The organism is Legionella moravica DSM 19234 (assembly GCF_000423305.1).
GTDB lineage: Bacteria > Pseudomonadota > Gammaproteobacteria > Legionellales > Legionellaceae > Legionella > Legionella moravica.
Map to the genome: position 1 here is coordinate 8,915 of NZ_KE384002.1, position 57,671 is coordinate 66,585.

A 57,671-nucleotide genomic window follows, 5' to 3' on the forward strand; every position below is an offset into this window, starting at 1 on the left:
ATACGATTTGGTATATCTTGCACGATCTCACCCACTAAAAAATGCTCACATACTGATGTATTCAACTATGGCAACTGCTTGATACTGATATTTTTATGATGAACCGTATGCTCTTAAATTATTGATAAATATATGAATTAAAAATAATATTGGCAAAGTTGTTAATCATAGCTTATGCTTTTAGTGGTTGCTAATCATGGAGAATAGTTATGAACGTTTGGAAGTCACTATGTGGTTTTTTGATCGCAGTATGTTACTTGCCTTTAGCCATCGCTGCAGGCTCACCTGCTGGAACCTGGACTACAATTGATGATAAAACAGGTGCCAAGAGAGCTGTAGTTAATTTGTCTATCTCTAATGGTGTTTTAAGCGGATATATAGTCAAAGTTTATCCGCAACCCGGTGATACTGGTATTTGTTCAAAATGCCCTGGAGCATTCAAAGATAAGAAAATTCAGGGAATTGGTTTTATCTGGGGATTAAAAGACGAAGGTAATGGTGTTTGGGGTGGTGGATCAATCCTGGATCCTAAAACGGGTAAAGTTTATAAAGCCAAAATAACCCTTCAAGGTAACAAACTGTATGTTAGAGGTTATGTTGGAGTTTCTGTTCTGGGTCGGACTCAAACCTGGATTAGATAAGTCGATTTTAAAAAATAACATAAAAAGGCACACTAAAGTGTGCCTTTTTTATTAAAAGCACATTACAATGATAGACCTGAAAAAGTTTATCTAATTTAACTATTGTGCCGCAACCATGCTAGAGCTTCAAACTTCTAAAAAATCAGTTGATCCCCTGAAAAGGCCACCTCACTCTGCAGAGGCAGAGCAATCTATTATTGGTGGTTTAATGCTGGATAATCAGGTTTGGGACAAAATCAGTACCAAATTATGTGAGGGAGATTTTTATCGTACGGAACATCGAATTTTATTTCGTTCTATTGCCGCTTTAGCCAAAAAGGATCAACCCTTTGATGTCGTGACTCTTCTTGATGCTTTAAAGTCTCATAATGAATTGGATGATGCTGGCGGTGAAGCTTATTTATTTGAATTGGCGAATAATACCCCAAGTGTCGCTAACGTGTCGGCCTACGCAGATATCGTACGAGAAAAATCAGTCCAACGACAGTTAATCGCTGTAGCGACAGAGATTGCTGATTCAGCATATAATCCCGTAGGAAGGCAAGTACCTGAATTATTGGATTTGGCAGAATCTAAAGTATTTGCCATCGGGGAGCAAACCGGAGGCGATGGTGGTCCTGAAAATATTAAATCGATTTTAGTTCGCGCAGTCGAAAAAATCGATGCTCTGTATCACAGTGGCGATGCAATTACCGGGCTGCCAACGGGACTATCGGATTTAGATGAAATGACATCAGGCTTGCAGCCATCCGATCTCGTTATCGTTGCGGGTCGTCCGTCCATGGGTAAAACAACATTAGTTATGAATATGGCGGAGCATGCTGCGATTAAAGTGGGTAAACCAGTATTGGTTTTTTCTATGGAAATGCCCTCGGATTCACTGGCGATGAGAATGATGTCTTCTCTGGGGCGTATCGATCAGCATCGTATTAGAACCGGTAAACTGGATGATGATGATTGGCCTCGTGTTACCTCTGCCGTACACATGCTTTCTGAAGCACCGTTTTTTATTGATGATACTCCAGCGTTAAGTCCCGGGGAAATGAGAGCTCGTGCCAGACGCTTGGCAAAAGAGCATGGCGCTTTGGGATTAATCGTAGTGGATTATTTGCAATTAATGAAAGTACCAGGTTTTGGTGCTGACAACAGAACTGCGGAAATATCTGAAATTTCACGAAGCTTGAAATCTCTGGCCAAGGAATTACAGGTACCTGTAATTGCCTTGTCCCAGTTGAATCGAAGTTTGGAGCAACGCGCTGATAAACGTCCAGTTATGTCTGACTTAAGGGAATCGGGCGCTATTGAGCAGGATGCGGACTTAATCTGCTTTATTTATCGAGACGAGGTCTATAATGAGGATAGTCCTGATAAAGGCACGGCTGAAATTATCATCGCCAAGCAAAGAAATGGACCAATTGGTAAAGTTCGAGTAGCGTTCCTTGGTAAATTTACTCGATTTGAGGATTTGGCTTTCAATGGGTATCAAGGGGTAGATTAAGGTGTCAAGACCTACCAGACTGGTAATAGAACCCAGTGCGCTATTGCATAATTTATTACAGATACGGCGATTTGCTCCAGGTAAAAAAATAATTGCCATGGTTAAAGCCAATGCCTATGGCTGCGGTATTAAAGCGGTAATCCCTGTACTCGAAGGGCAGGTAGATGGCTTCGGAGTTGCCTGCCTTGAAGAAGCCCTAGCCATCAGAGCAATGGGGAGTCAGACTCAATGCATCCTTTTTCAGGGAGTATTCAGTCCTGATGAATTATTAATCGTCGCTCAAAATCAATTCGGTTGCGTACTGCATCATCCTCATCAATTAGAATGGCTTATGAATACTCCGTTACCTACCCCAATTAAACTATGGGTTAAGGTCAATACGGGTATGCATCGATTAGGATTTAAAGTCCAGGAAATTCAGGACATAATGAGTGCCTTGCAATCCTGTCCATGGGTTGATAAGGATATTGGGTTAATGACTCATTTGGCTTGTGCTGATGAATCTCATAGACAAGAGAATCTTCACCAGATTTCTTTATTTGAGAATATAAACGTACCTGGATTCAGTCAGCGCAGTGTTGCCAATTCAGCAGCGATCATTTCATTTCCAGAAACTCATGGTGATGTGGTAAGGCCTGGCATTATGCTGTATGGCGTGTCACCGTTTGCACATCAGACGGCTCCGGAATTGGGACTCATTCCGGTAATGCGCTTTATGTCTGCTATTAGTGCCATCCATTACCATCCTGCTCATGCTCAAGTGGGTTATGGCGGCACGTGGAAAAGTGATAAACCTTCAGTGATAGGCATTGTCGCGGCAGGATACGGTGATGGATATCCCAGACATATCACTCCCGGGACACCGGTCTGGGTTTGTGGCAGAGAAGTGGTTATTGTCGGTAGAGTATCCATGGATATGATGGCAGTTGATTTAACGGATCATCCTGAAGTTAAAATAGGTGATCCGGTTGAACTTTGGGGAAATCATATTCTGGTTGAACGAATTGCGCAATCTGCTGGAACTATAGGCTATGAATTGTTATGCCAGATCTCCGAACGGGTGCGTCACGATTAGTGTCTTGATAGGATTTTATCTTTGCTGGTTTCTATTTATGAAACTGTAATTTGAGGTGAAATACCAAACTATGGATAATATCTGATCGTGATGGTAGAATGACAACCGATTTGTAACTCATTAATCAGGTGAACTGTAATGAAAAAATTAACTGTTGCATCGTTATCTTTGTCGTTTTTGTTAGTTGGTTGTGCGCCAATAAATAATGAAGGCGTAGGTACAATTTCAGGTGGTGTTGTCGGTGGATTATTAGGCAGTCAATTTGGCGGCGGTTCAGGAAAAGTAATGGCTGCAGCTGGAGGCGCTCTTTTAGGGGCTTACTTAGGCGGTCAAATTGGTAAAACTATGGACAGGCAGGATCGTCTGGAGATGCAGCGCGCTTTAGAAACTGCTCCAACAGGCAGGGCAGTGGTATGGTCTAATCCTGATAATGGAAATCGTTATACGGTACAACCAACAAGAACCTATTATCAAGCACAACAACCTTGTCGTGAATACATAACCAAAGCCTTAATCGGCGGTAAAACACAGCAAATCTACGGTAAGGCATGTCGTCAGGCCGATGGTTCCTGGCGTGTAGTGAATTAATTTGTTGTTTATTTTCAAATAATAAATAAATTAGGGGCTATTGACATTTCATTATGTTCAAGTCTACTTTCCGCGACTTGTTCGCGGAATCGATAGATCTTTCGCAAAACAAGAATATATTGCGCCTATAAAGAGTGAATTGGATCCCGCGAACAAGTCGCGGGATGTCGAAACTTGAATTGTCAACAGACCCTGGTTTTTATCTTTTTATACAAGGGGTATAGACCTTGCCCCCAATACTTCCTTTTAACAAACTCAAATATATTTTTATCCTAAAGTTTCGAGTTATTCGTCTAAGTGTGTAGTTAATTAACCTGATAAGGTATTTCCCTGGTTCAGTGATTAAATAATAAGCAACATTATCTAAAGAGCTCATCTGTTGTGCTATATTTATACAGTAAGTTGGCAATAATGGTACTTTGTACTCATGGAGAGTGAAATGGCTCACTTAATTTACAGTTTGTTACCCATGCCACCACGGAAAATTGTTTACATCCATCCTCACGAAAGTGTAAAAAGATGTATTGATTTAATGGTGGATCACGATATAGGCGCAGTTGTGGTCGTCGATGAGAATAATCAACTGGTTGGTATTGTTAGTGAACGAGATATTGTGCGATCCTGTTTGCATCGGTGTGTCGATCTCAATACAGGCAGAGTATCTGAAATAGTCTACTCGAATGTCAGCATACTCAGTCCCCATGATACTGTTGAAAAAGCCATGCAAATAATCACCCAGACGAAAAGAAGACATCTTCTGATTCGTGAAAACGAAGAGTTTCTGGCAATATTGTCCATTGGAGATTTGCTTTTGCATTTACTCGATGACAAAGCAAGAGTAATAGAGCATCTGGAACAGTACATTCATATGTAAATTGTGTTCTTTCTCAATTGTACAATGAGCGCACCTATATTTGTTGGCCATTTGATTCTTGAATTCATTGTAGACACTTCATTGCTCAAAATGATTCCCGAGTGCTATAGTAAACTTTTGAATTAAATAATTAATCTATGACTACAACATTACGGATCTTTTTTTTGTTTCTGGCGGTATGCATCAATCTTTGTGCAGCTGATACTCCCTCCGTCTGGTATACCTCCAAAGGAGATAAAGAGGTCACTATTAATGTTGAATTGTACTTATCTACGACGTGTAAGTATTGTCATAAAGCAGATGCGTTTTTTACTGAATTGCAAGCGAATACTCCCTGGTTGCATATACAGCGTTATGTGATTAACGAAGATAAAAACGCACTGACTCGGTTTAATCAATTACTTTCAGAACAGAATATGTACGATTTTAGTGTGCCTTCTGTATTTTTTTGTAATTCGCGCTGGATTGGATTTGCATCAAATCAGACTACAGGAAAAGATCTGCTCCGAGGATTGACCTACTGTAAAAATGAAATTGAAAAAAAAGGAACATTATCACCAGTTACCGTTAATGTATTAAAACGCTGGGCACATGCTAATTTGTTTGATTCATCGATGATAGAAAAGCCATCAGCAGCCAAATATATTGGAACCATTGCACTAATGGATGCTTTTAATCCTTGTGCTTTCTTTTGCCTCGCTGGATTTTTTGCCCTTCTTTTTCTTCAGGAGGAGAGAAAAAATCAGTTTATGGCAGGGATATTATTTATTTTGACTGTTGGGGGCGTACATTATTTCCAACAAGCTCATGCGAGTACTTTTTTTGGATTGTTTCCTTTACTTCGTGTGCCGGCAGCATTAACGGGTTTATTTACCTTTTATCTGGCTGGGCAGTATTATAGAAAGCGCTCATCAGCTCATTTATTCTTTTTATTAACTTTTTTACTGGCATTTATGATTCAGTCCTATCAACAAACCTGCATCATGAACTGGTCGTATATTTTTGGGCAATGGTTATATAATCAGCAGTTAAATAATGCTCAATTGATAGCGTATCAATTAGCATATCAGGGTATTTATTTATTATTTTTGTTTATTACTCTTGTGTTCTACATCTTGCTCATTCGTATGGAATTTTTAGCAAAGTTCCGGAATCAGTTGAAGACGATTGGATTATTATACATTATGGCTATAGGATTAATGTTAATCATTTATCCCTTGGCCTTGGCTAACTTGGTACTGTCTTTAATTACGGTACTCGTATTATTTGTTTGTGGTTGGATTTTAAGCAGATTCCGAGGGCAGTGAAACGATTGAACAATAAAATAAATGCAGCGTTTTGATCCTTTCTGGATTTGTAGAATACACTTAATTATGGATAAGGTCATCACACTGAGTGATGTATAGGGAGGAATTCCTGATATGGATGATTCAAAATACACGCATTTATTTCCGATTGCCATAGAAGTCCAGCAAGGTGAGCAATACTATTGGTGCAGTTGTGGCAGAAGTAATAACCAACCTTTTTGTGATAAACAAGATTGTGGGACACAATCGGTATATTATTTAGCTGATTTATCAGAAGAAGTTTATTTTTGTAATTGCAAACAAACTAAAAATCCGCCACTTTGTGATGGATCGCATGCTAAATTATTACTTGAAATAGTAAAAAAAAGACAGAATAAATGACTTAAGAAAAGGATTTCTTAAATGATCGATCAAGAGCTTAAGAAGAAAATAATTAATACCATTGGTCGTTATGAAACAAAATGCGACAAAATGCAATTGCAGATTAATGCATTAAAAAATGCAATCAATCAATTGATCATCACACCCTTGGGTGTTCATTATGATATGGATGAGCAACTTTCTAAATTTCGTGATCAACTGGATGCAGAATTTGATCCTGCTGCATTGGAAAAAAAGGTAAATGCTCTGGTTGAATTATTTACCAAAATAAAAAATAAAAACACTGAAAGCTCCAGGATGATTTCAGGTTTAATTAAACAAGGTGTTGATTCGGTAAGTCGTCTTGCCAATAAATCTCATGATAAAAGAGCCGTGACCAAACTACAAAAAATGCTGGATTCAGAAGTAGAGAATCAGGCTATTCTGGTTCATTTTAATCAAGTACTTACCCAATGTGTGTCTTCGGTTATTAAAGATCTTGAGGAGCGCTCCAAGGATTCATCTACACCTCAGACATTAAATATTAAAGACGGACAAATTAGCTTAAAAATTAATGATAGCCTTTATCAGTTAATTGATCATTTATCCATTCCTCAGGATTTGGATGCCAAAAGAGAAGAGATAAAAATAATTTTGGAACATCAATTAACCAATGAAGATTTAAATAAAATAATTGATGGATTAACGGATTTGGTTGTTGATGCTTTTAATTTAGAGCAAAACAGATTTAAAGGATTTCTTTACCAATTAACCAATCAGCTTCATGATTTTGATCTGTATTTAAAGAAATCCTCAAAAAACAGTAAGGATTCTTCATCTGAATGCCGTCAATTAGAGCATGGGATTCAAGATAATATTGATCAGATTAAGAATCATTTGGACACTTCTAAAACCATTGAAGAGTTATCAGCAAAAATCAGTCAAAATCTGGATCATATCGGAGAACGAATAAGAACATTTCGAGAGAATGAACAATTGCGTGAAAAAGAATTGGAACAGCAGATTGTAACATTGCAATCAAAACTTGCCGATTCTGAGCATTATGCAGATGAGATAAAGAATCTTCTTTCTTTTCAAAAATACAAAATAAATCATGATAGTTTAACGAGCTTGCCGAATCGTGAAGCTTACGAAGAGCATATTCTCGATTCATTTCAGCGATGGAAAGTTCATTCCAGAGTTTTATCCCTGGCTGTAGGGGATATTGATCACTTCAAATACATCAATGATAATTTTGGTCATTTGGCTGGGGATAAGGTTCTCAAAAAGGTAGCCATGATTTTGAGATCGTCTGTTCGCAAGCTTGATTTTATTGCTCGATTTGGCGGTGAGGAATTCGTGTTCATTTTTGAAGATACTCCAGGGCATCAGGCTCATTCTGTTTTGGAGAATTTACGAAAACTCGTCGAAGACTGTCAGTTTTATTATCGAGATAAAAAAGTTGATGTAACCATTTCTTTTGGTTTGACAACTGTTGTCGATGGAGATGATATTGAAAGTTTATTCATGCGAGCTGATAAAGCGATGTATACAGCCAAAAATAGTGGACGAAATCGAATTGAAATACTTTAATGATGCTTGTAAAGAGTGCTTTTGTGCTCGATTAGTCCTTTTGCTTGAAGTAAATTAGACTTGATCTTGTACCCATGATTTGGGATTATCTAAATTCTTGGTTTTTAGGGCATTACTATGAGTAAACTGATTGATATTCCAGTTGTTGTTGAAAGCGGGCAAAAATATAAAACCTCAAATGGGGTTACCGCAATTAAAGATGGAGTGAAGTCAACCGGTCTCGCTCATGAGCGCTTGCCAAAACCCAAATGGTTACGAATTGTAAATCACACCACTCCTGCATACAACCAGGTTAAGGAACAGGTGCAAAAGCATCGTCTGGCCACGGTATGTGAGGAAGCCAAATGCCCTAACATCGCTGAATGTTGGTCGCATGGAACCGCTACTATTATGCTCATGGGGGCTGTTTGTACTCGAGCATGCAAATTTTGTGCTGTTGATACCGGGAATCCTCACGGGTGGCTTGACAAGGACGAGCCTGATAACACCGCGAATACCGTTGCTCTTATGAATCTTGATTATGTTGTTTTAACCTCGGTCAACAGAGATGATTTACCTGATGGTGGAGCAAATCATTATGCCAAAACAATTCAAGCGATCAAACAACGTTCTCCACGAACCAAAGTCGAGGCATTGACTCCAGATTTTCAGGGTATTGAACGCGATGTAGCCGTTCTTCTGGATAGCGGTGTTGATGTTTTTGCGCAAAATGTAGAGACGGTAGAGCGTTTGACCCACCCAGTTCGAGATAATCGAGCGGGATATCATCAAACGTTAAAAGTATTGGCTTATGCAAAACGTTACCGACCTGATGTTTTAACCAAAACCAGTCTGATGCTGGGCTTGGGAGAAACGACTGAAGAAATCATTCAGACTATGGATGATTTGCGAGCTCATCAAGTGGATATTTTAACTTTAGGGCAGTACCTTCAACCGACAAAAAATCATTTGCCAATTGCACGTTATGTAACCCCGGAAACATTTGCCGAATTAAGACAAATTGGCTTGGAAAAAGGCTTTTTTGAAGTAGCCTCCGGACCTTTAGTACGTTCCAGTTACAGAGCCGATCGTGTTTTCAAAAGAGATAATTTAGGTTTGGAAGAACCTAAGTAATGATTCAAGTAGAGTTCATTAGGGGCTGTTGACATTTCATTATATTCAAACCTACTTTCCGCGATTTGTTCGCGGAATCGATAGATATTGCTCAAAACAAGAATATATTGCGCCTATAAAGATTGAATTGGATCCCGTGAACAAGTCGCGGGACGTTGAAACATGAATTGTCAACAGCCCCTAGTATAATTAAATGCCTCATATTCTGGTTCAACTTCTGTAACAACTGGTATATAATGAGCCCAATTTGGTTTTATTAGAGACAGTTGATTGAATGACTTTTAAAGAATGGTGTTTTGAGGTCTTGGGTATTGTTGAGTTTACTGAAGGAAAGATCCTCAATTGCGTCCTTATCCCTGCATTAGCTGATCGGACCATAACGATGTCTCCATTGGTTGAGGAAGCAGGGGGACGCTGTTTCAACATTCCTTATCACGGCGTAATTATTATCCCTTTTGATAACTACCAATGTCTATTGAATCAGCTGCAGGGGATTTATTGGACAACTAATTTATTGCAGCAATCTTTTGAACTGTGGCTCAATAACTATTTTTTACTTATGGGCGTCGACTTAATTCGATTGAGAGAATATAAGGATTTCTCATCGATTCATCTCACTTTTAGTTCGCCTCAATCACAATTTAATTTTATCTCTCAGTATAATTATCTAGATCCCCTCATTAGCTATAATCCTATATTACAAACTGAATCGCTCCAGGTACCTGCCACAGTGATTTGGCATTTATTAGGTGCATACTATAAGTCTCCCAGGGCTGAGATAAAACAAGTACAAAATGAGTCTGTAATGCAGAATCATTTAAATCATTTGCATCGATTAAAACAATTGATTGTGGACTATCAGTTACAAAGCCGATTGGATCAATCCATGATGCTAGCCAGAGATTTTTCCAATCACATTAAAAATGGAATAAAACTTGAAACCCCTCAAGCGGCGAGTGCTTACTCACTTTCATTAAAGATCTATGCAGAAGTTAATCGAGATAATTTAGCTCAATTCCAATATGACGGATTAAAATACGCCGCATCTCTTTTAGCTGCTTATACACCAGAAGGGAAATTACAGCAAAGTTTAAAAACTGACGCAAAATTCGTCAAATATCTGGATCAGCAATTGTTGAGTACTTTTTCAAGTCCTATTTTGATGGAATATCCTGTACTCAGAACATTATCTGGGGAAGTACAATGCCTTGCATTCTCATTAATAGAGCAAAATCTGAATGCAATGTTATATGGTTGTCCCTTTATCTGTGTAAGTGATAACTCTTATATTTCCATGCCCCGATTTTTTCCTGGCAGGGAAATGCAATCTGATACCGATGAGCTTATCTTTCAGGGCGGAGGAATGAGAGGACATTCGTCTGTTTTTAGAATAATCAAGGTTGGTTATTTGGCTGATGGTACTAGAGCTGGATTTAATGAAAAACCATCTTTTTATGAATATTTTAAAATTGAGGATAATTTGGGAATTGGTCCTTACGAAGTTAATCCATTTGAAAAAACATGTACAGGAACCTATGTAACTCAATTAGAGCCATTAATTTTTGAGAATGGTGTTTATAGCAAATCAAAACTCGATCCACGTAGCCAACCATTAGAATATCAACAGGCGATGGAATTTACTTTGAAAGAGTTAATCAGGGTGGAGCGTCAATTAAAACTGTATAGAAAGCCGGCTTTGATGCGCTCTGATACTTCTTTTTCCATTCCAGGCAGCGATGAAGCAAATGAATGGACTCGACTTAATGACCTCAGGCAGTTGCTTAGTGGGATATCATATTCTTTTCCTCTTGAATATTACAGCCAGGATCCTTTAAATCCATCGAAACGTTACCGGCGCACAGTCTGTAATCGAAGGCACTTTTATCAGGAGGGAGGAAGTTGTACTATATTTTCTCTTAAAAGCCTGGTAAACAGTGTGATTGGCAGTGAGCTGATGGCGTTGCACAGTAATTTTATGCAGTTAAGTGATTCTAAACAGCATATCCATTGGATTGATAGTAAAGTTGAATTGTTACAATTTTATCTTGCACGTTTTAATAAGTCCCGAAGTGTGGGCAATACTGTTGAAACGAGAGTCACAGAGCGCGAAGAAATAACGGCTTTACCCGATTTGGCAGTTCGAAATCGAGTTTCATTTTTTAATCCAAATCAGTCTGAGTCAGTTCACCCCAGCGATAAAGAAATAAACGACCCCAGTGTAACTACCTATAGAATATGAATAGAACCGTTTACTATTTCCTCTTTAAAGGACTAAAAATTGTTCATGCTAGTTCTATTCCTTTTTTCCTCATGCTCTTTTGTAATAAATAGGCGATAAATAGCATTAAAAGTCCAATACCCAAAGCGCAAATTCCCATGATGGAATAGTAGTTTTTATAATAGGGCAGGCTCTCCGTAGCACTTTGAATCTGTTCCGGTATGGCAACCCAGCCAGCAAGCCTTCCTGAAATTGCGTTGGACATGGAGCTTGCCAAATACCAGACTCCCATCGCAAATGCTATAGTGCGTCCATCACAATACAAGCCAATCATGCTTAAACCTATGGCGCTGACCCATAATTCTGCGATTGAAATTAAAATATACGTTAAGGCAATATAATTACCATTCACTATTCCCTCGGTTGCTTTGGTAGCAGCAAAAGCCATGATCAGTAAGGCCAAGCCAGAGAGCATGGTTCCTGCAGCAAATTGATAAGGAATAGTGAAACGGGAAAACATTTGGTAAAACCGGGGAAGCTGACTGCCTATTATTAATATTAATAAAGGATTGAGCATTTGATATTGTGCCGCAGAGACGCTTAACCCTAATAAATTATGATCGGAATTATTTTTGGCGAATAAAACCAGAGTGCTGTTCATTTGATTGTAAATGATAAAAAACACTACCGCTTCTATTATCAACAGCACTGCTATCATTTGTTTACTGCGAGTTTCACCAGTAAGCAGGGCTGTTTTTACTATAAACCAGAGGATTCCAACACTACAACCGACTGCAATCAAGGCGCTGGCCAGATACACATGGGAATAAGCGTATAAGGTCATTGAATAAATGACGGCAATATATGCTGTTAAACGAAAAATACCTTGTCTTGACAGTCTGGATGTATCCTTACCCCAGATAACCGATTCATAAATTGAGTATCGTTTGGCAAAATTTAATGCTGCTATAGATTTCCCTACAAAGGTCAGTGTCAATACTGACAAAGGCCCGTATCTGCTGTCTAATAATGCCGGTGCGATTAGAGTAGCCAGTAGTGCACCGACATTAATGGCCATATAATAATAAGTCATTGCGGATTTTGCTTTTATCGCATCATCCGAATAAATATGAGACACCATACTGGATGACGTGCCCATTAACAACGAATTGGTAGCCGGAATGAATGCAAAAGCAGCAATAAAAAACCGATCTCCCAATGAGCTTGTTGTGTATCCACTGAGCATTACCAGTAAATAAGCACATGCCAGCATGATGCTGCCAATAAGTATGGACCGTCTGATGCCCACAATTGAATCAGCCATATAACCACCTAATACAGGCATCAAATACCCCATTGCCTGGGCTACACCAATAAATGCGTACGCTTTAGCCTGGCTGTAACCTAGGCCTTGTGAAAGAATGGGGCGTGTCAGAAATAATATCAATACAGTATTGAGCGCGTAGACTGAGAATTGGCTCCAGAAGGTAATGAAGATAATATTATTGGTTTGTTTTTGTCTTAGACTTAATTCAGGAAGATAATTTTTAATCGCTTCAGATATCAATTTCACACCTCGTCCTTGAAAATACGTATCTAAACTGTTTTATGAGAACAGATTATCACTTCTTTGCAAGGACTACATCTATTATGTGAGTATCATGATAAGGGAAAGTGAAAATTTTACTGAACAGTCGTTTCAATCGCTGAATCAAAAAATATTTAGGTAACATGCGTATTGATAAGGTATTAAGAAACCAGGTGCCTTCGATACCAAATAGAGCCAATTCGTCAATGTTATTAAGCGTAATCGGTATTTCCAGACGTTTGTGATCAACAATGTCAAACTGATGTTGCTTAAAGGCGAGCATCAATTCATCGAGGTTAGCGGCAACCGTAGTATTTTTGACTATGGATTTATAATAATGACCAACCACACTACTCAATAAAGAGTCCTGGGCTATAAATTCAGCTAATTGCTGTTGCGCGACAGGAAATGAATCATAGGTCGTGGTGATCATTGAATAATGACCTGTAGCCCGTGTTAGCAGTTTTGCTTCATCAAATAATACATTGATGGGTATATAGGCATTAATGAAATGAGCAAGAACCAAATCCTGACTGTGCGGAGGCAAGAATTTACTTGCATCAGCGGCACTGGTTTCTATGGTTTTTAACGTTAAGGTTTCACTGGCACGTTTTAACATTTCAGAAGAAACGTCGATACCAGTAAATTCTGCTGACGGCATAATGCTTTGAAGTTTGCGCAGAAAAGCACCGTCGCCAACTCCCAGATCAAGAACTTTATAATTGGGTTTTACACCCAAATGAAATTTCCTCATCTGTTCAATAGCAACATGATGACTCTCACTAATAGCTCCAAAGCGATTAGCGGTAGCATAATTCTCGGCGATTTGGTTATACATGGCCTTCAAGGACATGCAAAATTCCTGTTTAATACTATTTTTCAAGTATATCCTTAAATCGGGGCAAATGGCGACAGGTGAATGATGAAAATATTAGGATGAAAAGTATTTTTATAATTATTCCGGGTGAATATAATGCTTATGAGTCGCATAGAAAATATTATGACATTATGGGCTTATTTTGATTGGCTGTCTTGTGTTTGATCAATTCAATTCAGTTAACTTATTGAAAAACATATAATTTTGGCATTTACTGCTTATCTTTAAGAAATCCTTGAGCCGTAAATGAATCTAAAAGGTTGAATATAATGTACTATTTGTTTTAATTTAGACTATAAATGGACTGGATCTGATATTTTGAAATTAAATGATAATTATGAATGAATATAAAAATTCAATTTAGGCTATAAAGCAAGTAATGTGTTATTTTGGCTTGATGACTTGTATAATCGGCATTTTTTTTAATGTATACTTCGAGTAATTTTAATTTCCGCTTTTTGTAAAGTAAATTAATTAGCTTATTACTAATATATAAAAAGTTGTATTTTTATTCTTTTTAGCGATTGGTTATTAACGTGCAATCAGTATCATAGGAATTTATTCTAAAAATAATGAGGTTTTTTTATGAGTTGTTTTGTCATTGCAGAAGCAGGAGTCAATCATAATGGTGATATTCAATTAGCTAAAGAGCTGGTACATGCTGCAAAAGATTCTGGTGCAAATGCAGTTAAATTTCAAACATTTAAAGCGGATACTTTAGTCAACAAAAAAGCCGAAAAGGCCCAATATCAAAAAATTAATGCTTCAAATTCCAGTACTCAGCATGAAATGTTAAAGGCTCTGGAGCTTTCTGAAGATGATCATTATTTATTGAGTGAATTAGCTGCATCCCTTGATATTGAGTTTATGTCAACGGGGTTTGATGAAGATACGATCGATTTCCTGGTATCAATTGGTGTAAAACGACTTAAAGTACCTTCAGGTGAAATCACCAATATCCCTTACTTAGAGCATATTGCTCAAAAAGGACTTCCGCTGATTATGTCCACGGGAATGTGCGATATTGATGAAGTGCGACAAGCAGTGAATACAGTGAGTCCTTTTTTAGGTAGTAGAATAAAGGAAGATCTTGTTTTATTACATTGTACGTCAAACTATCCAGCAGCATACAAAGATGTAAATTTAAGAGCAATGCAAACTCTTGCAAAAGAGTTTAATTTACCCGTCGGATATTCAGATCATACGCTAGGAATTTTAGTACCTACTTTAGCAGTAGGATTAGGGGCGTGCGTTATTGAAAAACACTTTACATTGGATAAAACACTTGCTGGTCCAGATCATGCGGCTTCTATGATGCCAGAAGAGTTGAAACAATTAGTGCAAGCTATAAAAGATACAGAATCTGCTCTGGGCTCTGATGAAAAAAAACCAGCTGATAATGAACTACCAATCAGAGAGTTAGTACGTAGAAGTGTAACCTTAAAGCATGATTTATCTAAAGGATCCTATATTTCAAAGGATGATTTAATTTTACTAAGACCTGGCACTGGAATTTCCCCAGCAGCAATGCCCAAAGTTTTTGGTGCAAAACTCAAGGTAGATCTTCCTGAAGGCAGTACATTGTTATGGGAACATATAGAAGCATGATACGAAGAAAAATAATCTACGTTTCTGGTACCAGGGCAGATTATGGACTCATGCGAGAAGTACTCAAGAGACTGGATTCGTCTAAACATATTGAGCTTTTGGTTTGTGTGACAGGTATGCATCTATCTTCAGTTTATGGAAATACTGTTGAAGAAATTGAATCAGATGGTTTGAAAATTTGTGGGCGTATCTCAGTAGATGTTGAAAATACTACTCATGCAATGATGTCCAAAACTATTGGCTATGAAATATTAGGGATGACTGAAATATTTGCACGAGAAAAGCCTGATTTGATTTTATTGCTTGGTGATAGAGGAGAGATGTTGGCTGCAGCGATTTCAGCAGTTCACTTAAACATCCCTTTAGTTCATTTGCATGGAGGAGAGCGTTCAGGCACAGTAGATGAAATGATCCGGCATGCAATCTCTAAATTATCTCATTATCACTTTGTTGCAACAGAAAATTCAAAGCAACGATTAATTAAGATGGGTGAACGACCAGACAGTGTATTTGTTGTTGGTGCACCAGGATTAGAAGGGATTAAAAATTATAATTTAACGGATGAAAAGTCAATTCTCCAGCGCTTTGGTTTTTCTTCGGACAAAAAGATTTGTTTATGTATCTATCATCCTGTCGTACAAGAATATAACGATTTGAAGAATCAATTTAGACATGTTTTAGATGCCGCTTTAGCTGTAGATCTTCAGGTTATCTGTTTGGAACCTAACTCAGATGCCGGTGGGCACTTGATTCGAGAAGTAATTAAAGAATACAGTGAATATCCTGAGGTCCGAATTATAAAACATTTACCAAGGGCTGAATTCATTGATTGTTTGGCTCAAGTTGACGTCATGTTAGGTAATTCAAGTAGCGGAATAATAGAGGCGGCTTCTTTTAATCTGCCTGTAGTTAATGTTGGCAGTAGACAAAATCTTCGAGATCGTAGTGATAATGTTATTGATGTTTCTACTTCTTATGATGCGATAAAGGCCGGCTTATATGAAGCATTGCAAAGAAGTGATGATGTTTATATAAATTGCTACGGAGATGGAATGACAAGTGAAAAATGTCATAAATTGCTAACAACCTTACCTTTAGATAACCATATATTGAATAAGTGTAATGCATACTAAATTGAAAATCATTGGATGTGGTGGGCATTCAAAGGTTGTAATTGATACATTATCAAGAACTTGCCACTCTTACGCTGTCTCACTTTGTGACAGTAATAAGGATTTGGTTGGTACTGAGATTTACGGAATTATAGTCGACTCAACAATGGATTCGTTATTGGATTATATTGGCTATGTGCATGTTGCTATTGGAAATAACCAGATCCGGGAACGGATTTATAATTCATTGAATTCTCAATCAATCCCCTTATCGATTATGCATCCGACAGCTGTCATATCTAAATTTTCTGTAATAGGATCAGGTTCATTTATTGCTGCAAATGCAATTCTGGGACCTGACAGTTTAATCGGTAAAGGATGCATTATAAACCATGGGTCGATTGTTGATCATGAAGTTCAAGTTGGCGCTTATACACATATAGCTCCTAATTGTACTTTAGGTGGAAGAGTGTGTGTTGGCAATGGAGTTTTGATCGGAGCCGGAGCGGTGGTTTTGCCTGGTATACATTTAGGTGATCGAGCGGTAGTTGGAGCTGGAGCAGTGGTTGTAAGAGATGTACCACCTGACTCTACAGTTAAAGGTGTGCCTGCAGCATGAAGGGAATGAAATGATTCATATCAAAAAATTATTTGTTTATAAGAGTTTTAGCTTAAAAAAAGCTTTGAACCAGTTAGAAGAGACAGGACAGGGTGTTTTGTTTTTGGTTGATTCTGACGAACGTTTCATAAGAACTATAACTGATGGAGATATTAGACGTTTATTTTTAAAAGGTTGTACTTTAGAGACATTACTTAGCGAATTACCAGAACAAAATTCAAAATATCTTCGAGATACTTCTTCGATACAAGATGCTTACCAGTTAATGAACGAGTATGAGCTGGATCATATTCCATTAATTGATGAACAAGGGAAACCCGTTCGTTTAATTCATAGACGTGAATTATCCCCGAATATTCTGCTTTCTTCTCCTCACATTGGAGATCATGAGCAACAGTTTGTACAAGAAGCATTTACCACAAATTGGGTTGCACCCTTGGGACCTAATGTTGATGCATTTGAAAAAGAAGTTGCAGAATATATAAATATAAAAAACGCAGTTGCATTAAGTTCGGGTACTGCAGCGTTACACTTGGCTTTAATCTTGTTAGGTGTAAAACCTGGTGATCTTGTTTTTGCCTCAAGCTTTACTTTTGTAGCTACAGTTAATCCAATTATATATCAAGGTGCTACGCCAGTATTTATCGACTCAGATTTGGATACCTGGAATATGTCTCCTAAAGCCTTGGAACGGGCACTTCAAGATGCAAAAGCAAAAAATCAATTACCCAAGGCAGTTATTATTGTCAATTTATATGGCCAAAGTGCTAACTACGATGCATTATGTCAATTATGTAATGAATACAATGTACCTATTATTGAAGATGCAGCAGAGTCTTTGGGAGCTACTTATAAGAAAAAACATACCGGAACTTTTGGTAAATTAGGGGTCTTTTCTTTTAATGGTAATAAAATTATTACGACTTCCGGCGGTGGAATGTTGGTTTCAGACGATGAGGCATTGATCGAAAGGGCTCGATTTTTAGCAACTCAGGCTCGTGATCCCGCGCCTCATTATGAGCATAGTGTAGTGGGGTATAATTATAGATTAAGTAATGTTCTTGCAGGCATAGGCCGAGGCCAATTAAAAGTTCTGGATGAGCGAGTCGCTTCAAGAAAGAGAATATTTGATCAATACAAAGAAGCGTTTAAATCATTTAATTTTATTGAAATGATGCCTGAAATTGAAAGCGGTTTTAGCACACATTGGTTATCTACAATGCTAATTAATCCCAAATATTCTCAATTAAGACCTGAAGTAATAATAGAACAACTGAAAAAATATAATATTGAGGCAAGACGAACCTGGAAGCCTATGCACCAGCAACCTCTTTTCTTTGGCACTGCATACTATCCACATGAAGAAGAGTTTAGTGTTTCAGATTATTTATTTGATCAAGGAATCTGTTTGCCCTCAGGATCCAACCTAAGCTCTAATGATATAGATAGAGTAATTCATTGCTTGATTGATATTTTTGAAACAAATGAAGCAAGCTCATTATGTGCTCATGATAAAAATAAAGCGAATTTAAATAATCGGATGTATTCAATTTAATTAGATGGTTACATTTTTGAGTTTGTATGTATGAAAATTATCGATACACAGATAGCAGATGTCAAAATAATTGAACCAACAGTGTATGGAGATGATCGGGGTTTTTTTTATGAGTCCTTTCATCACCTCCGATATCAGGAAATGCTAGGCATTAATGATGTTTTTGTACAGGACAATTATTCTCGTTCACAAAAAGGGGTACTAAGAGGGCTTCACTTTCAAAGTCAGTTTGCACAAGGAAAATTAGTATGTGTTTTGGCGGGGGAAGTATTTGATGTTGCTGTAGATATACGTATCGGTTCCCCCACATTTGGGGCATGGGTTGGGGTGATACTATCTTCTCAAAACAGGCGCCAATTATGGGTTCCTAAGGGGTTTGCCCACGGATTTTGTGTTTTAAGTGATTCTGCGGATTTTTTCTATAAGTGTACCGATTATTACCATCCTCAAAGTGAACTATCAATTAGTTATTCAGATCCACAATTAGCAATAAACTGGCCTATCGAGAGTGAAGTTCAACTTTCTGCAAAAGATGCTGCCGCTAAGCCTTTGAAGTTGATTGACACCAAATATTTACCAAGGTACTAAAAGCATATGAAAATATTGGTAACTGGCGCAAATGGTCAAGTGGGTACTGAAATTGTAAAATTATTTACTTCTACAACACATGAAATTATAAGCTTTACAAGACAAGAGCTTAATTGTGAACATATTAATGGAGTTAATTCTACCTTATTAACAGTTCGTCCTGATCTAATCATTAATACTGCAGCATATACTTCTGTTGATCAGGCTGAAGATGAACCGAGTCGAGTAGTAGTTGTCAATTCTACATTTGTTGGAGAATTGGCTGCTTATTGTCGGCAATGGAATATACCGTTAATTCACTTATCTACTGATTATGTATTTGATGGGAACTCTTTGGAGCCTTACAGGGAATTAGATATACCGAATCCTCAAAATGTGTATGGCCGATCAAAATTAGCAGGTGAGCATGTGATATCCTCTATTTTAAACGATTATCTGATATTGCGAGTTAGCTGGGTATTTGGAATCTCTGGTAGCAATTTTGTAAAAACCATTTTAAATTTGGCTTCTGTACGTGATGAGTTAAATATAGTTAGCGATCAATGGGGGAGACCAACAGCAGCACGTGATATAGCCAGAGTCTTGTTGGAAATTGTTCAAAAGTTAGCCTCAGGCTCTTTTGGTGGTTGGGGAATATACCATTACGCCGGTCAAGGTATTACAAATTGGTATGATTTTGCTCATGAATTTATAAAAATGGCTGTTGAAAGAAATGGTACCTTAAATATGGCAAATATATATCCAATTAAATCAGATGAATACCGTACTAAAGTTAAAAGACCTAAGAATTCAGTTTTGGATACGACCAAGATTGAACAAAGCTTAGGCATAGTTTGCCACCATTGGAAAGATTACTTACCAGAGGTTGTAGAATGTTGCATCAGATGAGCAAAACTATATGAGCTATAAAATAAAAAATCTTTTAGTCACAGGAGCTGCAGGCTTCATTGGATCTAACTTTGTTCGATATATGCTTGAACACTATTCAGACATCAGAGTGATTAGCCTTGATAAATTAACTTATGCAGGAAACAAATCTAATCTGGCAGCTGTTGAACATGCTAAAAATCACATATTTGTACAAGGAGATATTTTAGATAAAGCCTTGGTTTTATCTATATTGCGCCAATATGAGATAGATACTATCGCGCATTTTGCTGCTGAATCACATGTGGATAATTCTATTAATAATCCCCAGATTTTTCTTGAAACTAACATAATAGGTACTTTTACTTTATTGGAATCTGCCAGACATTATTGGACTGATGAAAAGAACTGGGATAGCGAATATTGCAGATTTCATCATGTATCTACTGATGAAGTTTATGGCTCATTAGATGAACATGATCACCCTTTTACTGAATTAAATGCTTATCAACCCAACTCTCCTTATTCGGCCTCAAAAGCCGGTTCAGATCATATAGTACGGGCATTTTTTCATACTTATAAGTTGCCGGTAATTACTTCAAATTGTTCTAATAATTACGGACCTAATCAGCATAAGGAAAAATTAATTCCCAAAGTAATTGATTCATGCATTCACCGAAAGCCAATTCCAGTATATGGAAATGGAAAAAATATACGTGATTGGTTATTTGTAATCGATCATTGTGAGGCCATTGATTTAATTATTAGAAAGGGAGTTGTTGGGGATGTTTATAATATTGGTGGGAATAACGAGCTGGATAATCTGAGCTTAATCAAGACTATTTGCCACATAATGGATGACTTGATGCCACTAGGTACTCCCTATGAATCATTAATAAATTTCGTAGCGGATAGAAAGGGACACGATAAACGATATGCAATAGATAACTCTAAAATTTACAGGGAGCTCGGTTGGAGTCCTAAAGGAGATTTTCATTGTAAATTGATGAGTACTATTCAGCATTATCTAGGCTGAATTTTAATATAATTTTAATGGAGATCTGATTAGAGGGTTGCATAGAGTTAGTATAAATGTTGTTGGAAAGCATACATTTTAAACTTATTTTTTCTACCCTTATAATTGACGTTTTATGAAAAAACTTACTGAACTAACATCCTGGATTGAACTTCAAGCAGAGGCAAAAAATCTTCTAAAAAAAGGAAGTACAATAGCGCCTTATTTAAATGATAACGTTAAAAGCCAATACACAAAAAGTATGGATTTTTTGACATTTGATTTTTCCAGGCAAATGATAAATTCAAATATAATGAATTTGTTGGTTCGATTGGCGGATGATGTTGCATTAGGGGAAAAACTAGATGATTTGATGAGCGGTAAGAAAGTAAATGTAAGTGAGCGCAAAGCTGCTCTGCATACTGCTTTACGCGATTTTGAAACGTCTTCTTTAATTGTTGATGGTTTAAATATTATGTCAGAAGTGGGTAATACCCGTGAGCAAATGAGACGAATATCAAGTCTGATCAGAGCTAAAAAATGGCTTGGATATACGGGGTTGCCTATAACCGACATAGTAAATATTGGTATTGGTGGATCTGATTTAGGACCTCGTTTATGTATCAACGCTTTAGATTCATATTGTTCAAAAGATCTTAATTATCATTTTATATCTGATGCTGATCCGGATGGTTTCGATGCAACCATTAAATTAATAGATCCTAAAACCACATTATTTATTATTTCTTCGAAATCGTTTACTACAAAAGAAACATTGATAAATGCCAATAAAGTAATTGAATTATATCCTTCACAACCTTGTATCCAACAACACTTTATAGCGATTACAGCGCATCCAATGAGAGCGCAACAATTGGGTATCAAAACAATTTTACTTATATGGGATTGGGTTGGCGGGCGATATTCATTTTGTTCAGCCGTTAATCTAATTACGGCAATTGCTATTGGTTATGAACAATTTGTTCAACTCCTGGCTGGCGCTCATAAAATGGATCAACACGTCCACCACACAGATTTTGCAAATAATATTCCTGTATTAATGGCTTTATTGGGTATATGGAATATTAATTTTTTAAATATTCATAATTTGCTTATTCTTGCCTACTCAAAAAGGTTGGAATATTTTATCCCTTATTTACAGCAACTTGATATGGAAAGTAATGGGAAATCTATAGATATAAATGGAAAAAAGGTTGAATATGCTACCGGTCCTATAGTTTGGGGGGGATTGGGAAATCAGGCGCAACACAGCTATTTTCAATTATTATGCCAAGGAACACACAAATCTGCCGTGGATTTTATTACTTTACAGACAAATGACAAATACATAATTAATGAGATGTGTGATTACAAAATAAAAGTTTTAAGCGAGGGGATCGAGTCTGTTAATAATCCGAATGGCTTTATATCCGGCAAAGTCCCTTTAAATCATATTAAATTATCCGATTGTTCTCCTGATTCTCTTGGTGCATTGGTTTCGTTATATGAACATAAGATATTCATCCAAAGCGTTATTTGGAATATTAATCCGTTTGATCAACCTGGAGTTGAAAGTGCCAAATTGTTGGGTAATTTTTCGACTGAACGGAACTCAATTAAAGAGTGCTGAATACGAATTGTGTTTTTAAAAGATAATAATAGAATTTAATGTAATGGCTTATTATTCTTGATAAAATCAAAATCATTCTACTGGTTACACATTATAATGAGAGAAATAAATGAAAGGTATTATCTTGGCAGGGGGGACAGGTTCCAGACTATTTCCTTTAACTAAATCTATTAGTAAGCAAATTGTTCCAGTCTACGATAAACCAATGATTTACTACTCCATTTCAACATTAATGCTGGCTAATATTCGCGAGATCTTAATTATATCATCCGAGGAGCATTTACCTCTTTATAAATCATTATTATCTGATGGCTCGCAATGGGGCGTAAATTTTAGTTACGTAATTCAAAATAAACCTAAGGGCATTGCGGAAGCATTTATATTAGGTGAGGAGTTTATTGGATCAGATTCTGTGTGTTTGGTTTTGGGAGATAATATTCACCAAGGAAGAGGACTATCCGAGTTATTGCAAAATGCCAAATCCAAGTTAAATGGTGCAACAATTTTTGCTTATTATGTAGACAAACCACAGTCTTATGGCGTTGTAGAATTTAATGAGAATCTGCAAGCTGTATCGATTGTTGAAAAACCAACTCATCCTAAATCAAATTATGCTGTAACTGGTCTGTATTTTTATGATAATCAAGTTATAGATATAGCAAAGGAATTAAAGCCATCCAATAGGGGTGAACTTGAAATAACTGATGTAAATCGATTTTATTTGTATGAAAATAAGCTGGATGTTGAGGTTCTCGGTCGTGGATTTGTATGGCTGGATATGGGCACGCCAGAAACTCTCTTATCTGCAAGTAACTATGTGCACATGATTGAACAACGGCAAGGCCTGAAAATTGGATGTCCAGAGGAAATAGCATGGAGAATGAAATTCATTAGTGATACTGAATTATTGGATAGAGCAAAGGAATTGGATAAAAGTAGTTATGGACAATATCTCTCAGGACTATTAAATCAGAAACATTTTCAATAGAGCCAGGTACTTATAGTGTCCAAAATTTTAATTACAGGTGCAACAGGATTTATTGGGCGAAGTTTGGTTCCTGCTCTAATTTCTGCAGGACATGAGGTTCGATGCGCAGTTTATAAAAAAAGCAACTCCATCCAAGCGGATCAAGTTCAAATTGATAGGTTAGAGCTGCAACCAGATTGGACAGATGCTTTAGTGGGCATTGATATAGTCATCCATCTTGCAGCAAAAGCGCACATCACAGATAAAAAGCGATATTTATATCCGGAAGAATATTCCAGCGTGAATAGCATGGCAACCCAATGTTTGGCAAATCAGGCTGCCAAATGCAATGTAAAGAGATTTATATTTTTGAGTTCGATTAAAGTTAATGGAGAATTTACATCGGAAAATAGTCCCTTTACAGAGGATAGCGTTGCTCAACCGGAGGATCCTTATGCCCAGAGTAAATTATCTGCTGAACAGCATTTATGGAATATTAGTAAAACTACAGGGATGGAAATTGTAATATTAAGGCCTCCATTAGTTTACGGCCCTCATGTAAAGGCCAATTTTTTGAAAATAATAAAGTTAGTAGATAAAGGTTGGCCTTTACCTTTTGGAATGGTTAATAATAAGCGCAGTTTTATTTATATTGATAATTTGGTTTCAGCAATATGTTCAGTGCTTTCGGATCCAAGAGCTACCAATCAACTCTATCTGGTAGCTGATGACGACTCTTGGTCATTAGCGCAGTTGATCAATACATTAGCGAAAGGAATGGATAGAAAAGCACACTTGTTTTCTGTGCCTGTTTTTTTATTGTCCTCACTGTTTACACTCATCGGCTTTAGAAGTCTAAACTCGCGTTTGTTTGCTTCTTTGGTAGTAAGCAATAATAAAATAAAGTCGCAACTCGGTTGGGCTCCTCCCATTAGCTCAGTAGAGGGATTAGCCATAACGGCAAAATGGTATCAATATGAATACAATTCTTAGTTTAATTCTTGTCATGGTTTCAGCTATTTTAACCAAGTTATTTTTTATGTTTGCAAAAAATACAAGGCTGATTGATAAACCCAATGAGAGAAATTTGCATGCAAAACCAACAGTACGAGGTGGAGGTGTTATTTTTATCGGATTAAGCCTGATAAGTTGGTTTATAATAAGTTACAACAGTGAGGCCCTTGTACATGAGCAGATAATATTTTTGGGAAGTGTTTTAATAATTGCAACCATCAGTTTTTTTGATGATATATTTAGCTTGTCTGTTAAGTTAAGATTTCTAATTCAATGCCTGATCGCGTTAACTATTTCATTAGTGATACAACCAGAAAAATTGGATTTTATCTTATTTTCAATCAGTTCTGTTTATTTCATTGTTCCCTTCATTTTTATTTCAGTAATAGGCGCAATAAACCATTTTAATTTTATGGATGGTCTGGATGGATTTTGTGCTTCTCAAGCCATTTTTTTATTGATTACCTACGGGTTGTTTTTTTTCTTACAAGGGGCTTCACTATATCAAGAATTTTGTATGATTCTTACCCTTTGCCTCTTCGGGTTTTTGGTATTTAATTTCCCCCCCGCTAAAATATTTATGGGTGACATTGGCAGTGCTTCATTGGGGTTAATTACCTTTTGTCTCGCGTTGATTGCACAGGAACAGTACAATGTTCCAATAGTATACTGGTTTATGCTTAATTTAATATTTCTGTTTGACTCAATTACCACCCTAATCCGCCGAATGATAAGAAAAGAACATTGGATTGCTCCTCATAAAAAACATGCTTATCAGAGATTGAAACAGTCTGGAGTGAATTCACGAATTATCTTATTGGGTCAAATACTTATCAATTTGTTTTTTGGGGTTCTCGTACTATTGACTAAAAATCAACTGCTCAATTTATTGGTGGCATTAATTTTAGAACTTGGATGTCTGGCGTTCATATATCGGTCTATTGAAAATAAATTTCCAATGAAATGAAACGAAAGAAACAGAGATTGAAGAGTCGGATTCTATTCATTTAAATAAAAGAAGATCGAATCAAGAAGGAATTTTGAGTACAAAGCGTAAATCTGTGATTTTTACAGCATCGTATTTACTTCCTTTCTTATATTATCATGAATCAGACCTCCAATGTGAAGAGCTTAAAATAGCGTCGTGGGATACTAAGGATGGATTCACTAAGTTTATATCGTTTGATTGCAGATTGATTGTTATCGAATTATACTACCTGCATTTTAGTGGATGGACCGAACAGAATTATGAAAACGGCATTAATCACAGGAATTACAGGACAAGATGGAGCTTATTTAGCGAGCTATCTTTTAGATAAAGGATATGTAGTTCATGGTATTAAAAGACGGGCTTCTAGTTTTAATACGCAACGAGTCGATCCTATATATAAAGATCGCCATGAAAAAGACGCTCAACTTTTTTTGCATTATGGCGATTTAACAGACAGTTCAAATTTAATCCGCATTATTCAAAATACCCAGCCTGATGAGATTTATAATTTAGCAGCAATGAGCCATGTTCATGTAAGCTTTGAGCTTCCTGAATATACTGCCGATACGGATGCTCTTGGGACAGTGAGAATTTTAGAAGCAGTAAGATTGTTGGGTTTAAGTAAATCAACAAAAATATATCAAGCTTCAACCAGCGAGCTTTATGGAAAAGTACAGGAGATTCCCCAGCGGGAAACAACTCCATTTTATCCCAGAAGCCCATATGCAATTGCAAAGCTTTATGCCTATTGGATGATTGTCAATTACAGAGAGGCTTATAATTTTTTTGCCTGTAATGGAATTTTATTTAATCATGAATCTCCCCTTCGTGGAGAAAATTTTGTAACTCGTAAAATTACTCGTGCAGTTGCAAAAATTGCTTATAACATGGAAGACAGATTAATTTTAGGAAATTTAAATGCAGAGCGAGACTGGGGGCATGCCAAAGACTATGTCCGAGCAATGCATTTGATATTGCAGCATGAAAAGCCCGAGGATTTTGTTATTGCAACGGGTATGGTACACACAGTTCGCCAGTTTGTAATACAGGCATTTCTGCAAATTGGTATTACTCTGGGCTTTTATGGAACAGGGGTTAATGAACGCGGAATAATTGAAAAAATTGAGTCAGATTTGTTTTATGATGCTGTAGGGATTCAACCTAAACATCTTCGAATTGGACAGGAATGTGTCATAGTAAACCAAGAGTACTTCCGGCCTGTAGAAGTAGATACTTTATGCGGAGATGCATCAAAAGCAAGAACCACATTAAATTGGACTCCTGAATACAATTTTTATCAACTAATCTCAGAGATGGTCTCTAGTGATCTTATGTTATTTAGCAAAGGTAAGAGTTTGATTGATAATGGCTTTCAATTACCTTTAGCGTATGAGTTGTAGATGGAGACCAGGATGATTTCAATAGTATTACCTTGTTTTAATGAACGAGGTAACGTAATACCGTTAATTCATGAAATTTCAGAAACGTTGCAAAATTATGAGTTCGAAATTATCGTAGTTGATGACAATAGTCCTGATGGAACTTATCAGGCGGTTCTGGATTTGAATTTGTCCTATGTCCATCCCGTTTTGAGAACTTCAGATCCCAGCTTTGCAAAATCGATACGTGCAGGTATTGAATTAAGTAAGGGTGATATCGTGATTATTATGGATAGCGACTTTAATCACGAGCCTAAATACTTACCTATTTTAGTTACTAATTGCCAGTTTTATGACGTTGTTTCAGGATCTCGATTTGTTTATGGTGGAGCAATGGGATCTAAATTTAGACATATTTCGAGTTGGTTATTTAATATTTTTGTTAGAATTTTCACCAGAAAGTTGGTGACAGATAGCTTATTTGGTTATCTGGCTATACGAAGATCAGTGCTTGATAAAGTTGATTTTGATTTAATTTTTTGGGGGTATGGGGATTACTGCATTCGCTTAATGTATTACTTGCAACAAGCTTCATGCTCCATTTTACAAGTTCCTATTATATTAGGTCAGAGAAAGTATGGTGAGGGCAATAAAAAATTGGTAAAGACGTTCATAAAATACTTTGTCGCAACGGTAAATCTGGTTTTATTTCCAAAAAGGAAATTTCAAAATGATTAACAAAATTAATGCTTGTAGAATTTGTGGAAATAAACAATTAATTAAAATCATCGATCTTGGAGAGCAGACTTTAACAGGAATATTTAACTATCCTGATGATGTAGTAGATAAAGCCCCTTTGGTTTTAGTTAAATGTCATGATGCCGAACCCGATAAATGCTGCGGATTAGTTCAGCTCCTTCATACTTATGATCTAAGCAAAATGTATGGTGAACAGTATGGCTACAGATCCAGTCTTAATTCTTCTATGGCGGCACACTTGCAAACTACTGTAAGCCGTATTTTGGAATTAGATATTTCTTTGGATACTGATGACTTAATAATTGACATAGGCAGCAATGATGGCACAACACTCAATTGCTACCCTGAAACAAAGGCTCAGTTAATTGGAGTAGATCCAACAGCAAAATATTTTAAAAGCTATTATAAAGAACACATCAGCATCATCGACGATTTCTTTTCTGCAGATAAAATAAAACAGCTATATCCCGGAAAGAAAGCTAAAATTATTACCTCATTCTCGATGTTTTATGATTTAGAGGCTCCTCAGAAATTTACGGATGAAATAGCCGAGCTACTAGACGATGAAGGAGTTTGGGTTTGTGAGCAAAGTTATTTACCTTTGATGTTAAAAAATAATTCCTTTGACACTATTTGTCATGAACACCTTGAGTATTATGCTTTTAGGCAAATACAATGGATGTTCAGGAAAGCTGGACTCAAAGTTATTGATATACAATTGAACACAGTTAATGGAGGTAGTTTTTGCATTTACGCTACAAAAATAACAAGTCATCATCCAGTAAACAGTGAAGTTATCAATAAAATAATAGCTAATGAAGATGAACTACAATTATCAACTTTAAAACCCTACAATGAGTTTTGCAGCAGGATAGAGTTGTTGAAAAATGAATTGATAGAAAAATTAGTACAAATTAAAAGTCAGGGTAAAACAGTTTACGGATTGGGGGCGTCAACAAAGGGCAACGTTTTATTACAGTATTACAATCTGGATCGTTCTCTTATAGCATCGATTGGTGAGGTTAATTCTGATAAATTTGGAAAGGTAACTCCTGGCTCAAATATTCCTATTGAAGATGAATCTTTGGTTTTGGAAAAAATGCCTGACTATTTACTTATTTTACCTTGGCATTTTAAATCTTTTTTTCAAAATAATCCTAAATTTCAAAATACATGTCTGCTCTTTCCTCTACCTCAAGTTGAGGAGATATCGTGATCCCTTGGTTTAAACCTCGCTACTGGGGTAATGAAAAGCGTTATGTAATGGATGCCCTGGACTCCAGCTGGATATCTGGGGGGGAATACATTAGAAAGTTTGAGTCCGCTTTTTCTATCATACATGAGAAACAAGGAGCCGTGACTGTTTCAAATGGTACTACAGCATTGCTGCTGGCTTTATTGACCTTGAAGATTGGCCCCGGAGATGAGGTTATAATTCCTGGGTATACCTTTGCTGCACCAGCAAATATGGTTATTGCAATTGGTGCAAAACCAGTTTTTATTGATGTTGATTCTGAAAATTGGCTGTTAGATCCCGATTTGCTTGAAGAGAAAATTACCCATAGAACTAAAGCTATCATACCTGTGCATATTTATGGAAATGTATGCTACATGAAAAGGATCTGTGAGATAGCTGCGAAATATAATCTTCATGTCATCGAAGACGTAGCAGAAGCTGCGTTTTCGAAACATTTTAATCAATACGCTGGAACTTTTGGTAGTGCCGGCTGTTTTAGCTTTCAAGCGACCAAGACTTTAACTATGGGCGAAGGGGGGGCAGTTTTGTTTTCCGATCCCGATGATGATCAAACAGCACGAGTTATTCGTAGTCATGGGATGACAGCAGATAAGCCTTATTGGCACATTGAAGTCGGGCATAATTTTCGCTTAACAAATATGCAAGCAGCCTTTGGTTTTGCGCAATTAGAGAAGCTTGATGATATTATTCAACAAAAACAGCGTGTATACAGTCGTTATATAAAAAACCTTACTCAGGTTGATGGTATTAAAATTCAATCTATTACAGAAAATACCGATCCAGTTATGTGGGCGGTTTGTTTAAGGATTGACCCCGAAAAGTTTCGAATCTCAAGGGATGCTATGAGAAAACAATTGGCTCATCATGGTATTGAAACAAGAGCTGGATTTTACGTGTTTAATGAAATGCCTTTATATTCTTCCACAGACTTATTACCAATATCAACTGAAATAAGCCGTTCGGTGATTAGCTTGCCTTCTTTTCCTGGCCTGTTAGATAATGAAATCGATGAGATTTGTGAAACTTTTACAAAGATTGGGATGGACTCATATGTTTAATGATAATTTTTTTAATGCATATATAAAATATGCCCCATTACCTCTAGCCGTAGAAAGAACACAAGAGTGCCTATTAATTTCTCGCCAAAAATTAGAGCATCCTATTTTGGATCTGGGATGCGGAGATGGAATTTTTGCGAGAATATTATTTAAAACTAAAATAGATGTTGGTATTGATCCGAATTTAAATGAGCTAAAGAGAGCTGAAAACACAGGAAAATATAGTGAATTAATTAATTGCTATGGGGATAAGATACCTAAACCAGATAAAAGTTTTAAAACTATATTTAGCAACAGTGTAATGGAACACATCTCGGATATAAAACCGGTTTTAAAAGAAGCGCATCGATTATTGGATGATAATGGAAAGTTATACTTAACACTTCCTACACATTTATTTGACAAATATACATTTGGATATCAGATTCTCAAGGCATTAAAATTAAAGAAGCCAATGGACTGGTTTTCTCTATTATTCAATAATTTCTGGTGTCATTATCATTTTTATACCTCCGAGGAATGGAGAAATCTGTTTAGTGAAGCCGGTTTTACCGTGGATTTTGAACAAGAATATGGTACTAAAAAAATCTGTATGTTTAATGATTTGATGGCTGTATTTTCACTACCCAGCTTGTTTGCTAGAAAAATTTTAAATAGATGGTTCTGGTTTGACTCATGGAGGCAGAAATATGCCAAACTGATGTCTTTTTTGGTGCCCATTCATTTTAGAAGAATTGAAACAGAGCCAGGTAAAGGTGGATTAATTTTTTTTGTTTTGACTAAACATGCTTAAAGCTCAGTACTTAAAAGCAGCAGTCGTATTGCTCTTTAATGTAATGTTTATCATTCTTGCATCGCGATGGTTTATTTTACATGTTGATTTTAAATCAATTCTAAATGAGTTTTACACTATAGATCAGCACAGCATATATCGTGCACTCATATTGGGTGTTGTTCTGTATTTATTCTACGGGTTCAGATTAGCTCTTTTATTAGATTTAGAATTATTAAAAGGTATTCAAATTGTTGTGATGGGTTTTGGTTTAAACGCCTTGTTCCCTTTTAGACTGGGTGATTTATTTAAGATATTGTTTTCAAAGCAATTTTTTAAAGTGGACTTGACACAATCCTCTTTTGCTACAGTAATAGAAAAAGGTTTTGATTTAATCATTATCGGTAGTATCGCATTGTTTTTTGTTGCAGGTGGAATTAAAACTTTTGCAATTACGGTTATATCTATTGGTTTAATTTATTTAATTTATATCCTGTTAAATTCTGGCGCTATATGTCAAATACCTCAAATCAAAATTTTTAAAATAAATCAAATTATAGTTAAATGTAGTACGATACTTTCAAAAAGTAAACTTAAGGGATTAATAGCTTCTACCTTAGCTATCTGGGTTTTAACAGGATATCTTTTTTTTACTTTTTTCGACTTGAATATAGGTTCATCTGAACATTTTGGTGTTTATGATGCTCTAGCGCTAATGGTTATGACTACATTATCATTATCGATTCCTTCAATGCCAGCAAGTTTAGGGGTGTTCGAGTCCGGTATTGTTTATTATTTATCAAATACCTTTCACTTTACACCAGAAAAAGCAGTTTCTTATGCGTTAATATTTCACTTGGTTATGATCATACCCCAGGTGATAACTACATTGTTTATTTTGTTAATTAACTCAATTGAGTTATGCAGTAAAAAGGAGTTGGTGCATGAAAGCACATAATCTCAATATGATATATATGTTGATCATGGGATTATTTATAAGCATGTTTTTAAATCAGGATCGTATTATCCGTGTTTTTTATAATGATGAAATAAAACATGCAGTTCCTATTGCAAGTAGTCGCAGTTATCTAGGGGATGAGTACCATTATTATGCTGAAGCGTCTGAAAGTTTAAAAATCGGTCTGATTTCTAAAGACAAAGTGTATTCAACGAATAATGTTTTATTTGGTAGCCTTTTTGTTAGCGGGATTGTGAACTATGTATGTCATACATTAATTCCTTCATCGGATATTTCTGTATTGTTATCTCTCATCATACAAGCCATGTTTTTAGTTGTTAGCACGATGGTCGTCATTAAAGTAATTGGTAATTTTAATCAAAAGAATTCTGTCTGGTGGGTTGGTTTTTGGGCTGCAATAGCTTTGATCTTATATGAATATTTTATGCTTAATTCGTATTATGGTGCTATTCATTTGAGGCCTCTTCTTTCCTTTTATCCCAATGTTCTAAGAATAGTTAACCCGCAAATGGGCTGGGCTTATGGGTTATTTTATATTAGTCTACTGTTTATTTATTTAAACAAAATCACTCCAGTCAGATTTGTGATTCTTTGTTTAATGTCTTTAGTATTCTGTTTCTTTTCGCCTAGCTTGTGCCTCATGATGCTATTGGCTATGGCTTTTATTTTTTTGATTAATCTTTGTTTTTTGAGGTCCATAGATTATAGTTTTCTCACATTTTCAGCTTTTTTACTGATTTCTTTTCTATTCAATTATTACCAATTATATAATTTCCAACATTCTCCAAAAGGTATGGAAATAGCAACAGGGGTTGTTAAAAATTTGGTTTTTAAGCCGCATTATTTTATTTTTATGTTGCTATTAATTCCATTACGTCTATTTTACAAAGGGAAAGAGTTTATATTTTTAGCCTCATTGCTTATTAGTTCGGTAGTTATTGGTTCTCTGTGTGAGAGCATTCATTTAGGAGAACGGCTTTGGGTGAGAGGAGGTGGGTATTGGGTTTGGATTTTAATTATTATACTCCTAGGCCCTACATTTAAAAAAAGGATTAATAATGTGGCGGTTCCAGTAGTCGGTTTGCTGTTGATTTCAATTTGGTCTTTTTTTCTGTTACCGCATCATTTTGATAAGCAGTACGGGTATATAAGTCAGGATAAATGGGTAGTGCTAGATTGGATTAATAGACATGCCCCTAAAAACTCTATCATTGCCAGTGATGATTTAGAATTCAGTTTTCTTTTGCCTATATATACTAGAGCTCAGCCCTTTGTGCCGTTGTTTAGCTATTCTAAATATTCTGCTGAAGAAACGGTTAAACGATTTTATTACATTTTAGGATTGTATGGCAGTAAAAACAAAGTTCAAAAGCATTTGAATGAATTTACTCTGGAAAATAATATTAAAAATATTCAAGCTGTCACAGATGGTCATGAAATGGATGACACTAGCTTTTTACAAAATGCTTTTTTCAATCATTTGATCTATTACCCCTTTACAACTTTTTCGAAGAATGCATTTAGTTCAGTAGAGAATATGAAGAGCTTTTATTCTATTTTGAATAATTGGCAGAGTGATGATTATTCTGGTGATAAACATTATGATTTTTTAATTCGAAAGATCGATTCAAGTTCGATATCAGAGTCTCACAAAGTTGTTTTTAAATCGAATGCCTACTTTATTGAAAAGATTTGAATTGAATTGATTAAAGCCGGGCACTCATTTGATGTACGTAAAGGCGAAATGAAATATGATTAAAAAAGTAGTGTTTATTGCTCATGACAATTATGGTTCTCGAGAAATTTTCTCAAAACTGTTTAATGACCATAAAGATATTGAGTTTTTTCTTATTATTACCACTGGGTTGTATTATAAGAAGGGTTTCTTTTCATCAATTTATAAGATGTTAAGCGAAGCCAGTTTCTGGTTTTGTTTTTATCGCTTTCTTGAACTGATGCTTTATAAACTGAAAGGAGACACTTTAGAAAAGCGTGCCAAAAAATGGGGCGTACCTGTCTATTTTACTGCAGATGTAAATAATGCTAAATCGAACAGTTATATAAATCAAATAAGTCCAGATATAATCTTTTCGACTTTTACCATGAATATCTTGAAACAAACAACTATTGGCTTATCTAAAAAGGCAACGATAGGTTGTCATCCAAGCATACTGCCAAACTATAGAGGATTAGAGACTTTTTTTTGGGCTTTAGCTAATGATGAAAAAACCTCGGGAGTCAGTGTTTTTTATCTTACAGAGAAGATTGATAGTGGCTCAGTCATCATGCAAGAACCATTTGACATTGAGCCAGATGAAACCTTGAAGTCAATATATGAAAAGTTAACTCAAATTTGTGCCACTTTACTTTCAAAGACCTTAATAACGATCAAAGAAAATGGTACGTTTCAACACTACCCTCAAGTTGGAAAGGGAAGTTACTACCCAATGCCGACTCCTGAAGCTTATAAAAAATTTAAGAAACTAGGAAGGAAATGGCTTTAGTGCATTGTTAAAGATAAACCAAGTTCTGTTGTTTAAGCACATTTTGAGTTCATTATTTAGTATGTGTTTCAAGTGAACAAATTAGCTCTAAAATTCTTTGTGAAGATGATTTGTCTGGATTTATATCTATAAAATTTCTCATTTGTTTTTCAAAGTTGGCTGTATTTAGATTCAAATTTCTCTTCATTTTTAAATCTACTAACAGAGTCTCAAATTCCTCAATTGATGTAAGGGTAGGTAGGTTGAGGGAAAGTATATAGTCATCATATTTAGTATGGTGCAATCCAATATTAGAGAGCAGACAGAGTTTGTGATTAAAATACGCTTGTATAAATATGGAGGAGAAATTAGTTAGGCATAAATTACTTTTGCTAAACAAATACTCTAGGGATGCAGTTTTAGTTATTTCTAGTTGAGGGCCAAGTTGAGCAATTGATTTATAGTTTGCGCAAGCATCTTCTGGATGAATTTTTAATATAAAACTGAATCGTCCTTGAAAAATGAAATTTAATTTCTTATACAGAAGTCTAATTTCAGATAGTTGCAGATCATGGGCCTTTTTATCATTAAGGCCTGATAAAAAGTTAGTTAGGAAGTAGGTTATGCATAATTCGTCATTTGAATCATTTACAGTAGTATTTTTTGTATCTATTTTGGGTGTTATAAAAGATTCAAAATAGGGTGAACCTACAGTAAATAGTTTTTTATTAAGCCCGTTTCCATAGCTACGAACAACATCAGACCAATAGATTCCTAATGACAGAAATACATCACAGCCACCGTAACCATATTTAACCCCCCCAATAAACCGGGAAATATATTTTTGATAAAAATAAAATAGTGTATTACTTACTTTCGTCATTTTATTGGATTTTATTTGACCAAATAAGAGTCCGTCCTGTAAAAGTAGGGTAGTAACTTTATACTTTTTTGCAACTCTTATTATTGTTCGCTCATAGTGCCCGGTATCGTTTCCCAAAAGTATAAAATCAGGTTTAATTGAATTAATTTTATTTTTGATCTTTTGATTTGCACTAAAGTAAATATATATAAAAACATGAAATATATAGACGAAGTAGTTTGACTTATTTTTCAGTTCTTTTAATGATTGTATTCCAAAAGTTGCATTGACATCCTCAGAGTTCTCTATATCAATAAGCATTATTTCTAAATCATAATCGTGCAATTTGGATTGTGTCGCAATTTCTAAAAATGTCTTTTTATGCAAAGAATTACTGGATACTGCTAGTATTTTTTTCATTAATATACTCAAAATTTAGATAACATATAAGAACCACTCTTTATACAAAGATACATTTAATTCCAATTCAAACGATTAGAATTTCATTTGTTAATCTTTTTTAGAACGCATGAACCATTGGCAGTGCTAATTTTATAATGAAAATTTAAGAAGGACTAGAAAATTGGCTAAGTAATGTCTTGCTCTTGATTTCCAAATTTACCAAATCTGTATTGTGTGGTTTAAGATAGATAGATATTAGTTGAGAGAATTCATTTCTATTTTTAGCTACTAAATCCCAATATTTTCCAATGACAATACCTGTAAAATCAGGAGTGTTAGCGAAATTAACAAGAATTAGTGCTTTATTTCGTGCTAAAGCATCAAAAATGACACTGGATGCTTTTGTTATAACTATGTTTGCTGAGTCAAGATCCTGAGATAATGAACGGTTTATAGCTGAATGAAGTTCTATATTCTTATATGAAGAAAGCTTGGTCTTAAACAGTTCAAAAGGATGAGATGGGTGTAACCTAATGCTTAAAATATGATCCTCTGGTATTGTTTCAGCTAATTTAATTATTGTGAATAACTCTTCGTCAATAGTCATTATAAAAGGGAATACATCAATATTAGAGGAAGCAATATATAGAAGCACCCTACAATCCTGGATCCATTCATTTTTAGTCTGAGACAAGTCACTAAGTAAGTTTGTATTTCCTTTAATTTTAATCAGGTCACCTGGATATTCATAACTATTAATTAATAAATTTCCATAATAAGTTCCCCAAATATGAAATTCATTGGGCAATAATGGGAAATTTTTTTTCTTAGCTTGCAGTTTTGCTAAATAAAAACCTGTATTGGTTACTACAAAGGGGGTAATAATTCCACCTTGTAATCCAATTAACTTGCCCCTATTGGTATTTAAAGCCAGGGCGAGGGCTCGACCAAGGGACGAGTGAGATTCAACGGTATACAAGGTCTCTATCTGTTGATTTATTACGATACGAGATGCTATATCTAGATATATGCAGGCTGAAGTGAGCAGGCCAGGAAGCAGTTCAAGGATCTTATTTTCACATGATTTAAGATGATTGAATTCGTCTATCATAAAATAGGATTGAACATTAATGTCCTGAATAAGGGATAAGGCTTGTTTTTTAAATAATTTCTTAGTGAAAAACAACTTCCCGATACTTGAATAAGACGCGTTGCTGTACCATGGAATATAGATCCCTTTGGCAATATAATACCAATTTTTAATTTTATTGAATGTTGTATGTTTTGATAACACTGGCTCACATAGGGAAATTGTTTTAACTTTGTTATTAATTTTTCTTAGCTTAATTTCTGCTTCTTTATATATGTTGTCCGTTATATAGAGCGATTTATTACTATCGAATTGTACTAAGCTCCTTTTACCATGACTGCAAAAAAAGGCTTTATATCGGGAAGTTAAAGAATTAGTTTTAAAGAGAGAATTAATGGCGAAAAAGAATTTTTTTACAACAAGTAGGTCAAGCCAATACAATGTTTTAAGTAGTAAATGTGTATATTTTTGAGAGAATTTGTGCCTAACAATTTGTTTATCAGTATGTTCTAAAATCTGAGTTTTATACTGTGTCTGTTCCAATATTCTTAAGAGATTAGAACATGCTACAGATTGAACATTTCCCATAACGATAACTTGTTGAGGTGCATTAGCAGTCAATAGGTTTTTATAAATTATGGTGTACAAAATTGAATCGAAAATTCCTCCTGAAACCTCAAAAAGAGCATCATAAACAAACCACCATAAAGAGTGATCTTTAAATTTAAAATAATCTTCTAAATGAATTCCATTTGTCAGTGTAACTTTAGGTGCGTTTGTTAACCATCGTAATGCTGTTGAAACAATTTGATTCCATACTAAATCAGTTGTTTCAAAAAGGTAATGAGTTTTAAATCCCTTTAATATCATCTGCTCACGAGTAAAAAGCGAGTCACAAATATAAATGTAATTAATGTGTTCTTCGTTATAACAACGTTCTATTTGAGTTAGAGGTAGCTTTTCTCCAAAAATAAAAATAAGCTGAGTCTGTTTCATATAAATAAACTATTCATAATCAGCTTATAATAAGTCTAACACTGTACGAGATGCTCTCTCGGCAGATTTTCCATCACATGGACCAAAGATTGGTTTTAGATGTTCTGTCATTTCATTTATTTTTTCCTTGGTCAAAATTTCCGAACAAAGGTATGGTGTTAAAATGCTACTTAGTTCCGCTGGCGAATTAATTTTTATCGTAAATTTGTCATAAATTGCCATATGTTTTGTTTCGAAATAACTTTTAGACTCTGGATAATTAATTAAAAAGCATAAATTTTCGCACAAAGTTGCTTCACCAATTATTGAAGAAAAAGTACTAATGCACAGATCGCTAAGCAGCAATAGATAGGAGTTGGGAATAATCACATTTTGTGGAGCAAAATGAATTTTATCGGGTCTTTTGGCTGCTTGATCTAATAAATAGGCCATGTTATCCCCTGACCAGGGTTTGATTATAATATCAAAATCATATAGGTCTGCCAGTTTTATAACTTCTGATAATGTATATTCAAAATCAGATTTATTGACTAAACATGTATTCAAAACGTTATATTGGACAGTGAAAAGTATATATCTTTTATTGGGATTAAGCCCTAATGCTTCTGCTGCCATTTGGCGATTTTGAGGTTTATGTGTTTTTGCAAGGTAGTGTTTGTCAAGGCGAGCATAACCTGCAACTTGTACATGCTCTTCAGGATAGCCGTATTTGCTAACAAGTAGTTCTTTATGAAAGTCACCCCAAACAAGTAATTTATCAGGAATAGGAAATTTGAGGGACTCTCTATTTATGTTGGTCCAATAGCCTGTTTCTTGATGGTTTAATGCGTGAGAGTAGGGTCCTAATGCTTGTTGAACTCCGATAATTTTAACATTGTGAATTTTTGCAGCGGCCATTAATGGTCTAAACACACCTTCCCAATTATAGGCAAATAAGATTTTTGTATGTAATTTTGTTATGAGCTGATCGTATTCTTTAAATTCCCGCAATTTAGCTGCCAAAATTTCAAGCATCAATGAGGAGGGGAGTTCATTATCAAGTAAAGGTGATATATAGCTATAGAGCTCTTCAATCACGCTTACAAATTGCTTGGGTACAATGAATGGAGAGGATTTGGGAATTCTATGAATTTTAAAATTCCACAGTGGTTTTTTTGTGTGATCATTTGATTTGTCGAATACAATTATAGAGCTAGAAGCATTTTGATGAATATTTTCAATGATTCCTTCCGCATAGGTTAATGCATCATCTAGCTGCTTTGTACTAAAGTTGTAATGGGTTCTAAGATTTTCGTTTTCAAAAAATATCAGTATGTCCTTAGGCTTTAAAAAAGCATGCCAATAAACTCTAATAAGCCTGCTGCCCAATACCTTTAAATGATAAGTTATATAATTAACTGTAAATAGAATTAGATTTTTAGGTTTTATAAAATTAATAAACTCATAAATCCGAGTCTTTAAAGATTTTTTTTCAATAGTAGCAAACTCTCCCTTTAACTCTTTGAGAGAAGTAGCCAGGATATTGGGCATAAGAGAGTTTATATTATCATATATTAAATATTTATCATTTAGTCTTAATTTCTTTAATAACATTTGCGAACGCAATTTTAGAAAGACCGGTTCGTGTAGCGCAATCTCCAGAAACCACCAAGCACTAATTCCGTTATAAGTTAAAGATTCATAGAGTGGACGTCCCGTTGTCTTAAAGATTTTGTTTGATAGATCTGCTATGTACTTTCTTGCTTGTTCACGTATATCTAAATCAATGAATTCTTCATCAAGTTCATTGTTAACTTCATCAGGAGTATGGGTGTTTCCTTTTTCATCAGTTAATAGTCCCGATCTATGATCAAAATATAATACTATCTTTTTTTTTATTGATTTTTGACGTGATTCTTTAGTTGTATTAGTGATATAACTTTCTTCCCTTTTACTAATTAGCACGTTGTCCTCCAATAGGCATACCACTTGTTTGAGCCATTTGCTGAATCATGTTTATGTTGGTCGGTCCTAGATCAGTTTGTTCTTCTGTAGGTTGCATGTGCAGTTCATTTAAATATAAAGATATAGCCTTTGCCGGATCTCCATAATAAACTTGCTTACCCTTTGAAAGAAGCAATGCTTTATTACATTTTTGGACGACAAATTGTGTGCTATGGGTCACAACCACAACCACTTTTGCTCTTTGTATAAGCTGATCCATCCGTTTTGCTGCTTTTTGCTGGAATTTTATGTCTCCAGCACTTAAAAGTTCATCAAGCATCAAGATATCTGGTGACACACTTGTTGCAATCGAGAAAACCAGGCGTCCCTTCATTCCGTCAGAATAATACTTGAATGGTCTATCTATTGCTTCACCCAGTTCTGAAAAATCAACGATTTCTTCATACAAATCATCAATTTGTTTTTTGTTAAGCCCCATGAAGCAACCTGATAAATAGATGTTCTCTCGTCCGGTCAGTTCATTTCTTGCCCCTAAACCAGCACTTAATAATAGGTGACGGGCATACAAATTTACATTTCCTTGGTTGATTGGAATCATGCCAGAAATAGTTTTTAATAATGTGCTTTTTCCTGCGCCATTAGCCCCTACAATACCTATGATATCCCCTGGATAAACATTAATATTAATATTATCTAATACTCTAAATTTATTGCTTTTATGAAGCTTGGCTAGTCTGCCAAGAGAAAAACGAGTATTTGGAGTCCTGTAAAACTCAACCATTAAATTTTTAACTTCCAATATAGGTCCTGGAAATTTTACAATATTTTTGGAGTACCAAGCCTCTATACTCGATTTGGAAACTCTAGATAAGAGTTTTTCAAATATCCACTCTCTATATCCTTGTTCATTATTTAATTCATTGCTTAATAACTGAAGTAGTTGTTCTTCCGCGATGGTAATATCAAATCCATCCGTCGATTCAAGTAATTCGTGTATTTTATGAAGAACAGAGCTTTTCATATATTCATCTATTCTATTTATAAAAATAGTCTGATCATTTGAAAATAGATTATCTACATCTCTATCAGATGAGGAGATTTCCATTCCACAAAGGGCAGCAGAAAGATCTGCTCCTAATACTCCGATAAGCTTCAGGCAAACGTTATTAGGAGTAAAATCTGGAGGTATGGATTTGCACAAATATAAAATTCCGTTCAAATATACTTTCAAGAATTGTTTGCTGAGCACAATGGTATAAAGTTTATCAAGTTTGGTATTACATAATAATGATGTACCAGAAGAAGTGTGCGTAAATCCCGTGTTACCAAATCGGATTGCCTCACTATGTATTGAATTTTTGAATTCTAAATATAAATTATCTTCCAAATTACTTTTGAAATTACCCCATAAATGGACAATTAAAGCGCCATGATCAGGAATGTCTTCAAAACTAATTTTTGCTATTTGATCGCTAATAGTAACCAATTCGATTGATGATTCATTATTTCTGACGATTCCATTACCAGATTTAGCGAATTTGTTTTCTATACTGTCAATATCATTTTTATCGGCTAGAAAGGTAGTAAAAATTCGATTAATATTTTTATCAATACTTAATTGGTTTAAGTAATGATTCCATTCACCCAAGTGTCTATTTTTATGAAGGAACAGATGATTCAACTGTTGTATCATCTCTGAAGAAAGACCATGTTGATCTATCTGAGACAAGCTATATTCTGCAAATAAATTTGGAAATTGATTATTATCTATATAGTTTAAAATCTTGTCTAGACTATTAATTTTATTCATAAACAGTTAATCCAAATTATAAATACATAAAAAAGCGGTATTTTGCTGCATTAAATAACTTAAAGGCAAAAAAAGTTAAAAACATTGAAACAATCAATATTATTAACAATGGAATTAATTCTGGTGTTTTACCATCAATTAAAATATCACGATATGCAGGAAGAATATGTGCAAAAGGATTTAAATTGTATATCCACAGATATTGTGCTGGTATACGTGAAACAGGATAAATACCAGGTGACATATACCACCAGATAGAGGTCAAGGCGTACAATACACCGGCTAGATCCTTGATAAAAGTTCCAATCACTGCAAAAATCAAAGTAAAAAACATCGTCATCATTAATTGGACAAGTAATACAAATGGAAGATAAATGTATGCAGTGGTTGGAAAAATTCCATAACAAGCTAGAAATATTAACAAGACCATAAATGACATAAACCATAAGAAGATTTCAGTACTTATATAACTTAAAATGATTATATAAATAGGAAAATTGGTTTGTTTTATCACTGATGCATAGGAAAGCAATACATAGGGGGAAGAATCAATTGTCTTTGAAAACCATCTCCAAAAAATCACGGAGGTGAGAATAAACAAAAACATGTGCTTTTGGCCGGTGTAAGTAAAAATTACGGTACTGATAAAAAAATAGAGACCAGCCATTATGATAGGCTCTACTAAAAGCCAAAATTGTCCCAGGGCTTTATCAAAAATTCTTGCTTTAACCTCTGAACCAACAATATATTTAATTCGATAGAAATCATTAAATGCTCTCTCCAGTATTTCGCCTAGAGATTTTTTGGATTCATACACTCCCTTGGGAGTTACTTTTAAAAAATACTCGCTCACATTCTTTTCCTAATTACCAAGCTGTTAAACCACCGTCAATTATTAAATTTTGACCATTTACGTAAGTTGAAGCATCTGATGCTAAGAATAAAAGAGCTCCGAGCATTTCATTTGTATCAGCCATTCGGTTAAGTGGAACCCGCTTACTATATTTTTCAATGAAAATATCATTCTGACCAGAAAACACGCCGCCTGGAGTTAGAGTATTTGTTCTTATGCCCTTTGCTCCCCAATAGGTGGCGAGATACTTTGTCATCGCTATCACCGCACCTTTGCTTGTGGAATAGATTAGGGGGGTGTTAATTGCTCCACCTAGATCTTCATAATAAGACCCGTCATATATCGACTGATCTGGTCCAACGACACCATATATAGAACTGACATTAATAATACTTCCGGTGCCCTGTTTGAGCATTTGTTTACCTATATATTTAGCTGTAAGAAATATTGCGGTAACATTCACGTTCAATATGAAGTTCCATTCATCCAAACTAAATTCTTCGATTGGTTTAAAGAAATTTTTTGATTTTGTAGCTGCATTATTAATAAGAACATCTATTTTTGTATTCTCATGTACTATATTTTCAGCCCAAGACTTGATTGATTCTTCAGAGCTTAAATCAACGGCGTAGGGTTTGGCTAAACCAGGGCTATTGTCATTTAACTTTAAAGCTAAAGCATCACATTTCTCTTGTGAAAGATCTGCGATAATCACGGTTGCGCCAGCATTAACCAGACATTCACAATAAGTAGAACCCAAAATTCCGGTTCCACCAGTGACTACAACTACTTTATCTTTCATATCAAACATAGATAAAGGTTCTTTTGCAAATTTAACTAAATTAGTCATAATCAACCCCCGCCAGACGATGTTCAAATGTAGGAAGTATTTTTTTTGCGTTAACTGGCTCAGATTTTGAAATGGTGTATGTTATAGCTGTATTCATTTCATTATACGCTGAAACCAGGATACCTCCTGGACCTGCAATCATTGAATGCCCTGCAAACAATTCATTGGTGTCATTGGGTCCAATGCGGTTTGACAAAACCAAGAATGCTTGAGATTCGATTGCCCTGGCTTGACTTAATGTAGTCATTATGTGTTCTCTTGCCGCTGGCCATTCAGCGCTTACCAAAAATACATCCACCCCTCTGAGTGCCAATCTTCTAAACATTTCTGGAAATCTGAGGTCATAACAAATAGTAGGGGCTATTCTAAATCCGTTTACCTCATAAATTGGTATTGCATTACCAGGAGTTAAATACAAGTGTTCATTCATTAAAGTAAAGAGATGAGATTTATCATAGTATCCTAATATATTCCCTTCCGAGTTTATAAGCAGAAACCTGTTTCGTAGTTGAGAATGCTCATCTAAAAAAATTACTGAGCCGCCAATCGAGGCTTGAAGTTCCTTTGCTTTATTTCTCATAAACTCGATTGTTTTAGGTGTATCTTCTTTTGCCATGCTAACCCATTCAGAATGACAATAACCTGAACTCCATAGTTCAGGTAACAAGTAAAAATCAGCTCCTAAATTATTGTTAATGATGGCATCGGCAGTATGGCGATTTGTTTCGCCATCTGCTTCTTTTATTGACATCTGTATGCAGCAAAACTTCATATATACTCTTAACTCATGATAAGGAAAAATAATTAATTATATTTTCTGAAAACTGGTTTTACAGGAGAACCCGTTAATAAACCTTCTGTTGAGTTTTCTGAAATTGCTTGGTTCATTGTTTTCATTGCAATCCGCGCTCCTTGCAGATATTGATCAATATGAGTTGAATCATGAGAAGCTGATATAGCAAAATAGGGTGCTAAAATACCTTGCTTTATCGTTTCTTGCAGAAATAGTGAGCGGAGTGATAAATCAATTTGACCGTCATTGTTTTTGAAGACTTGGTATGGACTGCATGCAATACCATCCATATAGACGTTGTTTTCAAGTCCGAATTCTTTTGAAAGGGAATTGAATTGAGAAACTAATACTTCTCCTAAACCCCATATGTGTTTGCTTACGTTGCCATTTTCCATTAATTCGATTGATTTAAGTGCAGCAGCAATTGAATGTGTTTCTCCACCATTCGTTGTCGAAAGTAAAAATACACGAGGTTTATTATGATCTAATCCGCCTAATTCCATGATATGGCGCTTACCGACTAATGCCGATACTGAGAATCCATTAGCTATAGACTTACCGAAAGTAGCTAAATCTGGAGTTACACCATATAAATGTTGCGCTCCTTTAGGATGAAATCGAAATCCAGATATTATCTCATCAAATATGAGTACTATACCTTTCTCTTCAGTTAGTTGGCGTATTTTTTGTAAAAATCCTGGTTTTGGTTGCTGCATTGTAGCAATTTCCATAATAACGCATGCAATATCGTTCGGGTATTGGTCTAAAACGTTTTCAAAACTTTCTATATCATTATAACGAAAGTTTTTTGTTAAGGCTTTAGTAGCATCAGGTATGCCTGCATCGCAAGGCGTATCGCCTATAAACCAATCATCTACGCTAAAGAAGGGGTGATCAACACATCTAACAACTATGTTTTTACCGGTGTAAGCTCTGGCTAATTTCACTGCGGCAGTAGTTACATCTGACCCATTTTTAGCTAGTTTAACCATTTCTGCGCATGGAATCAGCTCGATTAGTTTTTCGGCCAGCTGATTTTCAATTGGGCTTGGAAGGATAAAGTTAGTACCGTTTTCAAGCTCTTCTTTTACTGCATTGATAACGTCAGGATGTGCATGTCCTAGTATGACAGATCTTAGTCCCATACCCCAATCAGTAAATTGATTACCATCAATATCCCAAACCTGGCATCCTTTACCTCGTACTATAAATTTAGGTGACAATTGTGGAAATTGATCAGCGCCTTTACTATATGTGTGTGCCCCAGCAGGTATATTTCTTTTTGCTATGGCAGCTAATTCCATTGATTTATTAAAATTCATAATAATGAGGTCCTAGATTGTTTGATTTTTACCCGTCGTTGAACTAATTTCAGCTTTCTTTAGTATTTGCAACATTTCGTAATCATCTTGAAGCGTATAGTAGGGCTGAGTTTTATGTTCTACACAAGTTAAAAAGTCTTTTATTTCTGATATATAAGGTTCCTCGGGATTAATATACTCTTTTTCTACTGATCCTAATGACAATTTAATCGTTTCCCATTGATTCGTTTCTTTTGTAAAGTGACGAATGGTTTTTTGACCGTCATCCCACTCAATTGTTCCTTTTGAGCCTGTGATTCTGATTGTTCTTACAGGGGTTCTACTTACTACATCTACTATCAGTTGTCCTAAAATACCTGATTTGTGCTTTAGTTGTAGAAGATATATATCATCGATATCAGCGTTAATATCAGATAGTTTTGATTTGAGACCGGAAAGCTCAGAGAGGTTGCCAAAAAGATCTACAAGCCAGACCAGTTCGAATGGTACAATCTCTCGGCATCCACCAGTAATTCTTTTGGATACATAAAAGTCCTGGATGCTTTCCCATGGATGCCAATCAGGCAAATATTGTCCGCTTTGATACTGCCACGCAAAAACCTGACCAATAGTATTATTTTCGATTAGCTCTTTAATTAATTTAGGACCTTGAAAGTATTTCATGGTACATGATGGGTATACAATGACATTATTTTCTTCTGATAATTGGTGTAAAGACTCCATTCCTTCATCAATTACACTGGCCTCAATAAACATGGGTACAGATGCTTTAACAGCCTGCAATGCATACTCCATATGTGCATCGGGTGGTGTCGAGATTATTATAGCTCTGTAGTCGCTTAATTTAATGGATTTAAAATCAGATGTTGTAGAGACTTTATATTTGTTTTCCACTTCACTTCTACGATCAGCCTTTAAGTCGTATCCTAAAATATTAGTGTTCGGTATACCATTTGCCATTAAGCAACGAATTCTTCTTTTTCCCATTGAACCTAGGCCAATCACTAAATAATTCATTTATACCTCTTCTAGTGTCTTAAACTTAACAGGTGCAGCATTTGCAATGTGTTTTTCGTATTTTATTTGAGCCACTTCATTAATTTTAACCAGCTCCGGTTTGATGTTTACCAGAAGATCCATCAACTGGTAACTCGAGAAATCAATAGAGTTGAAGTAGCTAAAAACAGCTTTTAGGAAATTATAATCTTCCTCATAATCAAGAGTTAGGCGAATTTCGGGATGATTAAATATACTGTCCTGCATAGCTAGCGATTTGGTTTTAAAATGACCAGAACCTATAAAATATCCACCCCATACTTCTGTATCGCTCTCATCTTTTAAGGAAATGACTTTTTCAAGTGCCTTAAAGGTCAGTCCTGTCGAAGCAGCACCTAACGGTAGGTTTTCTAAATAAACACAATCGGCTGAATCGCGTCTCAGTTCCTGAGCTATTAGATCAATTCCCTCAGGAAAACACAGTAAATCATCACCGTCAACAATCACCACAGCATCCAAACCATAATGAAGAGCTGTTTGATGGTAGCGAGCCAACTTGTCATCTTCACTTCCACGAAATGCGCTAACGCCGTTGGTTTCTGCTAACCGTACCAAAACATCGTCTCCAGGATGCGTTGATGTGGATACTATAATCTGATCAATGTTTTTTGTTAGTGCAAGACGCTTAAGCAAACATTCAGTTATTGTATAACCATTAATATCTTGTAGTACCTTTTTGGGAAATCTGGTTGCTTTCTCACGTACTGATAATAAACAGCCTATTTTCATGCCAGATCTTCCCATTCGATAGCTTCATTCTCTTTAATATCTTTTTTGATCGTTCTACCCAAGAGTAAATCAGTCATTTCAGGTGTTAATCCTATATCAGATCGTTTAAAGGTAAGATCAGAACTTTGTAACTGTTGTCCTTTCGTAATGGGTTTGGCGGCAACGACTCTTTTTCTGGTAATATTTCTATAACGCATACTGGCTTCAGATAGTTTTTGCCAACTGCTTATTCCTAGTGCAATTTCTGTTGCTCTTACATATTCGACGAATGTTTTAAAATCATCTGGATTCAATGCTGATTCGAAGTCTTCCCCTTTCTCATTTCTATCCCAGGTAATATGTTTTTCCAAGTAGGTTGCTCCGAAGGGAATAGCAAGAAGAGGGATATTCAAAGCTAAAGGACTAGAGCCGTCTATATGGTCCGCTAAACCTACTGGTAGTCCAAAAATATCCTGAAGTGATTTTAATTGCTTGATATTGGTATCTTCAAGTTTGGTAGGATAATTTTGAAATCCATGGAGTAAAACAAGCTCGGCATTGCTAATGTTTTTAAACCAAGTGACAGCTTGTTCAATTTCGCCTAGTAAAGCACCGCCGATTCTAAAAAATGTAGTTGTATTTGTTTTAGCCAGTTGTTCGATAAATTCACGCTCAATAAAACTTGCTGCTGATACAACGAAATATTTAGGCTTTATTTGTGTATGAACAAACTCAAGACTAGCTAAATCGTTGGGCATAACGCATAAATCTATTCCTATTTTTTTTGCTTCTTGACTAAAGGCAATCCAGTTTTCGTTAGAAAGGTTAATATCTGACAGGTAGTTGTAAATTTGTAAGTGCTCTTTACCTTCGGAAACTTTTCCTTTGCCACTTCCATAATGCGGAACCATATACGCTTCAAGAGATGTAACATGAATTCCTATTGCATCAGCCCCGGCTTCTTTAGCAGCCTTCATAATTTTTATGGCCTTTTCTAATTGACCGTCGTGAGCCCAAGCCATTTCCGCGATAATTTTAATATGTTCCATAGTATTTAGTCCGAAAAAGAATTTTTGCTATAGTAGCAATTTGTTACTTATAAAAGAAGAGGGAATGGTGAAAATTCATTCGGCTTATCAAGCCTATTTAACCTCTATATTTTTCGTCCTTATATGTTTCTCCTTTTTCTATAGAGCATTGCCGATATTCATTTCGTTCTATTAAAAAAGAGTGGATGATTTCATTGTGGCATCATCCTACTGCATATAATTTAGTAAAGATTGGTTTAATTTTTACAGTTATTTTTTTCTGGAATTGTAAGTGCCCTGGAAGTACCATTCACCAGATTTGCTGGTACAGCAATATTAATATTCTTGGGTGGAGAGAGATTTAAGTTGTTCATTAATTGAATATACTCATCCTTCGAATTAACTTGAAGTCTGGGATTATATTGTTTTTCTCTACCTATAGTACTGGACTTGTTGTTGTTATAATCATGTCCAGGAAATACAATTGTATTATCTGGTAGTTTTAATACTTTATTAAACAAACTATCATATTGATCGCTTGCGCTTCCCAATTGAAAATCAGTTCGCCCTGTTGCATTAATAAGTAAGGTATCTCCTGTAAAGACTTTATCATCAATTAAAAAACAATATGAATCTGGAGTATGACCTGGAGTATGCATTGTCTTAATTGTAAGTGATCCAAATTTAATCAGCTCATTATCTCTGAATTTATACTGTACATATTGGGCTTGTGTTTCAACTCCCATCATTGTTTTACACCCAGTCTGGTCTGTTAGATCTCCTGAGCCTGTTATATGATCTGCATGCAAATGTGTATCCATTGACGCTACCAGTTCAAAGCCTAATTTATTGATTAGACTGATGTATGTATTAATTTGTGATTTTACAGGGTCGATAATAATTGCATGTTTACATAACTCGGAGCCCAGCAAATAGGTATAAGTACAGGATTCAGGGTCAAATAGTTGATGAAGAATCATTGAATCTCCAAATAGGTTAGATATTGATTATGATGACATATGATAAATGTCATATCTTGATTCTCGTTTTAATGAATCATTATAAAATTTGCTCTAATTAAGGTCTGTTGACAATTGATTTTTTCAATTATTCGCAAATGTCTACGTACCGTGGCTTATTGCTTTATTCATAGTTTCTCTGGATGGTACTAAAAGAATCACCACACAGGAGGTATAGAGTAATTGTTAACAGCCTCTGGTTTGGGTTTTAAAATATTTTTTTATTACTTTTATATTAGATATAATTTTTTTTAAGAGTACAAGGGCACTCAATATGACTAAACGCAAAATTATTCCAATGCGGACAATTGCACAAGTGCCTATGGATTCATTCTTTTTAAAAAATTTATCATAGTATCTCCACATTCCTTGGGCTTTATAAACAAGTATTCTTAATGGTATTTGTCTGGTACTAAAGCTTTTTATGTGTGCCACCTTGGTTGCAGGTGTAAAAATGATATCCCATTTACTTTGAATAAACCTATAAAACCAATCATAGTCTTCACAGTAAAGAAAATAATTGTCATCCAGAAGGCCTACAACGGAAAGAGCCTCCTTTCTGACAAACATACAAGATCCTGAGATCAATTCAACTTGGATAGGGTGTTCTGGAATTTTCTCATCTGATAATAGATAACCCTTAAATTTGGGATTGTTTGGGAATAGCTTATAAAGTCTTAGCATTTGATTTAAAACGCGGGCAGGGGTTGGAGTCAGACCTCTACATCCCACTTGTTCAGAGCCATTCATGTTAGTAACTAAACAACCGACTAATCCTGCAGAAGGATATTGGTTCATTGTATCAAGTAAATGCTGAATCGTATCTTTCTCTATAAAGCAATCTGGATTCAGATAAAGAATAAATGGGGTTTTAATTTTGTCGAATACAGCGTTATTTGCAGCTGAAAATCCAGAGTTTTTATGATTTTTATGAATAAGTAAATGCGTACACTTTGAATAACGTTGTTCTACCAGTTCAAGACTGCAATCAGTAGACGCATTATCCGAGATGATTATTTGAGGCTGTATTGTCCCTGCTAAAATCTGCTCGATACAACGAACAAGCATCTCACCTGCATTATAGTTTACTATCACAACTGTAACTGAGCTTTCTACCATGGCAGACCTTTTTTTAATATTTTTAATAATCCAATTGAGTTTAGTACTCTGTTTTTTTGTATGAATTTTCTTTGTTGTAATATTCTTGGCAGGCCTTTTAACGCATCTTTTTTAGATTTTAAAATAGTTGCCGTCTGGCCTCTTCTCACAAAGAGGATAAGAGTCATTATATTTAAAGTAATATGTAGGGGCAGGGTTATGATCATGAGTAAGAGTGGCATATTTTTAAAATAAGTCCACACCAAATTTCTATGGCCGTGGTACGTATAGAAATCACTGTGCCTTTTCGTAGTTGCAGATCCCATATGGTTAACTACAGCTTTTGGGGCATAACAACCTTTGTAGCCTGATAACCAGAGTCGGAAGGCTAAATCTATGTCTTCATAATAGCAGAAATAGTGATCATCAAATCCTTGAACAGCATTGAATGCATCACGTTTATACAATGCTGCAGCAGCACAGGGTGAAAAGAGTTCTTTAATCTCTTGAGGTGCATTACTCAATGGTTTTCTGTGGTTCATTCGCCAAGCTTTACCGCTAATATGATAAATGTCTCCTGTTCCATCCAATAAGTGAGGTTCTTGATCGCATATTAATTGAGAGCCCCAAAAGCTGTATTCCGGGTATTGTTCGATGGCTCTTACCATTTCGAATAGCCAATCTTGATGAGGATATGCATCAGGATTCAATAAGGCAATCCAATTGACTTCACTCTGTAGGGATTCAACTGCTTTATTGTTTCCCGAAGCGAAGCCTAAATTATCTGTTGATTTAATTATTTTTAAGGGCAGGTTTGAGCTTTTAATATCATCTGGAAGAGGTTCAGTGCTGGAATTGTCAAAAATAATTACTTCGTAGGGTTTATAGGTCTGTTTTTCTAATGCCTTAATGGCCTTAAGAAGATAAACTGAAGAGTTATAATTAATGATAATAACACCAATGTTGATCTCAGTTGCTTGAAATTGCATCGTTTTGAGTCCAAAAACAGCTGTTTGTAATTATGATAATTTTGAGTCCTTAATGTAATTTACTCAATGCAGTAAGCAATAATCAGTTATGGGCAAACTAAAATAATGATTTAGTTAAAATTAATTAAGCACGAGGAATGTTCCGAGTATTTTATATGAGGCTTAAATTTAAATCCATTGAAGAAGAGTATTATATACAAATACTATGATATTTTCGGTATCTGGTTCACTCTGAGGTATGATTTAGTCCAGCCAGGCAAATTTTAATTTTTTATTTTTTGTTAAAACCTTCTGGAAATTCATTGTAATTAAAGTAAAATCCACTGGAAATTTATTGTTATTTGCTTGATTTAAAAGATTATAATAGGAGAGCCAGTATTTCATTAATTGAAAAAGTTGGCTTTAGATTGGTTAGGATTTATACGGTTTTTTTTTCCAATACTTAATACTCCGTTAATAATCAGAGTGTACAATATAATCCGAGTAAGAAAAGTTGTTTAATTTTTAGTCAGCATGTGGCTGCCAAGAACACCATGGAAGCGTTCTATGGAGAAGTAGGTGGCTGCCTCATTAGGGAGATTTAGTCATGTTAATTTTGACTCGGCGTATAGGTGAAACATTAATCATTGGTGATGATGTAAACATTACCGTGTTGGGTGTAAAAGGTAACCAGGTCCGTTTGGGTATTAATGCACCAAAAGATGTTTCAGTTCATCGTGAAGAAATTTATTTACGCATACAACAAGAAAAAGAATCTGATGATTCTGAACAAGAAGTATAAATCGATTTCCTCGCAGTTCATCCAGTTCCGAGCAATTAAAACGGCTCGGGACGAACCTTCAGTCTACTTCTAACTCCCCTTCAATAATCTCAAAATATTCAAACAATTTAATAAAATAACAGTATAAAAATAACTTTTATTTAATATAACTTCCCAGGCTCTGTGAACAAATTTTTAATACAGTGCAAATAAGCCGTCGTTGCGAACGAAGTGAAGCAATCCATTACTGTAAGTTAGCGTAGAATTGGTCTGGATTGCCTTGCTAACACTCGCAATGACGTTTTTTTGTGCACTAATTAAATTTTGTTCATGGAACCTAATAGCCTCTGTTAAAAAGTGTTATTGGTGGAATCAGTTCAGAGCAAAATTTGGCACTAGGTGCTTGGCCCACTAAGTGTAGCTCTAGTTAAAAATACTGTAGGCGTTGGCTCAGCTCTGCTTTTATTTGTAATGGGGCAGGTTTGGAAAAAATATTGCATGTAGGGTTTCTCTTGGGCTGGTTTTTTTACTTCTTTTAACAGATCGGGGATGAGCTTATCCAGATCGGAAATTGCGTTATAAATCGCTTTTACTCTATCGGGGTTCTGACATTTTTTTATAGCTAACAGAAGGGGATTGTATTCTTTATTACTAATGATGATTTTTTTGCATAATATGTCCGCCTGGGTGGATGGGGGCAGTAAAGAGATGATCGGCAAAAGAAGAGGTATTGCTTCTTGACAATGTATTGCTGCCAAATGCATCACGTTATATCCACTTTTATTTGTGCTAGCAAATAATCGGGCAAAAAGAGCAAGTTGCTCTGTCTCTGGCAGGGAAAGTAATTCTTTTAGCAGGATTTCTAGTGTATTCGGACTGCGCTGAATGGCTATCATGAAAATATTTTGACCTTGATTGTTTTCCTGAACTAACCAGGGCACGAGACTGGATGGCTGAGTGCTTTGGGCTAGTGATAACAATGGCACAATTGCTTCCAGATGATTATTCTCGACCGCGAGCATCAAGGCATTCATCTCAGTTTTGGTATTTTGTAACAATATAGAGCGTAATTCTCCTTGCATCGAAACAGGAATTAATTGCAGAAGTTTGAGCACCCAAGGAAAAGCAGGGTTCGGTGACTGTTGGTGTGATAAGGATTCGGTCAGTGCGTTTAAACCTGAAAAATTGGTTCGTTTCAGCAGTTTTAAAAGCGTATCGGTGTCGAGGATGGTGTGCTCTGCATCCAGATAAATGACTTTGAAGATAAAATTAAATAACGCTGTTAACTGTTCGGGTTTAATTTCATTTAATGCCAATAGTAATGCAGTGTCACCCCAATGCTCAGGTATATCATTTTGGGAAATAGATTGCACCCATCCAACATTGGAATGCAGCAATACTGACACTTGTTTTTCACGCGGCATTTGGTCAACATAGGCCAGATACCATTCAAGGGATTTTATATCCCAGCTGACAGCTCGCATGAGCATGTTGATTTCTGTGACATCAACCTGATCTAAAATTTTAGTTATTATTTCTGGAGGTAATGAATCAATTTCTGCCCTAATTCTGGCCATGTGTATACTGTCAACTGCCCCAGCCTCTATCAATACATTTCTGGGTGACATTTTAGGAACATGAGAAAATATTGTCGCTTTTACTTGAGTGGGTAGATCTGCTTGTGCATCCAGTACCATTCTGACCAAGTCAGGGTCATATTTATAAATAATCACCTTTTCCAATAAGGTGTACCCAGTATGATGACTGATCTGCCTTACCAGGAACGGTTCTTTATATTCAGGGGGAAGATCTTTGATTAAGTTCATAATGTCAGAAAAAGATTTACAATCATTAACTATTAATTGAAATAAATTTGAATTATTTTTTTTAGCTTGGTGCAATAATACTCGAGTCCAGACCAGTGGTGACAAAAACGGTTGTAGTGCCATAAAACGCACCACGGCATGATCGACATTAATATCGTGGGGAGGAGTTTGTGTTGATAATGTTTTTAAATCGAAATTATAAACTCTCTCAATGTACGAGCCCATGACTGCGCAATGAACCAGCAGAATTTGTTCCTCTAAATCCAGGCGGCTCATGGTGTGTAATAATTCTTCGATAGAGTCGGGAGCATGTTGAAGCGCATAGCCTAAAACACTTTGAATACTAAATGTATTTGTCCAACGAGCTCTGGAAGTGACTTTGTTATTCCAAAAGAGGAGTGATAAATCAGAGCCCAGAAACTCACACAGACGCAATAGAGATGGAGGAATCTGCTTAAGTTGAACTATTGTGTGAATTAATAAATTATCATCAGTTAGAGCAGGTATCTTTCTTAGGCTTAATGTGTTGCTGTTTGTTAGCAGACGATAGAGCAGGATTTGATGAGCAGTTTGAACCTGAGAATTGTCTATTGATTGTGTTACCTCAAGCAGATTGCACATAAATGCCAGTAATTTTTCAAAATGAGTAATCAGTTGTTCTTTCTTTGAAAGGGGGAACTCAGATTCTTGAGCAGTTGCTATTGCAATTAGTAACGATTTTCTAAAATAGTATAAACCACCTGCATTAAATAGCTGGATTTGATCAATAGGATGCAAGGTATTGATTCTGTCGAGCAGTTCATCTGTGTAATGAGGTTCTGTATATAATTCGAGCACATCGAAGCCAGATTTTCTGGCATCAAACAGCATCTTTTTGTGCATCTCTTTAATTTGTTCAATTAGATCAGGCAGTAGATCGTCGAAATGAAAAATAATTGGAACTTCGTCTGTGATTAAAAGATCTAAATCACGAACCAAATCGGAGAATTTTGAATAACTATGGCTTCTAATTTTTTCAATGATTTGTGTTACTGCATCGTAGCGAGGATTACGTAATAAAACTGAGTTCATCAGGCTTCGATATTCATCAAGCATGGCTGCCGTCTGAATGTAAAGATCCATGGATAATACAGGATAGAAATTGGGCATGTTACGAAGTCCTTTTGATGTGTTGCACGGATTCTTACTTAAAATGAAAAAATGTCAATATAATATCTGGCGTTAAATGGAATCAGTTGACCTTTCATCTATTTACCCTTGCTGCCCGCGCTATATGCGCGGGAGTTATAGGGTTCTTACTAAAATGAACCCTCTTTTATTGAGACCATTTCCAGATTCCGCGTATAAAGCGCGTAACGTAGGTGCAGATGGAGCAATGGTCAACAGTCCCTGGTATTTTTCAATGATGTATCACCTGATGAGAGAACGTGTTGAACTCCTTGAGAGTCGCGCAAAATTAATTGACCCATTGAGTCGATCCCGCAAGCGATGCCTGAAAAAGAATTGAGGGATTGCGTTACGTTGATGTGTTTTCCTGCGAGATAGTCATATTGATTCCATTCATCCATAAAACTATTGAGGTCACTGGTTAAAAATTGATTTATCTTACTGTGTAAATGGTATATTAGGCTGGCAATTAGTTCATTGCGGTTGAAGTGTTGATTGGCCATTGTGTACAAAGAACCCCAGGGTTTATCTGGAAGGGGATGTTTTTGGGTATCGGTATTCACATTCAGACCAATACCAATAATGACCTGGGCATTTCCATTTGATTCAGCAATAATTTCAATTAAAACCCCGCAAATTTTTTTATCACCCCAGAGTATGTCATTTGGCCATTTGATTTTAATTTCTTGGGTTGGTACAAATTCTTTTAATGAATGGAGTATTGCTAAACTGCTTACCAGACTTAATCCGGAAAGGCGGCTGAGATCACAACTCAGGTTCCAGCGACTGGAACAATAAATATTTTCACCAAAAGGTGAATGCCAGGATCTGCCAAAACGTCCTCTCCCTTGGGTTTGTATTTCAGCACAGCAAATATCCAGAACGGAACTCGTTGGTAGTTCTTTTAGAAAACGATTCGTGGAATCAATTGATGTAAATAAATGCAGTTTGAAAGGTTGTGTAAACATTCGTTGGTTCAGATGACCTGAAATTTCTAATTCTTCTAATAATTGGATTGGCGTAGTTAATTGGTATCCTTGGTGGGGTATCCGGGTAATTGGAATTCTCAATTCAATCAGCTGATTGATGTGCTTCCAGATAGCAGAGCGAGTTATGCCCAGAGCGCAACCCAACTCATTGCCACTATGACAGAATCCATCGCCAAGTATTTGAAGCAGAGTGCGCTGCGTAGGATTAAACTGGATCATGGGCTTAAAATTGCAAACTGACGTTTTGATGAAGCTGGATCAAACCATGGCGGATTTCCCTGATCGTCGGATGATGGCATAGAGCGCCACTGCAGGCCACTTGAGGCATAAAGGTGCGTAAATGCCAGGTCAGGTTATGCAGGGGGTCATCCACCAGTTGCTTTGTTGGCATGGTCGTGGGGACGTGAAATTCTTTTGTTGGGTAAGAAAGCCCAAGACCGCTGGCCTTTATAAAGGCTTCTTTTTGTGCCCACACATGAAAAAACAATGCGGGTTTCATGGAGTCTGGAGTCTTCCTAAACTCCATATATTCCTGTTCTGAAAATAAATTTTTAGCAATGCCCTCATAGGGGCGTGCTGAATATTTTTCAATATCTACGCCCATAGCATAACCTTTGCCAACAGCAAGCAAGGCCAGATCACCTGTGTGACTGATATTGAATTGAAGTTTTTGGGAATTAACAACGGCTGGCTTCCCATGTGGGCCATAAGTAAATTCGAGCCGCTCCGGAGCTGTATTGAGATAACGGGAAAGAATGATTCTTAAGGTGGCTCGGGCTGTTGAAAAGCGTCTTTTGTGCCGGCTAAAGTAAAAACGGTCGGCTCTGGCTCGCTCATCTGCATTCAATAATTGATCGGCGACATGCAGCTCGTGCTCCAGGGAGAACTGCCAAAGGTCGATACGCGACTCATTTAAGATGCAATTTTGCGTATTTAATGGGGTAAATCCTGTAATTATCATATCACGTGTTTTGAATCTGGCGTCAATTAGCGGTTAAGAGTATCATATACCATGATATTTAATTCAACAAAGAGTAATCAATGAGCCGACAATTTTTGGATTTTGAGCAACCAATTGAAGAGTTGAATCAAAAAATTGAAGCACTCCGCATGGTTGGTAGTGATAATGAAGTTAATTTAAGTGAAGAAATTGCCCGTCTTGAAGCGAAATGCTCTGAGTTAACGGCAAATGTTTTTTCCAATCTGGAGCCTTGGCAAGTCGCACAAATGGCGCGACATCCGTTAAGACCTCAGACTACAGATTATATTGAGCATATATTTACGGATTTTCAGGAATTGCACGGTGACCGCAGCTATTCTTCTGCTCCTGCCATTATCGGCGGAGTAGCTCGATTGAATGATGAACCTGTAATGGTATTGGGTCATCAAAAAGGCAAGCGAACCAAAGAAAAGGTTTATCGAAATTTTGGTATGGCTCGGCCTGAGGAATACAGAAAAGCTTTGCGTCTGATGAATATGGCTGAAAAATTTAAAATGCCAATCTTTACTTTCATTGATACAGCTGGAGCATATCCGGGAATAGGTGCTGAGGAACGAAATCAGTCTGAGGCAATCGCGCGTAATCTGTTCGCCATGGCCCGTCTGAAAACACCAATTATTTGTACTGTAACAGGCGAAGCTGGATCCGGTGGTGCTTTGGCTATAGGTGTGGGTGATAGGGTATTAATGCTTCAATTTGGGATTTATTCTGTAATTTCTCCAG

The 57,671-nt window shown here is 35.9% G+C and carries 50 protein-coding genes (1 of these 50 cut by a window edge); 31 read left to right on the forward strand and 19 right to left on the reverse strand.

Translation table 11 applies throughout. From position 1 onward, the window contains the following. Positions 1–209: 209 nt before the first annotated feature. From G543_RS0113835 to G543_RS0113880, 10 genes are all read left to right on the forward strand, one after another. The gene (locus G543_RS0113835; protein ID WP_035922413.1) at positions 210–641 is read left to right on the forward strand and encodes a DUF2147 domain-containing protein; all 432 of its coding nucleotides are present in this window, start codon (positions 210–212) and stop codon (positions 639–641) included. Positions 642–756: 115 nt separating this feature from the next. Further along, positions 757–2,139, forward strand: a complete 1,383-nt coding sequence (gene dnaB, locus G543_RS0113840) for a replicative DNA helicase (protein WP_028385046.1) — start codon at positions 757–759, stop codon at positions 2,137–2,139. A gap of 1 nt (position 2,140) precedes the next feature. After that, complete coding sequence (gene alr, locus G543_RS0113845; RefSeq protein WP_028385047.1) at positions 2,141–3,214, forward strand: alanine racemase; 1,074 nt, start codon at positions 2,141–2,143, stop codon at positions 3,212–3,214. Positions 3,215–3,352: 138 nt separating this feature from the next. Continuing rightward, positions 3,353–3,802: an RT0821/Lpp0805 family surface protein gene (locus G543_RS0113850; protein WP_028385048.1), complete on the forward strand. Its 450-nt coding sequence runs from the start codon at positions 3,353–3,355 to the stop codon at positions 3,800–3,802. 439 nt (positions 3,803–4,241) lie between these two features. Continuing rightward, a complete protein-coding gene (locus tag G543_RS0113855) occupies positions 4,242–4,676 on the forward strand; it encodes a CBS domain-containing protein (protein ID WP_028385049.1) in 435 nt (144 codons plus the stop codon). A 137-nt stretch (positions 4,677–4,813) separates the two neighbouring features. Next, the gene (locus G543_RS0113860; protein WP_028385050.1) at positions 4,814–5,983 is read left to right on the forward strand and encodes a hypothetical protein; all 1,170 of its coding nucleotides are present in this window, start codon (positions 4,814–4,816) and stop codon (positions 5,981–5,983) included. A 114-nt stretch (positions 5,984–6,097) separates the two neighbouring features. After that, positions 6,098–6,364, forward strand: a complete 267-nt coding sequence (locus G543_RS0113865; RefSeq protein WP_028385051.1) for a CDGSH iron-sulfur domain-containing protein — start codon at positions 6,098–6,100, stop codon at positions 6,362–6,364. 21 nt (positions 6,365–6,385) lie between these two features. Further along, positions 6,386–7,936, forward strand: a complete 1,551-nt coding sequence (locus G543_RS0113870) for a GGDEF domain-containing protein (RefSeq protein ID WP_028385052.1) — start codon at positions 6,386–6,388, stop codon at positions 7,934–7,936. 117 nt (positions 7,937–8,053) lie between these two features. After that, positions 8,054–9,049 carry a lipoyl synthase gene (gene lipA, locus G543_RS0113875; RefSeq protein WP_028385053.1) on the forward strand — a complete coding sequence of 332 codons (996 nt, stop codon included), beginning with the start codon at positions 8,054–8,056 and terminating at the stop codon, positions 9,047–9,049. 274 nt (positions 9,050–9,323) lie between these two features. Next, on the forward strand, positions 9,324–11,288 hold the full coding sequence (locus G543_RS0113880) for a hypothetical protein (RefSeq protein WP_028385054.1): 1,965 nt from the start codon (positions 9,324–9,326) through the stop codon (positions 11,286–11,288). Positions 11,289–11,331: 43 nt separating this feature from the next. On the opposite strand, the gene G543_RS0113885 is transcribed toward G543_RS0113880, so the two are convergent. Together G543_RS0113885 and G543_RS0113890 are read right to left on the reverse strand one after the other, a co-directional pair. Beyond that, on the reverse strand, positions 11,332–12,840 hold the full coding sequence (locus G543_RS0113885) for a peptide MFS transporter (protein ID WP_115343541.1): 1,509 nt from the start codon (positions 12,838–12,840) through the stop codon (positions 11,332–11,334). Between the two features lie 49 nt (positions 12,841–12,889). Then, positions 12,890–13,708 carry a methyltransferase domain-containing protein gene (locus G543_RS0113890; RefSeq protein ID WP_028385056.1) on the reverse strand — a complete coding sequence of 273 codons (819 nt, stop codon included), beginning with the start codon at positions 13,706–13,708 and terminating at the stop codon, positions 12,890–12,892. 609 nt (positions 13,709–14,317) lie between these two features. Here G543_RS0113890 and neuB point away from each other — a divergent pair. The 19 genes from neuB to G543_RS18510 all read left to right on the forward strand — a co-directional run bounded on the left by neuB (position 14,318) and on the right by G543_RS18510 (position 34,407). Beyond that, positions 14,318–15,340 (forward strand): N-acetylneuraminate synthase, encoded by a 1,023-nt coding sequence (gene neuB, locus G543_RS0113895; protein ID WP_028385057.1) that lies wholly within the window; start codon positions 14,318–14,320, stop codon positions 15,338–15,340. After that, on the forward strand, positions 15,337–16,473 hold the full coding sequence (neuC, locus tag G543_RS0113900) for a UDP-N-acetylglucosamine 2-epimerase (protein ID WP_035922416.1): 1,137 nt from the start codon (positions 15,337–15,339) through the stop codon (positions 16,471–16,473). Before neuB ends, neuC begins: the two co-directional genes overlap by 4 nt. Next, entirely contained in the window at positions 16,463–17,071 is a 609-nt protein-coding gene (locus tag G543_RS0113905) for an acetyltransferase (RefSeq protein WP_028385059.1), read from the forward strand. The genes neuC and G543_RS0113905 overlap by 11 nt, the downstream gene beginning before the upstream one ends. A gap of 10 nt (positions 17,072–17,081) precedes the next feature. Then, entirely contained in the window at positions 17,082–18,626 is a 1,545-nt protein-coding gene (locus G543_RS18030) for an aminotransferase class I/II-fold pyridoxal phosphate-dependent enzyme (protein ID WP_051190722.1), read from the forward strand. Positions 18,627–18,656: 30 nt separating this feature from the next. Further along, positions 18,657–19,214 carry a dTDP-4-dehydrorhamnose 3,5-epimerase gene (gene rfbC / locus G543_RS0113915; RefSeq protein ID WP_028385060.1) on the forward strand — a complete coding sequence of 186 codons (558 nt, stop codon included), beginning with the start codon at positions 18,657–18,659 and terminating at the stop codon, positions 19,212–19,214. Positions 19,215–19,220: 6 nt separating this feature from the next. Further along, positions 19,221–20,102 (forward strand): dTDP-4-dehydrorhamnose reductase, encoded by an 882-nt coding sequence (gene rfbD, locus G543_RS0113920; RefSeq protein WP_028385061.1) that lies wholly within the window; start codon positions 19,221–19,223, stop codon positions 20,100–20,102. A 10-nt stretch (positions 20,103–20,112) separates the two neighbouring features. Next, the gene (gene rfbB / locus G543_RS0113925) at positions 20,113–21,117 is read left to right on the forward strand and encodes a dTDP-glucose 4,6-dehydratase (protein WP_028385062.1); all 1,005 of its coding nucleotides are present in this window, start codon (positions 20,113–20,115) and stop codon (positions 21,115–21,117) included. 115 nt (positions 21,118–21,232) lie between these two features. Continuing rightward, the gene (gene pgi / locus G543_RS18035; protein WP_051190723.1) at positions 21,233–22,726 is read left to right on the forward strand and encodes a glucose-6-phosphate isomerase; all 1,494 of its coding nucleotides are present in this window, start codon (positions 21,233–21,235) and stop codon (positions 22,724–22,726) included. A 109-nt stretch (positions 22,727–22,835) separates the two neighbouring features. Further along, a complete protein-coding gene (gene rfbA / locus G543_RS0113935) occupies positions 22,836–23,714 on the forward strand; it encodes a glucose-1-phosphate thymidylyltransferase RfbA (RefSeq protein WP_028385063.1) in 879 nt (292 codons plus the stop codon). 15 nt (positions 23,715–23,729) lie between these two features. Continuing rightward, positions 23,730–24,686, forward strand: a complete 957-nt coding sequence (locus G543_RS0113940) for an NAD-dependent epimerase/dehydratase family protein (RefSeq protein WP_028385064.1) — start codon at positions 23,730–23,732, stop codon at positions 24,684–24,686. After that, positions 24,670–25,674 carry an MraY family glycosyltransferase gene (locus G543_RS0113945; protein ID WP_028385065.1) on the forward strand — a complete coding sequence of 335 codons (1,005 nt, stop codon included), beginning with the start codon at positions 24,670–24,672 and terminating at the stop codon, positions 25,672–25,674. Before G543_RS0113940 ends, G543_RS0113945 begins: the two co-directional genes overlap by 17 nt. A gap of 281 nt (positions 25,675–25,955) precedes the next feature. Continuing rightward, complete coding sequence (gmd, locus tag G543_RS0113950; protein ID WP_035922419.1) at positions 25,956–27,098, forward strand: GDP-mannose 4,6-dehydratase; 1,143 nt, start codon at positions 25,956–25,958, stop codon at positions 27,096–27,098. Between the two features lie 12 nt (positions 27,099–27,110). Continuing rightward, positions 27,111–27,815: a glycosyltransferase gene (locus tag G543_RS18040; protein WP_051190724.1), complete on the forward strand. Its 705-nt coding sequence runs from the start codon at positions 27,111–27,113 to the stop codon at positions 27,813–27,815. Beyond that, complete coding sequence (locus tag G543_RS0113960; RefSeq protein WP_028385067.1) at positions 27,808–29,052, forward strand: class I SAM-dependent methyltransferase; 1,245 nt, start codon at positions 27,808–27,810, stop codon at positions 29,050–29,052. Before G543_RS18040 ends, G543_RS0113960 begins: the two co-directional genes overlap by 8 nt. After that, entirely contained in the window at positions 29,049–30,152 is a 1,104-nt protein-coding gene (locus G543_RS18045; RefSeq protein WP_051190725.1) for a DegT/DnrJ/EryC1/StrS family aminotransferase, read from the forward strand. Before G543_RS0113960 ends, G543_RS18045 begins: the two co-directional genes overlap by 4 nt. Further along, positions 30,145–30,945 carry a class I SAM-dependent methyltransferase gene (locus G543_RS0113970; protein WP_035922424.1) on the forward strand — a complete coding sequence of 267 codons (801 nt, stop codon included), beginning with the start codon at positions 30,145–30,147 and terminating at the stop codon, positions 30,943–30,945. Before G543_RS18045 ends, G543_RS0113970 begins: the two co-directional genes overlap by 8 nt. Further along, positions 30,938–31,882, forward strand: coding sequence for a lysylphosphatidylglycerol synthase transmembrane domain-containing protein (locus G543_RS0113975; RefSeq protein ID WP_028385069.1), 945 nt, complete (start codon positions 30,938–30,940; stop codon positions 31,880–31,882). The genes G543_RS0113970 and G543_RS0113975 overlap by 8 nt, the downstream gene beginning before the upstream one ends. Continuing rightward, a complete protein-coding gene (locus G543_RS0113980; protein WP_028385070.1) occupies positions 31,869–33,599 on the forward strand; it encodes a hypothetical protein in 1,731 nt (576 codons plus the stop codon). Before G543_RS0113975 ends, G543_RS0113980 begins: the two co-directional genes overlap by 14 nt. A gap of 55 nt (positions 33,600–33,654) precedes the next feature. After that, complete coding sequence (locus G543_RS18510; protein ID WP_028385071.1) at positions 33,655–34,407, forward strand: formyl transferase; 753 nt, start codon at positions 33,655–33,657, stop codon at positions 34,405–34,407. A 52-nt stretch (positions 34,408–34,459) separates the two neighbouring features. On the opposite strand, the gene G543_RS0113990 is transcribed toward G543_RS18510, so the two are convergent. The 14 genes from G543_RS0113990 to G543_RS0114055 all read right to left on the reverse strand — a co-directional run bounded on the left by G543_RS0113990 (position 34,460) and on the right by G543_RS0114055 (position 51,206). Continuing rightward, positions 34,460–35,668 (reverse strand): hypothetical protein, encoded by a 1,209-nt coding sequence (locus tag G543_RS0113990; RefSeq protein WP_028385072.1) that lies wholly within the window; start codon positions 35,666–35,668, stop codon positions 34,460–34,462. A 145-nt stretch (positions 35,669–35,813) separates the two neighbouring features. Then, positions 35,814–37,736, reverse strand: coding sequence for a hypothetical protein (locus tag G543_RS0113995; RefSeq protein WP_028385073.1), 1,923 nt, complete (start codon positions 37,734–37,736; stop codon positions 35,814–35,816). Positions 37,737–37,760: 24 nt separating this feature from the next. Beyond that, positions 37,761–39,680: a glycosyltransferase family protein gene (locus G543_RS0114000; protein ID WP_028385074.1), complete on the reverse strand. Its 1,920-nt coding sequence runs from the start codon at positions 39,678–39,680 to the stop codon at positions 37,761–37,763. Next, on the reverse strand, positions 39,670–41,490 hold the full coding sequence (locus G543_RS18515) for an ABC transporter ATP-binding protein (protein WP_051190726.1): 1,821 nt from the start codon (positions 41,488–41,490) through the stop codon (positions 39,670–39,672). The genes G543_RS0114000 and G543_RS18515 overlap by 11 nt, the downstream gene beginning before the upstream one ends. Positions 41,491–41,506: 16 nt before the next feature. Next, positions 41,507–42,343, reverse strand: a complete 837-nt coding sequence (locus G543_RS0114010; protein ID WP_028385075.1) for an ABC transporter permease — start codon at positions 42,341–42,343, stop codon at positions 41,507–41,509. A 13-nt stretch (positions 42,344–42,356) separates the two neighbouring features. Beyond that, on the reverse strand, positions 42,357–43,193 hold the full coding sequence (locus tag G543_RS0114015; protein WP_051190727.1) for an SDR family oxidoreductase: 837 nt from the start codon (positions 43,191–43,193) through the stop codon (positions 42,357–42,359). Beyond that, positions 43,186–43,944: a nitrilase-related carbon-nitrogen hydrolase gene (locus tag G543_RS18060; RefSeq protein ID WP_051190728.1), complete on the reverse strand. Its 759-nt coding sequence runs from the start codon at positions 43,942–43,944 to the stop codon at positions 43,186–43,188. The genes G543_RS0114015 and G543_RS18060 overlap by 8 nt, the downstream gene beginning before the upstream one ends. A 53-nt stretch (positions 43,945–43,997) precedes the next feature. Continuing rightward, on the reverse strand, positions 43,998–45,308 hold the full coding sequence (locus G543_RS0114025) for a glutamate-1-semialdehyde 2,1-aminomutase (protein ID WP_028385077.1): 1,311 nt from the start codon (positions 45,306–45,308) through the stop codon (positions 43,998–44,000). Between the two features lie 12 nt (positions 45,309–45,320). Further along, positions 45,321–46,325, reverse strand: coding sequence for a Gfo/Idh/MocA family protein (locus G543_RS18065; protein ID WP_051190729.1), 1,005 nt, complete (start codon positions 46,323–46,325; stop codon positions 45,321–45,323). Continuing rightward, positions 46,326–47,093, reverse strand: coding sequence for a cytidylyltransferase domain-containing protein (locus G543_RS0114035; protein WP_028385078.1), 768 nt, complete (start codon positions 47,091–47,093; stop codon positions 46,326–46,328). It abuts the gene before it with no gap. Continuing rightward, complete coding sequence (locus G543_RS0114040; protein ID WP_028385079.1) at positions 47,090–48,121, reverse strand: N-acetylneuraminate synthase family protein; 1,032 nt, start codon at positions 48,119–48,121, stop codon at positions 47,090–47,092. The genes G543_RS0114035 and G543_RS0114040 overlap by 4 nt, the downstream gene beginning before the upstream one ends. A 236-nt stretch (positions 48,122–48,357) precedes the next feature. After that, complete coding sequence (locus G543_RS18070) at positions 48,358–49,080, reverse strand: MBL fold metallo-hydrolase (protein WP_051190730.1); 723 nt, start codon at positions 49,078–49,080, stop codon at positions 48,358–48,360. Positions 49,081–49,305: 225 nt separating this feature from the next. Next, entirely contained in the window at positions 49,306–50,238 is a 933-nt protein-coding gene (locus G543_RS18075) for a glycosyltransferase family 2 protein (RefSeq protein WP_051190731.1), read from the reverse strand. Then, positions 50,232–51,206 (reverse strand): glycosyltransferase family 2 protein, encoded by a 975-nt coding sequence (locus G543_RS0114055; protein ID WP_028385080.1) that lies wholly within the window; start codon positions 51,204–51,206, stop codon positions 50,232–50,234. Before G543_RS0114055 ends, G543_RS18075 begins: the two co-directional genes overlap by 7 nt. Positions 51,207–51,792: 586 nt before the next feature. Here G543_RS0114055 and csrA point away from each other — a divergent pair. Beyond that, positions 51,793–51,987: a carbon storage regulator CsrA gene (csrA, locus tag G543_RS0114065; protein ID WP_028385081.1), complete on the forward strand. Its 195-nt coding sequence runs from the start codon at positions 51,793–51,795 to the stop codon at positions 51,985–51,987. Between the two features lie 374 nt (positions 51,988–52,361). Here csrA and G543_RS0114070 read toward each other — a convergent pair whose 3' ends face one another. The 3 genes from G543_RS0114070 to G543_RS0114080 all read right to left on the reverse strand — a co-directional run bounded on the left by G543_RS0114070 (position 52,362) and on the right by G543_RS0114080 (position 56,909). After that, positions 52,362–54,941 (reverse strand): hypothetical protein, encoded by a 2,580-nt coding sequence (locus G543_RS0114070; protein ID WP_028385082.1) that lies wholly within the window; start codon positions 54,939–54,941, stop codon positions 52,362–52,364. A 230-nt stretch (positions 54,942–55,171) separates the two neighbouring features. Next, positions 55,172–56,167 (reverse strand): biotin--[acetyl-CoA-carboxylase] ligase, encoded by a 996-nt coding sequence (locus tag G543_RS0114075; RefSeq protein WP_028385083.1) that lies wholly within the window; start codon positions 56,165–56,167, stop codon positions 55,172–55,174. 4 nt (positions 56,168–56,171) lie between these two features. Next, positions 56,172–56,909 (reverse strand): 4'-phosphopantetheinyl transferase family protein, encoded by a 738-nt coding sequence (locus G543_RS0114080; protein ID WP_028385084.1) that lies wholly within the window; start codon positions 56,907–56,909, stop codon positions 56,172–56,174. Positions 56,910–56,989: 80 nt separating this feature from the next. Between G543_RS0114080 and G543_RS0114085 the strand changes: the two genes are divergently transcribed. Further along, on the forward strand, positions 56,990–57,671 hold the 5' portion of the coding sequence (locus tag G543_RS0114085) for an acetyl-CoA carboxylase carboxyltransferase subunit alpha (RefSeq protein ID WP_028385085.1). The gene runs 272 nt beyond the window's last position; only the first 682 of its 954 coding nucleotides appear in the window; the start codon lies at positions 56,990–56,992; its stop codon lies beyond the right edge, outside the window.

Excerpts from the sequence above, each read along its gene's own strand:
- G543_RS0113835 (WP_035922413.1), top strand. The coding sequence starts at position 210 with ATGAACGTTTGGAAGTCACTATGTGGTTTTTTGATCGCAGTATGTTAC.
- dnaB (WP_028385046.1), top strand. The coding sequence starts at position 757 with ATGCTAGAGCTTCAAACTTCTAAAAAATCAGTTGATCCCCTGAAAAGG.
- G543_RS0113850 (WP_028385048.1), top strand. The coding sequence starts at position 3,353 with ATGAAAAAATTAACTGTTGCATCGTTATCTTTGTCGTTTTTGTTAGTT.
- G543_RS0113855 (WP_028385049.1), top strand. The coding sequence starts at position 4,242 with ATGGCTCACTTAATTTACAGTTTGTTACCCATGCCACCACGGAAAATT.
- G543_RS0113860 (WP_028385050.1), top strand. The coding sequence starts at position 4,814 with ATGACTACAACATTACGGATCTTTTTTTTGTTTCTGGCGGTATGCATC.
- G543_RS0113865 (WP_028385051.1), top strand. The coding sequence starts at position 6,098 with ATGGATGATTCAAAATACACGCATTTATTTCCGATTGCCATAGAAGTC.
- G543_RS0113870 (WP_028385052.1), top strand. The coding sequence starts at position 6,386 with ATGATCGATCAAGAGCTTAAGAAGAAAATAATTAATACCATTGGTCGT.
- lipA (WP_028385053.1), top strand. The coding sequence starts at position 8,054 with ATGAGTAAACTGATTGATATTCCAGTTGTTGTTGAAAGCGGGCAAAAA.
- G543_RS0113880 (WP_028385054.1), top strand. The coding sequence starts at position 9,324 with ATGACTTTTAAAGAATGGTGTTTTGAGGTCTTGGGTATTGTTGAGTTT.
- G543_RS0113890 (WP_028385056.1), bottom strand. The coding sequence starts at position 13,708 with ATGTCCTTGAAGGCCATGTATAACCAAATCGCCGAGAATTATGCTACC.
- neuB (WP_028385057.1), top strand. The coding sequence starts at position 14,318 with ATGAGTTGTTTTGTCATTGCAGAAGCAGGAGTCAATCATAATGGTGAT.
- neuC (WP_035922416.1), top strand. The coding sequence starts at position 15,337 with ATGATACGAAGAAAAATAATCTACGTTTCTGGTACCAGGGCAGATTAT.
- G543_RS0113905 (WP_028385059.1), top strand. The coding sequence starts at position 16,463 with ATGCATACTAAATTGAAAATCATTGGATGTGGTGGGCATTCAAAGGTT.
- G543_RS18030 (WP_051190722.1), top strand. The coding sequence starts at position 17,082 with ATGATTCATATCAAAAAATTATTTGTTTATAAGAGTTTTAGCTTAAAA.
- rfbC (WP_028385060.1), top strand. The coding sequence starts at position 18,657 with ATGAAAATTATCGATACACAGATAGCAGATGTCAAAATAATTGAACCA.
- rfbD (WP_028385061.1), top strand. The coding sequence starts at position 19,221 with ATGAAAATATTGGTAACTGGCGCAAATGGTCAAGTGGGTACTGAAATT.
- rfbB (WP_028385062.1), top strand. The coding sequence starts at position 20,113 with ATGAGCTATAAAATAAAAAATCTTTTAGTCACAGGAGCTGCAGGCTTC.
- pgi (WP_051190723.1), top strand. The coding sequence starts at position 21,233 with ATGAAAAAACTTACTGAACTAACATCCTGGATTGAACTTCAAGCAGAG.
- rfbA (WP_028385063.1), top strand. The coding sequence starts at position 22,836 with ATGAAAGGTATTATCTTGGCAGGGGGGACAGGTTCCAGACTATTTCCT.
- G543_RS0113945 (WP_028385065.1), top strand. The coding sequence starts at position 24,670 with ATGAATACAATTCTTAGTTTAATTCTTGTCATGGTTTCAGCTATTTTA.
- gmd (WP_035922419.1), top strand. The coding sequence starts at position 25,956 with ATGAAAACGGCATTAATCACAGGAATTACAGGACAAGATGGAGCTTAT.
- G543_RS18040 (WP_051190724.1), top strand. The coding sequence starts at position 27,111 with ATGATTTCAATAGTATTACCTTGTTTTAATGAACGAGGTAACGTAATA.
- G543_RS0113960 (WP_028385067.1), top strand. The coding sequence starts at position 27,808 with ATGATTAACAAAATTAATGCTTGTAGAATTTGTGGAAATAAACAATTA.
- G543_RS0113970 (WP_035922424.1), top strand. The coding sequence starts at position 30,145 with ATGTTTAATGATAATTTTTTTAATGCATATATAAAATATGCCCCATTA.
- G543_RS0113975 (WP_028385069.1), top strand. The coding sequence starts at position 30,938 with ATGCTTAAAGCTCAGTACTTAAAAGCAGCAGTCGTATTGCTCTTTAAT.
- G543_RS0113980 (WP_028385070.1), top strand. The coding sequence starts at position 31,869 with ATGAAAGCACATAATCTCAATATGATATATATGTTGATCATGGGATTA.
- G543_RS18510 (WP_028385071.1), top strand. The coding sequence starts at position 33,655 with ATGATTAAAAAAGTAGTGTTTATTGCTCATGACAATTATGGTTCTCGA.
- G543_RS0113990 (WP_028385072.1), bottom strand. The coding sequence starts at position 35,668 with ATGAAAAAAATACTAGCAGTATCCAGTAATTCTTTGCATAAAAAGACA.
- G543_RS0113995 (WP_028385073.1), bottom strand. The coding sequence starts at position 37,736 with ATGAAACAGACTCAGCTTATTTTTATTTTTGGAGAAAAGCTACCTCTA.
- G543_RS18515 (WP_051190726.1), bottom strand. The coding sequence starts at position 41,490 with ATGAATAAAATTAATAGTCTAGACAAGATTTTAAACTATATAGATAAT.
- G543_RS0114015 (WP_051190727.1), bottom strand. The coding sequence starts at position 43,193 with ATGACTAATTTAGTTAAATTTGCAAAAGAACCTTTATCTATGTTTGAT.
- G543_RS18060 (WP_051190728.1), bottom strand. The coding sequence starts at position 43,944 with ATGTCAATAAAAGAAGCAGATGGCGAAACAAATCGCCATACTGCCGAT.
- G543_RS0114025 (WP_028385077.1), bottom strand. The coding sequence starts at position 45,308 with ATGAATTTTAATAAATCAATGGAATTAGCTGCCATAGCAAAAAGAAAT.
- G543_RS18065 (WP_051190729.1), bottom strand. The coding sequence starts at position 46,325 with ATGAATTATTTAGTGATTGGCCTAGGTTCAATGGGAAAAAGAAGAATT.
- G543_RS0114035 (WP_028385078.1), bottom strand. The coding sequence starts at position 47,093 with ATGAAAATAGGCTGTTTATTATCAGTACGTGAGAAAGCAACCAGATTT.
- G543_RS0114040 (WP_028385079.1), bottom strand. The coding sequence starts at position 48,121 with ATGGAACATATTAAAATTATCGCGGAAATGGCTTGGGCTCACGACGGT.
- G543_RS18070 (WP_051190730.1), bottom strand. The coding sequence starts at position 49,080 with ATGATTCTTCATCAACTATTTGACCCTGAATCCTGTACTTATACCTAT.
- G543_RS18075 (WP_051190731.1), bottom strand. The coding sequence starts at position 50,238 with ATGGTAGAAAGCTCAGTTACAGTTGTGATAGTAAACTATAATGCAGGT.
- G543_RS0114055 (WP_028385080.1), bottom strand. The coding sequence starts at position 51,206 with ATGCAATTTCAAGCAACTGAGATCAACATTGGTGTTATTATCATTAAT.
- csrA (WP_028385081.1), top strand. The coding sequence starts at position 51,793 with ATGTTAATTTTGACTCGGCGTATAGGTGAAACATTAATCATTGGTGAT.
- G543_RS0114070 (WP_028385082.1), bottom strand. The coding sequence starts at position 54,941 with ATGCCCAATTTCTATCCTGTATTATCCATGGATCTTTACATTCAGACG.
- G543_RS0114075 (WP_028385083.1), bottom strand. The coding sequence starts at position 56,167 with ATGATCCAGTTTAATCCTACGCAGCGCACTCTGCTTCAAATACTTGGC.
- G543_RS0114080 (WP_028385084.1), bottom strand. The coding sequence starts at position 56,909 with ATGATAATTACAGGATTTACCCCATTAAATACGCAAAATTGCATCTTA.